Raw genomic sequence first — 53208 nt, 5'->3', positions numbered from 1 at the left:
CTGCCGGCGGCCCGAGGGGGCCGGGCTCCACGCGGTCTGCCAGGTATAACGCCCCGCCCCGGGCACCGATTCCGTCGCGCCGGTGACCCCCACCACGCCCCGCCGCGCCCGAAGCCGACAAACCCGACATGCCGCGCATTCGCCCGGCCGGCGCCTCGGTGGTGGACGTCGGCGTAGCCAGCCCACCCCGGCCGCGGCCACCCCGGATCGCGCGTCGTCCCGGCAGGCGGGCAACAACTCCCGACTGGCGAGAACGCCGGGGGCCACCGCTTCGGCGCACCGGGTTTACGGGTCAGCGAGCGGTGAGCAGGTCGAGCAGCGCGTCGCGGGCGGCGCGTACGGCGGCGCGCGACTCCTCGGTGTGGTCCAGGGCGTCGAATCCGTGCTGCCCGCTCGGCACGTCGAAGACCTGCACGGGCGTGGCGCGTCGGGCGGCGGCCACCAGGAACGCGTCGATGCCGGATGCCACCTCGGGTCGATCCCGCCCGACCCGGGTCAGCACCAGCGGCACCGCCCGGACCGCGCCCGCCGGGATGTCGGCGGGGCCGGTGCCGGTGGGGGCGGTCGGTGCGGCCGTCGCGGCAGCCCGATCCCCGACGGGGTCGGGTGAGCCCGGGACGGTGCCCCGGTGACCGGTGGCGTCGAGGGCGGCGAGGGGATGGAAGCGCGGATCGATCGGTGGCCAGTCGGCCAGGGGCGCCAGCAGTGGGTACGTCGCCGCGAGGCCCCGCAGCCAGCCGGGCGGGTCGCGGAGCCAGTCACCGAGCAGCAGGCCGGCGCCGGAGAAGAACCAGAGCGCCAACCGGTCGGGGTCGACGCGGGGGTCGGCGCGGAGCAGGTCGGCCGTGCCGGCGACGCGGGCGGCGACCGTGGTCAGGTCGTCGGGGCTCGCCACGGACAGTCGGGGGATCGCGGCCACCACGCCGCGTTCGGCGAGCAGGGCGCCGTAGCCCCGGTAGAGCGGCCAGTCCCGCGCGTCGGGCGCGTTCGGGGGGCCGGGGACGCCGTGCACCACCACGACCGCGGCGTGGCGGCCGTCGCCGCCGGGCAGGTGCAGGTCGACGTCGCCGTGCCGCCGCACCGGCGCGGGCGGCGGATCGAGAACAAACTGTGTCTCCCAGAAACTATTTCCCATCGGGCCGATGCTAGAGCAGCGCGCCGCCGCGCGCCGCCCCGGTGACACCGACCGATCAGGAGGACGACGCCCTGGCGTGCCGCTCGCGCAGCCGGTCCCGGATCTCCTCCGGGGTGTAGGCCCGACGTTGCCGTTCCGCCCGGGCCACGACCACGCCCGTCGCCGCCACGCCGGCCAGACCGGCCAGGCCGAGCAGCTTCCACCACCGCATCCGTTGCCGCATCGGCTTAGGGTAGTCCTCCATGAGCATCAGCCTGGACGAGGCAGTGGAGCTGACCCGCACCGGCGACCTGTGGGTGTTCCGGGGGCGCAGCGTGCCCGACCGCGCCATCCAGTTCACCACCAACAGCCCGGTCAACCACGTGGGCATGGCCGTGGTCCTGGACGACATGCCCCCGCTGATGTGGCACGCCGCGCTGGGGCGCTCGCTGCCGGACATGTGGACCGGCACCCGCCAGCGCGGCGTGCAGTTGCACGACCTGCGCGACGCGGTCTGCGTGTGGGCCAACCGGTACGGCCAGCGCGGCTGGCTACGTCAGCTCGAACCGCCCGCCGACGGGGCCATGGAGGAGGCGGTGCTGCGTACCGTGGCGCGTCTCGACGGCACGCCGTTCCCGTCCACCGCGCAGCTCGCCTGGCGTTGGGCCCGAGGTCGGGTGCCGCATCCGCGCTGGCGCCGGTCCACCTCGGACACCGGTGACCGCCCGGACGCGGGTCGCGGCTCGGACGACGGTCGCGCGCCGGGCCCCGCCAGCAGGCCCGACGGTGGAAGCCAGGTGCGTGACCGGGCGTTGGAGACGGCGTACTGCGCCGAGGTGGTGGCGGTGACCTACGAGGCGATGGGGCTGCTGCCGGCGGGGCGGCGGCCCAACTGGTACGACCCCGGGCGGTTCTGGAGCGGCGACGACCTGGCGCTGACCGGCGGCGCCCAGCTCGGTGCGGAGATCGAGGTCCGCATCCCGCCCCGCTGACCAGGTTTGCCGGGACGACGGGCCGGTAATGGAAGCCCTCGTGACGGCTTCCACCGACCTCGACACGCTCTCCGACTTCTTCGACCGCTACGGCGTGGCGCTGACCAGCGCCGACGTGCCGGCCATCGCGGGCTGCTACGCCCTGCCCGGGCTCGTGGTCGCCGACACCTACAGCTTCTCGTTCACCTCGCCGGCGGCGGTGGCGCTCAGCTTCGTCGGGGCCGCGCCCGACTACCAGGAGCGGGAGCTGATCGCCGCGAACGCGCAGATCGAGGACGTGCAGCAGGTCTCCGCGCTGCTCACCGAGGTGGCGGTGCGGTGGGAGTTCCTGGACAGCCGGGGCCGCGCGGTGCCCGGCGAGCGCTACCGCTACCTGCTGCGGACCACCGACGAGGGCCCGGTGATCTGCACCGTCATCCGCACCGCCTGACCCGCCGAGCGGGGTGTCGAGCGGGGGCCCCTCCTCTACCGGATGCGTTAAGAAGGGGCCCCGCCTTACTTCTCAGCGGTGGCTGGCGGCCCAGCGGTCGGTCTCGGGGGCTGAATGCAGGCCCGGCTCGTGCAGGCCCTCCTCGTCGAGCTGGCCGATCCGGCGGTAGGTGTCCGGCCGGCTGGTCCGCAGCACTCCACCCCAGATCAGGCCGAGCACACCGGCCACCACCGGGATCGCCGGGAGCAGCCACTTCAGGTAGCCCGCGGTGTCCGGCGCGAGCAGCGCGTCAAAGTTGAACAGCAGCACCAGCAGCACGGCGGTGAGCAGGACGGTGCCGAGCGCCGGGGCGATCGCCCGCTGCCAGGCCGACTCCGGGCCACCGCGGCCCCGGAAGAAGCCGACGACGGCGGCCGAGGTGAGCGTCATGAGCAGCACCACGCCGACCGCGGCCGAGCCGGACAGCCAGGTGAACAGGTCGATGACCGGGTCGCGGCCGGTCATCGCGAACGCCACGAAGACCACCACGGCCAGGATGCTCTGCATCACGGACCCGGCGACCGGGGCGCCGCTGCGGCTGGACGTCGCGCCGAGGAAGCGGGGCAGGACGTTCTCCCGGCCGAGCGCGAACAGGTAGCGGGCGACGCCGTTGTGGAACGACAGCAGGGCGGCCAGCACGCTGGTGATGAACAGGACGTTCGCGATGTCCGCGACGACCACGCCGGAGTATTGTTCGAGGGCGCCGAAGATGACGCCCGGGCCGGCCTCGATGCTGGCCTGCTGCGCGTTCTCCGGCCCGGTCAGCACGGTGAGGGCCCAGGCGGAGAAGGCGTAGAACAGACCGGTGAACGCGACCGCGATGTAGGTGGCCCGGGCCACGGTGCGCCGCGGGTCCTTGACCTCCTCGCTGTAGATCGCGCCGCTCTCGAAGCCGGTGAACGAGGCGATGGTGAACGCGAGCACCGCGCCGAACCCGGCGCCGAACAGGTGGCCGGGGTCGATGCCGGCGGTGGTGACGCTGCCGCCGGCCGGGTGGGCGAACGCGACCAGGTCGAAGATCAGCACTGCCACGCACTCGAGGACCAGCAGCACCGCGAGCACGCTGGCGTTCAGGTCGATGCGCAGCACGCCGAGCACGCCGATGAACACCCAGGCCAGCAGCGCCCAGACCCACCAGTCGAGGGTGAGCCCGGCCTTCGCGGCCATGAAGTCCTTCATGACCGCGCCGAACAGCCCGTAGAGGCCGATCTGGATCGCGTTGTAGGCGGCCAGCGCGACCGCCGAGCCGGCCACCCCGCCGGCCCGGCCGAGGCCGTTGGCGATGTACGCGTAGAACGCGCCGGCGTTCGCGACGTACCGGCTCATCGCGGCGTAGCCGGTGGCGAAGACGGCGAGGACGGCCGCGAGCAGCACGTAGCCCAGCGCTGCGCCGACGTTGCCGCTGACGGCGTACATGGTGGTGACGCCGCCGCCGAGAACGGTCAGCGGGGCCGACGCGGCGACGGTGAAGAAGACGAGATGGGCGGTGCCGAGACGGCCACGGCGCAGCCCACCGTCGGAGAAGAACGGATCGGAGGACAAGGCTTCTCCAGGGGAGGGGGAAGGGGTGTGAGATGTCTACTTCGGAACAGCCTGATGCAGGGTATTGGTGATCACTGATCGTCACAACCCCACTTCGATATCGATTGGGGTGCGCACGCTCGACCGGAATTGAGCTGTGCGTGGTCATGCCGTACCGTCCCGTGTCGACGATCACGGCCACCGTTCGAGGATGGACCATGACCTACCCCGGGGCACAAGCCACGTACCGGCTCGCCGATGCGCTGTTCCTCATCGGACACGACGAGTTCAGCGGCAAGCCGCACGTCGCCGTCGACCGGCTGGAGTGCGGGCTGGCCGGCGCCGCGCTCGCCGAGTTGATGTTCGAGGGCCGGATCGCCCTCGACGGCGGCGGCATCGCCGCGGTCGACCCGCGGTTGTGGCAGGAGCCGCTGACCGACCTGCTGATCACCGAGATCCTGCGCCGCGAGGGCGCGCATCCGGCCCGGCTGTGGATCCGCTACCTGCGGACCCAGTTGAACATCAACGAGCGGGTCGGCACCCGGCTGGTCACCGCCGGCGTGCTGCGCCGGGAGCAGGGCAAGCTGATCGGCCGGCAGGTGCGCTGGCCGGCCACCGACCCGAACCAGGCGGCGTCACCGCGGGTGCGGTTGACCGCCATGCTGATGCACTCGTCCCCGGCCGAGCTGGACCCGGGGACGCTGCTGCTGGCGAGTCTCGCCGAGGCGGTCGGGCTCGCCGCGCACATCTTCGACCCGCAGGTCGGCGGCCGGATGCGGGACTGCCGCCGGTTCCTGCCGGCACAGCTCGACGGGCTGCTCGCGGCGGTGGTGGGCGCGCTCGACGTCAGCACCACGACGGTACGCCGGTGACGTCCCGCCCCGGCGGGGCCGGGGCGGGACGGACGCCGTTCAGGCGGGTTCGCGCCACATCGGGTAGAGGCTGGGCCCGTCCGGCAGATCCAGCGTGACCGGCCGGCGCCGGAAGCCGAGCCGCTCGTACAGCGCGGCGTTGCGCGGCGTGCTGGCCTCCAGGTAGCCGGCCGCGCCAGACTGATCCAATTCGGTCAGCTTGTCGCGCAGCAGCGCCGAGCCGACGCCCGTGCCGTGGTGGTCCGGATGCACACCGATGAACGGCAGGTACCAGTGCGGCTCGCCCGGGTGGTTCGCGGTCATCAGCTCGTCGAGCATGGCGAAGCGCTTCGCCGCCTCCGGCCCGATCACGGCCTCCAGTTCGGCGAACTCGCCGTCGTCCGCGTCGTCGTGGTCGCCGCCGACCGGGAGCCAGAGCGTGGCACCCAGGCCGTCACCGGCCACGTGGACCTCGCCGGTCCGCAGCGCCAGCGCGACGAACGGGGCGAAGAAGGCGTGGTGGACCCGCGCCCGGTGGTCGTCCGCCGGGAAGATCCAGCCACTCACCGGGTCCCGCATGAACGCCTCGGCGAGGATCCCGGTCACGAGGGCGTGGTCCGCTGTGGACGCACGCCGGATGTTGCCCTGCCACTCCGTCATTGGCCACCCGTCCTGCCGCTTGCCGAGCCACTGTGGTCATCGATCGGCGTGCAACTTATCAGTTCGTTGAGTCTCCGGTCAGCTCCGCGCGGATCGCTCGCCGCACGCGGCGTTGCTGGCTAGGCTGGCGCAGTCCGCCGAGGCCGGGAGGGCAGCCGGGCGTCCCTGCCCGCCGACAGGAGGAACATGTCCCGCTCGCGTCGTGCCGTCCCGTCGCCCGGGTCCGCCGTCACCTCGTCGCCGTGGATCCTCGTCGCCGCCGGCGTGGTGGTGATGGTGGTGCTGCTGGTGGTGGCGCTCGGCGCGGTGCGGGAGCGGCGGACGTTCCCGGCGCAAGGGCTGACGGATCCGGCGATGTCGTTGCCGGGTCTGCCGGTCGTGCCGGCCACCACGCCCGCGCCGACCGGTGAGGTGCCGGGCTCGGCGGCGCGTCCGGTGACGCCCGGGCTGTCCCCCCGGTCGCCCGTGCTGCCCGCCCGGCCGACGCCGGCCACGTCGACCGGCGGCCCGCGCGGCGACGTCCGGCCGGCCCCGCCACCGCCGACCCCGGCGTCGGCGGTGACCGGGCGGTACGCGGTGGTCAGCACGTTCGACGGTGGCTTCATCGGCGAGGTGCTGCTGGTCAACGCCGGAAGCTCGGCGCGGGGCTGGACGGTGCGGCTGACCTTTCCGCGCGGGCGGCTGGTCACCGCCTGGGTGGAGGGCGCCGAACAGGGTCCGTTCGGCTTCGACGGCCGGGTCTTCACCTACCGCAGCGGCGTCGACCTGGCCGCGGGCGCGTCGGTGCCGATGCGTTTCCACTTCGAGCAGACCGGCACCACCCGACCGGACGCCTGCACGGTCGACGGCGCGACCTGCACCGGCGGCTGAGCCGCGCTCGCCCCGGCGGCCGGAATGCCGGCACCAGGCTTTGCAAGATGACTGCCGTGTTGCGACGCGGTTTGCAAGGTATTGCAGAATGTTTCGGCAAGAGCTAGCGTGCGGGCGAATCAGCGACCAGAGAAAGGCCGTCGATGAAACCGACGCCGATATCCCCCAAGGCGTTGCTCGCCCTGGTCTCCTCCCTCGTCCTCACCCTCGTCGGCGTGCCGACGGCCCTGCACCACCTGGGCGCCGCCAGCGCCGGGCGCGCCGCCACCCCCGACGTCCTGGCCGCCGGCAACGCCCCCCAGTGGGGCCGGGAACCGTCCGCCGAGGCGCTGCTCAGGGCCGGCACCAACACCGCGAAGGCGGAGCAGTTCTACTTCGTGCTGCCGGACCGCTTCGCCAACGGCGACAAGCGCAACGACACCGGCGGCCTGCGCGGCGACCGGCTCGCCACCGGCCTCGACCCGACGGACAAGGGCTTTTACCACGGCGGTGACCTCAAGGGCGTCATCGACAAGATGGACTACATCCAGGGCATGGGCACCACCGCCATCTGGCTCGCCCCGATCTTCAAGAACCGTCCGGTGCAGGGCACCGGCGCTGACGTCTCGGCCGGCTACCACGGCTACTGGATCACCGACTTCACCCAGGTCGACCCGCACTTCGGCAGCAACGCCGAGCTGAAGAAGCTGGTGGACCTGGCCCATCGGCGCGGCATCAAGGTCTATCTCGACATCATCGTCAACCACACGGCCGACATCATCCGCTACGCGGAGGACAAGTACGGCTACATCGACAAGAAGACCGCGCCCTACACCGACGCGCAGGGGCGGGCGTTCGAGGACCGCAACTACGCCGACGGCACGCGCAGATTCCCGGCGGTGAACTCGACGTCGTTCCCGTACACCCCGACGTTCGCCAGCCCGGCCGACGCGAAGGCCAAGGTCCCGGCGTGGCTCAACGACCCGACCATGTACCACAACCGCGGTGACTCCACGTTCGCCGGGGAGAACAGCGAGTACGGCGACTTCTACGGCCTCGACGACCTGTGGACCGAACGGCCCGAGGTGGTCCGGGGCATGACCGACATCTACGGGCAGTGGATCGGCAAGGCCGGCGTCGACGGCTTCCGGCTCGACACGGTCAAGCACGCCAACCTGGACTTCTGGCCGCAGTTCACCCGGGGCATCGACGCCTACGCGGCGAAGGCCGGCAAGAAGGATTTCTTCATGTTCGGCGAGGTCTACAGCGCCGACCAGGCGATCGAGTCGACCTACGTGCGGCAGGGCGGCCTGCCCGCCACGCTCGATTTCTCGTTCCAGGAGGCGGCGCGCGGCTACACCGCCGCCGACGGCTCGGCCAAGGCGCTCGCCGACGTGTACGCCAAGGACGACCTCTACTCCGCCCGGGACACCGACGCGAACCGGCTGACCACGTTCCTCGGCAACCACGACATGGGCCGGATCGGCTCGTTCATCGCCGCGGCCGGCGGCGACGACGCCAGCCAGCTTCGCCGCGACCAACTCGCCCACCAGCTGATGTTCCTCACCCGCGGCCAGCCGGTGGTCTACTCCGGCGACGAGCAGGGCTTCACCGGCCCCGGCGGGGACAAGGACGCCCGCCAGGACATGTTCGCCTCGCGCACCGCGGACTACCTCGACGACGACCTGATCGGCACCACCCGCACCCACGCCGCCGACCAGTACGACACCCGCCACCCGCTCTACCGGACCATCGCCGAGTTGGGCAGGCTGCGCGCGGCGCACCCGGCGCTGCGCGACGGCGTCCAGGTCACCCGGTACGCGGCCGACGGTCCGGGTGTGTTCGCGTTCTCCCGCATCCTGAAGACCGAGCGGGTGGAACACCTCGCGGCGGTGAACAACGCCTCGACCCCGCAGACTGTCACAGTGGACACCTGGTCGGCCGGCACCCGCTTCACCGGCATCTACGGCGACGCCGCGACCGCGACGGCCGGCGCCGACGGCAAGCTGACCGTCACCGTGCCGGCCATGTCGGCAGTGGTGCTCAAGGCCGACCGGGCGATCCCGCGGCCCGACGCGGCCCCCCGCATCACGCTCACCGAGCCGGGTGACGCGCCGGTGCCCACCCGGACCGCGATCACCGCGCAGGTCGAGGGCGACCCGCTGGCCACCGTCACGTTCGCCGCGAGGGTCCCCGGCGGGAAGTGGACGCTGCTGGGCACGGCCGACCGCGCCCCGTACACGGTGCACCACGACCTGACCGGCCTGGCCGGCGGCACCACTGTCGAGTACAAGGCGGTGGTCCGCGACGGCCGGGGCCGCACCGCCACCGCCCGCACCACCGGCACGGTCGGCACCCCGGCGCAGGGCGCGTCGCGGGACTGGGCGGTCGTGCACTACCAGCGCCCGGCCGGCGGGTACGACGACTGGGGGCTCTACGCCTGGGGCGACATCGACCCGGCGTACGCCACCGAGTGGCCGAAGGGGCAGCCGTTCGCCGGCGAGGACTCGTACGGCCGGTTCGCCTGGGTGAAGCTCAAGCCCGGCGCGAAGTCCGTCGGCTTCCTCGTGGTCGACTCCGACGGCAACAAGGACGTGGCGAACGACCGCACCATCGACGTGACGCAGACCGGTGAGGTCTGGGTGAAGCAGGGCGACGCGACGCTCTACCCGACCCGGCAGGCCGCCACCGGCGAGCCGGACCCGGCCGTCGACCAGGGCACCGCGGTCATCCACTGGCGCAAGGCCGACGGCAACTACGACGGGTGGGGCCTGCACCTGTGGGACGGCGCGGCCAACCCGACCGACTGGGCCGCCCCGCTGAAGCCGGAGAAGATCGACTCCTACGGCGCGGTGTTCCGGGTGCCCCTCGCGGCCGGCGCGACCGGGCTGAGCTACATCATCCACCGCGGCGACGAGAAGGATCAGCCGGACGACCAGCGGCTCGACCTGACCGGCGTCGGGCACGAGATCTGGCTGCTGGCCGGGGTCGCGGGCCGGCTGCTGCCGGCGACCAGCTCCGGCGCCGCCACCGACGTCGACCTCACCAAGCAGAAGGCGCAGTGGATCGACAGGTCCACGGTCGCCTGGGCCACCGGACCGACCGACGGCAAGCGGTACGCGCTCGTCGCCGCCCCGGCCGGCGGGATCGGCGTCGCCGACGGCGAGCTGACCGGCACGTACACCACGCTGCCGCTGCGGGCCCAGCGCAACGGGCTGACCGAGGCGCAACGGCAGGCGTACCCGCAGCTCTGGGCCCAGCACGCCTTCTCGCTGGACCGCGCCGATCTGGCCAAGGTGCCGGCGGCGCTGCGCGGGCAACTCGTGGTGACCGAGCGGGACGCCGACGGCGCGCTGCTGTCCGCGACCGGCGTGCAGATCCCCGGCGTGCTCGACGACGTCTACGCGGCGGCCACCCGGGCGAAGCTCGGCCCGACGTTCGCCGGCCGGGTGCCCACCCTGGCCGTCTGGGCGCCGACCGCGCGCAAGGTGTCGCTGCAACTGTTCGACTCGCCCACCGCGCAGCCGCGCACGGTGGCGATGAGCCGCAACGACCGCACCGGCGTCTGGTCGGTGCGCGGCACCAGGGCGTGGACCGGCCGCTACTACCGCTACCAGGTCGAGGCCTGGCAGCCGGCGGCGCAGCAGGTGGTCACCGCGTCGGTGACCGACCCCTACTCGGTGGCGCTCGCGCCGAACTCGACGCACAGCCAGATCGTCGACCTGAGCGACCCGGCGCTCGCGCCGGCCGGCTGGGCGAAGCTGCGCAAGCCGGCCGCGGCGCCGGCGTCGAAGGCGCAGATCTCCGAACTGTCGGTGCGCGACTTCTCCATCGCCGACAGCACGGTCCCGGCGGAGAAGCGGGGCACCTACCTCGCCTTCACCGACCCGAACACCGCCGGGATGAAGCACCTGCGGGCGCTCGGCGACGCCGGGGTCAACTACCTGCACCTGCTGCCGGCGTTCGACTTCGCCACCATTCCGGAGCGGCGCGCCGACCAGGCCCAGCCCGACTGTGACCTGGCGAAGCTGCCGCCGGACTCGGACCAGCAGCAGAAGTGCGTCGCGGCGGTCGCCGACACCGACGGCTACAACTGGGGGTACGACCCGCTGCACTACACCGTGCCGGAGGGCGGCTACGCGGTCGACCCGAACGGCGCGAAGCGCACCACCGAGTTCCGGCAGATGGTCGCCGGGGTGAACCAGGCCGGTCTGCGGGTGGTCATGGACGTGGTCTACAACCACACCTCGGCGGCGGGGACCGACGGAAAGTCGGTGCTCGACCAGGTGGTGCCCGGCTACTACCACCGGCTGCTCGACGACGGGACGGTCGCCAACTCGACCTGCTGCGCCAACACCGCCCCGGAGCACGCCATGATGGGCAAGCTCGTGGTGGACTCGCTGGTCACCTGGGCCAAGGCGTACAAGGTGGACGGGTTCCGGTTCGACCTGATGGGCCACCACCCGAAGGCGAACATCCTGGCCGTGCGGGCCGCGCTGGACAAGCTCACGCTCGCCCGCGACGGCGTCGACGGCAAGAAGATCATGCTGTACGGCGAGGGCTGGAACTTCGGCGAGGTCGCCAACGACGCCCGGTTCGTGCAGGCCACCCAGGCCAACATGGCCGGCACCGGGATCGGCACGTTCAACGACCGGCTCCGCGACGCGGTGCGTGGCGGCGGCCCCTTCGACGCCAACCCGCGGGTGCAGGGCTTCGCCTCCGGCCTTTTCACCGACCCCAACGGCGACGAGGTCAACGGCTCGGCGGCCGAGCAGAAGGCCCGGCTGCTGCACGCCCACGACCTGATCAAGGTGGGGCTCACCGGCAACCTGCGCGACTACCGGTTCACCGACACCTCCGGCAAGCGGGTCACCGGCGCCCAGGTCGACTACAACGGCTCACCGGCCGGCTACACGGCAGCGCCGGGCGAGGCGGTCACCTACGTCGACGCGCACGACAACGAGATCCTGTACGACGCGCTGGCGTACAAGCTGCCGCCGGGCACCTCGGCGCAGGACCGGGCCCGGATGCAGGTCCTCGCGCTGTCGACCACCGCGTTCGGGCAGGGCACCGGATTCGTCGCGGCCGGCTCGGAGCGGCTGCGGTCGAAGTCGCTGGACCGCAACTCGTACAACTCCGGTGACTGGTTCAACCAGATCCGCTGGGACTGCACGCAGGGCAACGGGTTCGGCGCCGGCCTGCCGCCGGAGCAGGACAACAAGGACAAGTGGCCGTACGCGAAGCCGCTGTTGGCCGATCCGAAGCTGGTGCCGGGCTGCGCGGCGATCGACCTGGCCGACGCCCGCTACGCGGAACTGCTGCGCATCCGCCGGTCGTCGCCGGTGTTCGGGCTGCCGACCGCCGAGCAGGTGCAGAAGCGGGTCGCGTTCCCGCTGTCCGGCGAGAAGGAGACCCCGGGCGTGCTCGTCATGACCCTGGACGCCCGCGGGCTGGGCGGCACGTGGAAGTCGGTGACCGTCGTCTTCAACGCCACCCCGGAGACGGCGAAGCAGACGGTCGCCGGCCTGCGCGGGGCGGACGTGGCGCTGCACCCGGTGCTGCGGAACTCGGCCGATGAGGTGCTGCGGACGGCCTCGTTCGACCGGGCGGGCGGAACCTTCACCGTCCCGGCGCGCAGCGTGGCGGTCTTCGTCCAGAGCTGATCCCGCACGCGGACCGGCCCCCCTGCCACTCGTGGCAGGGGGGCCGGTCCGTACCCCGGGTCCGTCAGGTCAGTTGAAGCAGTCCTCGACGGTGTTGGCGCAGTTGGTGGGGTCGTTGTTGCTGATGAGGGATTCGTCGTCGAGGGTGACGTGTCCTTCGTGGTTGAGGACGCCGCCGGCGACGCGGTGCAGTTTGCTGGTGTCGGTGGCGGTGTTCTCGGTGACGTGGGTCTTGGTCAGGGTGATGGTGGCCTTGTTGTTGAAGATGCCGCCGCCGTTGAGGGCGGTGTTGTCCTTGGCCAGGGTGTTGCGCAGGGTGAGGGCGGCGTTGTCGTCCTCGGTCTCCGACGGGGTGAGGAACCCGTCTTCGATCTTGACGAGCCATTCGCCGTTGTAGATGCCGCCGCCGAAGCGGTTGGCGGTGTTGTCGGCGATGACGGTGTCGGCGATGGTGGCGCTGGCTGATTGCTTGGTGTTGGGGTAGCCCCAGTGCTTGCCGCCGGTGACGACCAGGCCGCCGCCGTCGCCGTCGGCGTGGTTGCCGGCGACGACGAGCTTGTCGAGGTCGAGGTCGGTGGTCTCGGCGTAGCTGCCGCCGCCGTTCTCGCAGGCGGTGTTGCCGGTGATGTGGGTGAAGGAGACGGTGACGTAGCCGCCGCTGCTGAACAGCCCGCCGCCGTTGCGCCCGGCGTGGTTGTTCGACAGTGAGGACTTGCCGCCGTCCTTGCCGCCGTCCTTGCCGTGGTCGGAACCGATGATCTCGACGGTGCCGGCGTCGTCGTGCTTGCCCGACGGGACGTAGCTCTTCAGTTCGGTGGCGTCGGTGCCGTGCTTGCCGGAGAGGCCGTTGCCGTTGGCGATGCCGCCGCCGTTGCCGCCGGCGGTGTTGTCGTCGACGGCGGTGTCCTCGACCTTGAGGATGCCGCGGTTGAAGATGCCGCCGCCGTCGCCCTGGGCGTGGTTGTGCAGGACCTTGCTCTCCTGCAGCCACACCCGGCCGTAGTTGGCCACCGCGCCGCCGTTGTGCTCGGCGTTGTTGTCGGTGAGCGTGACGTTGGACAGGTGGGCGCTGCCGCCGCGCTCGACCAGCAGCGCGCCGCCGTCGCCCTCGCCGGCCTTCTCGTCCCCGTTCTCCGAAACCGTGACCGTGACCGTGGTCGCGGCCTGCGCCGCCGTGGCAGCCTGTGCCGCGACCGGAGCCGCCTGGGCGGCGACCGCCGGCCGGGCCGGGGCGGCCTGCGCCGCGACCGGGGCGGCCTGGGCGGCGACCGCCGGCTGGGCCGGAGCGGCCGGGGCCCGCAGCGTCGCGGCGCCGTTCGCCGCGGGGGCCGCCGCCGGCGCGACCGGGTACTTGAACGCGGCCGCGTTGCCGCCGGAGACGGTCAGGTCCTTGAGGGTGAGGTGGCCCCCGTCGGCGACCCGGAAGATGCGGAACGTGTCCTCCGCGTCGCGCGTGATGGTGGAGCCGTTGCCCTTGATGGTGACGTCCTGCGTGATCTCGGGCAGGGCGCCGCCGACCTTGCGGTCCTTGACGTCGAGTTCGTAGGTGCACTTCTCGGCGAGCTTCAGGGTGCCGCCGTGGTCGCGGTTGGCCAGTTCGAGCGCGTCGACGAGGGCGTTGTCGTCGCAGGGGATATCGCGGGCCGTGCCGTGGTCCTCCTCGCCACCCCACTCGCCCCACTCGCCCCGGTCGCGGCCCTCATGGCCCCGGTCCTTGCCGTCCTTGCCGTACTCGTCGGCGCGGTAGTCGTCCTTGCCGTGCTCGTCCTCGGTGGCCTCGTCGCCGTGGTCGCCGTCGCTGAGCTGCTGCGTGGTCGACCACTTCACGTCGGCGAGCCGGTGCGGACCGGTGACCCCGGTGGTCGCGTAGGCGACGCCGGCGAGGCTGACCGCTCCGGTCAGGCCCACGACGCCGGTCGCGAGCCAGAGCCGGCGGCGCCGGAGCGGGGAAACGGTCTCGCGGGTGGTGGCGTCATCGTTATTGCGAAGGTAGTTGGACATCGGAGCTCTCTGCCCTCTCCTTGTACCTGACAAGGTCGCTTCGCCACGGCGAGGCGGCCTTCGCTACAAATCGGTTGTAGCTGCTGAACAACAACGTATGAGAACCTTCTTCGCCATGTGCCAATATACGAAAGAAACCCGCATAAGGGTGCGGGTGGGGCCGGTGGTCGCAGCGGGGGCGGGATGCCCCGGCCGGGGACACCGCGCCCGGAGCGGGTCCCTTCCCGCCGCCGGACGGCGGGAAGGGACCCCGGGCTCTATGTGGTGGTGCAATCAGTTGAAGCAGTCCTCGACGGTGTTGGCGCAGTTGGTGGGGTCGTTGTTGCTGATGAGGGATTCGTCGTCGAGGGTGACGTGTCCTTCGTGGTTGAGGACGCCGCCGGCGACGCGGTGCAGTTTGCTGGTGTCGGTGGCGGTGTTCTCGGTGACGTGGGTCTTGGTCAGGGTGATGGTGGCCTTGTTGTTGAAGATGCCGCCGCCGTTGAGGGCGGTGTTGTCCTTGGCCAGGGTGTTGCGCAGGGTGAGGGCGGCGTTGTCGTCCTCGGTCTCCGACGGGGTGAGGAACCCGTCTTCGATCTTGACGAGCCATTCGCCGTTGTAGATGCCGCCGCCGAAGCGGTTGGCGGTGTTGTCGGCGATGACGGTGTCGGCGATGGTGGCGCTGGCTGATTGCTTGGTGTTGGGGTAGCCCCAGTGCTTGCCGCCGGTGACGACCAGGCCGCCGCCGTCGCCGTCGGCGTGGTTGCCGGCGACGACGAGCTTGTCGAGGTCGAGGTCGGTGGTCTCGGCGTAGCTGCCGCCGCCGTTCTCGCAGGCGGTGTTGCCGGTGATGTGGGTGAAGGAGACGGTGACGTAGCCGCCGCTGCTGAACAGCCCGCCGCCGTTGCGCCCGGCGTGGTTGTTCGACAGTGAGGACTTGCCGCCGTCCTTGCCGCCGTCCTTGCCGTGGTCGGAACCGATGATCTCGACGGTGCCGGCGTCGTCGTGCTTGCCCGACGGGACGTAGCTCTTCAGTTCGGTGGCGTCGGTGCCGTGCTTGCCGGAGAGGCCGTTGCCGTTGGCGATGCCGCCGCCGTTGCCGCCGGCGGTGTTGTCGTCGACGGCGGTGTCCTCGACCTTGAGGATGCCGCGGTTGAAGATGCCGCCGCCGTCGCCCTGGGCGTGGTTGTGCAGGACCTTGCTCTCCTGCAGCCACACCCGGCCGTAGTTGGCCACCGCGCCGCCGTTGTGCTCGGCGTTGTTGTCGGTGAGCGTGACGTTGGACAGGTGGGCGCTGCCGCCGCGCTCGACCAGCAGCGCGCCGCCGTCGCCCGCACCCGGCCTGCCGTGCGCGACCGACGCCGCCGGGACGGGGTGCCGGACCTCGGACGCGCTGCCGCCGGAGACGGTCAGGTCGTCGAGGGTGAGACGGCCGCCACCGGCGACGCGGAAGATCCGGAAGGCATCCTCGGCGTCGCGCCTGATGGTGGCGCCGTTGCCCTCGACGGTGACGTCCTGCGTGATGGCGGGCAGGGCGCCACCGACCGTGCGGTCCTTGACGCCGACTTCGTAGGTGCAGTCCTCGGCGAGCTTCAGGGTGCCGCCGTGGCCGCGGTTGGCCAGTTCGAGCGCGTCGACCAGGGCGTCGTCGTCGCAGGGGATCTCCCGGGCCCCGTCGTGCTCCTCCCCGCCACCCCACTCACCCCGGCCGGGGCCCGCCCGGCCCTCGCCGTGGTCGCCCCGCCCGCCGTCCTCGTGGGCGTCGCCGCCGGCGTCGTGCGGCGCGGCGGCCCGGTTGTCCGCCACCCGCTCCGGTCCGCCGGCCCGGTCGTCCCGGGCGGCCAGGCCGCCCAGCGCCGCCAGGCCGACGACGCCGGTCAGCCCGGCCACGCCGGTGACGATCCACAGCGCCCGTCTCCTGCTCGCCGGCGGGGTCGCCGTCGCGGCCCCGCCGTCGGCAGTCGTTATCTCGTTGGACATGAGAGCCTTCCCGCCCTTTCGGTTCTCCCCAAACGGATCGCGTCGCCCCAGGGGGAGCGAGCGGCTACAAACGGGTTGTAGCCCCTGATCGACACCGTAAGAGAAGGATCCTCGCGAGAAGGTCTTATCAGAAAAAAATACGCATAAACGGGCTAAAAGCGGCGGGCCGGCGCCGGTGCCGGACGCGGGGCGTCACGGAGTCGGCGCGGGCCCGCAGTGGACGATCGTGCGGCCCGAGGGGCTCAGCCGGGCAGGCGCGGCCCCGCCTCGCGCTGCTCGGCCAGCCAGGTCTCCACCTCGCCCGAACCCCGAGGCAGGCCGGCCGACAGGTTCACCGGGCCGTCGACGGTGACCAGGATGTCGTCCTCGATCCGGACGCCGATGCCGCGCAGCTCCTCGGGAACCAGCTCGTCCTCCGGCTGGAAGTAGAGGCCCGGCTCCACCGTCAGCACGTAACCCTCGCCGAGCGGCCCGTCGCGGTAGGTCTCCTTGCGGGCGTTCGCGCAGTCGTGCACGTCGATGCCGAGCATGTGGCTGGTGCCGTGCAGCGTCCACCGGCGGTAGACCGTGGAGGCCGGATCCATCGCCTCGTCCACGCTCACCGGCAGCAGCCCGAGGTCCTTGAGCGCCTCGGCCAGCACCCGCATCGAGGCCAGGTGCACGTCGCGGAACCCGACGCCGGGCCGGCACATGTCGATGCCGGCCTGCTGGGCGGCGTGGACCGCGTCGTAGACCTGGCGCTGCAACGACGTGAAGCGGCCGTCCACCGGCAGCACCCGGGTGACGTCGGCGGTGTAGAGGTTGCGGTTCTCCACGCCCATGTCCATCAGCAGCAGGTCACCCGGACGGGTCGCGCCGTGGTTGTGCACCCAGTGCAGGATCGTGGCGTGCTCGCCGGCCCCCACGATCGAGCCGTAGCCGACGTCGTTGCCGTCGTGCCGGGCGCGCAACGCGAAGACGCCCTCCAGCAGGCGCTCGGAGACCCCCCGGTCGGCCGGCAGCGCCCGGGCCACGTCCTCGAAGCCGCGCACCGTGGCCTCGCACGCCTCCCGGAGCTGCGCGATCTCCCACTCGTCCTTGACCAGCTTCAGCTCGGAGATCGCGATGGCCAGCTCCCGGTCGCGGCCGGGCTGCCCCTCGGCGCGCGCGCCGTCGTAGGGGCGCACGGCCGCGTCCACCCGGGCGTCGAAGCCGCGCAGCACGCGGGTGCGCCCCGGAGCCAGCTCGGCCAGCGCCGCGTCCAGCTCGCTCAGGTCGGCCGTCGGCAGGCCCAGCTCGGTCGACTTCTCGCGCAACGTCGGCCGGCGGCCCACCCACAGCTCACCGTGGCGGCTGCGGAAGAACTCGTCGGTCGCCCGCGACGACCGGGGCCGCATGAAGAGTGTCGCCTCACCGCCCGGGCGCAGCACCAGGACGCTGTCCGGCTCCAGGTCGCCGGTCAGGTACGCGAAGTCGCTGCCCGGCCGGAACCGGTGGTCGGTGTCGTTGGCGCGTACCTTCTCGGTGCCGGTGGGGACGACAAGCGTCTCGCCCGGGAAGGCGTCGGCCAGCGCGGCCCGTCGCTTGGCGTGGTCGGGCGCCTCCGGGCGCGGCGCCACCGGCAGCTCGGTGTCCCGCCAGCCCTGCCGCATGAACGACAGGAACGCCTCCGGGAAGTCCGGGTCGTGTGACTCCGTGCCGTCCGCCGGCTTGCCCTGCCGCGTCCGCTCCTCGGCCATGATCCGCCCCTCCCTGAGCCTCGTCGCTGGCCCCGACGGTACCGCGCGCACGGCGGCGGGGAGTGCCTGCGGTGCCGCGACGGCGGCTTCCGGCGCGTGGAAAGATGGCCGTCATGTGCGGACTCCTGGCCTTCTTCAGCGCGCGCGGCGACGCCGCCGCCCACCGCGACCACATCGCCGGCGCACTGGAGTGCCTGCACCACCGCGGCCCGGACGAGACCGGGGTCGAGGTGGTCGGCGACGCCTCCGGCCGGTACGCGGACGGCGTGTTCGCGCACAAGCGGCTGGCGATCATCGACGTGGCGCTCAGCCACGAGCCGCTGCCCTACGCGGACGGGCGCTACCTGCTCACCTTCAACGGTGAGATCTACAACTACATCGAGCTGCGCGACGAGCTGATCCGCGACCACGGCGCCCAGTTCGCCACGAACGGCGACGGCGAGGTGATCGTCGCCGGCTACCACTACTGGGGTGAGCAGGTGCTCACCAGGCTGCGCGGCATGTTCGCGTTCGTGATCTGGGACCGGCAGGAGCGGCGGGCGTTCGGCGCCCGCGACTACTTCGGCATCAAGCCGCTGCACTATCTCCAGACCCAGGACGGTCTCTACCTCGCCTCGGAGAAGAAGGCGCTGCTGCCGTTCGCGCACTCCGCCTACCAGGGCGACGCGGGCATCGACACCGCCAACCTGAGCCACTACCTGACCCTGCAGTACGTCCCGGAGCCGGGCACGCTGCACAAGGGGATCAGCCGGATCGGCTCGGGGGAGTACCTCACCTGGAGCCCGGACGGCCGGATCGACGTGCGCCGCTGGTACCGGCCGGTGTTCCGGCCCGCCCCGGTCCCGGACGAGCAGCGGCTCTACCACGACATCCGGGAGACGCTGCGGGAGAGCGTCCGGATGCACATGCGCTCGGACGTGCCGGTCGGCTCGTTCCTGTCCAGCGGCATCGACTCGACCGCCGTGGTGGCCCTCGCGCGCGAGTTCAACCCGAACATCCTCACCTTCACCGTCGGCTACGACGTGCCCGGCTACTCCGAGATCGACGTGGCCCAGGAGTCGGCCCGGCACCTCGACGTGACCACCATCCCGACCAAGATCGGGCCGCAGGACATGATCGACGCGCTTCCGAAGATCGTCTGGCACCTGGACGACCCGGTCGCCGACCCGGCCCTGGTCCCGCTCTACTTCGTGGCGAAGAAGGCCGCCGAGCACGTCACCGTGGTGCTCTCCGGCGAGGGCGCGGACGAGTTCTTCGGCGGCTACACGATCTACCGCGAGCCGCTGTCGCTCAGCTCGGTCAACGGCCTGCCGGACGGCGTGCAGAAGGGCCTGCGGGCGGTGTCCAAGGCCATTCCCCAGGGGGTCAAGGGCAAGAGCTTCCTGGAACGCGGCACCACCCCGATCGAACAGCGCTACTACGGCAACGCCCGGATGTTCACCGAGGAGGAGAAGCAGCACCTGCTGCGCCGCTACGACCCCTCGGTGCGCTACACCGACGTCACCGCGCCGATCTACGCCGAGTGCACCGAGCTGGACGACGTCACCAAGATGCAGTATGTCGACCTCTACACCTGGCTGCGCGGCGACATCCTGGTCAAGGCGGACCGGATCTCGATGGCGCACTCGCTGGAGGTCCGGGTGCCGTTCCTGGACCGGGAGGTGTTCAACGTCGCCGCCGGCATCCCGGTCGACCTGAAGCTGCCGCCGCGCTCCGAGGCCACCAAGTACGCGATGCGCCAGGCGTTGCAGGGCGTCGTGCCGCCGGCCATCGTCAACCGCAAGAAGCTGGGCTTCCCGACCCCGACCCGGGTCTGGCTGCGCGGCGAGATGTACGAGTGGGCCCGGCACGTGCTGGCCACCTCCGGCGCGGGCGACCTGATCGACCTGTCGTACGCGATGCGGCTGCTGGAGGAGCACAAGCGGGAGGAGGCCGACCACTCCCGCAAGGTGTGGACCGTGCTGATCTTCTGCATCTGGCACGCCATCTTCGTGGCCAAGACGCTCGACCCGGGCATCCAGCGCAACCAGTCCGCGCTGCTGACCAAGCCGGTCGTGGGCAGCATGGTCCGCTGAGGCGGGCCGGACGAAGGGCCCCCGGCGCGCTGCCGGGGGCCCTTCTCAGTGCCGGGTCACCGGCCGGTGCAGGTGACCGTGGGCAGGGTGTTCTGGCCGGAGTAGTTCGCGGTGAAGCCGAACGTGGTGGTGCCCTCCGGTGGGACGCTGCCGTTGTAGGGGGCGTTGGTGACCGTCACCGACGCCCCGCTGCCGCTCAGCGTGCCGTTCCACACCTGGTTGATGGTCTGGCCGCTGGGCCAGGTCCAGCTCGCGGTCCACCCGGAGTACGTCCGGGTGCTGTGGTTCATGATCATTACCTCACCCTGGAAGCCGTTGCCCCAGGCGCTGACCACCTTGTAGACCGCCATGCAGGCGCCGGCCGGCATCGTCGGCGTGGGCGTCGGGCCGGTGGGCGTCGGCGTCGGGGTGGTCGGCGTGGGCGTGGGGTTGGTGGGCGTCGGCGTCGGGGTGGTCGGCGTCGGCGTGGGGTTGCCGCCCGAGCCGATGCCGGTCACCTCGCCGTTGCCCCCGTCGAACGTCACGTCGGAGCAGCCGAAGAAGTTCTCCTGGCTGTCCGAGCGGACCCAGCGCGAGTAGATGATGTGCCGGCCGCTCTTGTTCGTCGGCAGGTTGCCGGTGAAGTAGTAGTGGCCGTCGTTGGTGCCGACCGCGCCGCGCTGCGGCGGGTTGGTCACCTGCAGGAACGGCTGCTCCTCCAGGTCGCTCCAGGCCAGCGGCCGGGTCGGGCTCCAACTGTCCTTGGTCACGTAGAAGTAGAACGTGCCCGGGTGGTGGGCCCAGTTGCTGTAGCGGAACTCCATCGACCGCCCGGCCGTCAGGTGCGTGACCGGCCAGTCGTTGCGGGCCGCGTCGTAGCCGCTGAAGCCGGGGTTGCCGCCGCTGCACAGCTTGCCGTCGGGGATGAAGCCGACGGTTCGCCCGCCCGCGTCGGAGCGCAGCACGCTGAACCAGTTGTAGAGCGAGTTCGGCCCGTTCTCCGCGACGGCCGACGCGCAGGCGGGGTTGTTGGGCCGGATCTCACCGCTGCCGGTGAGGCCGTCCTTCCAACACAGGTAGGTGCGGGCGCCCGGCGTCATGGCCGCGCCGTGCGCGGCGGCCGGGTCGGGCCCGGAGGCCAGGGCGAACGCGCCCACGGCCAGGGTGAGGGCCGCGGTGACGAGCGCGGCCGTTCGGGATCGGTGCACGGAAATCTCCTGACTCGCGGGGCGTGGCCCGCTGTCGGCCCGCCCCGCTGCGACGAGCGGATGCGATCATCGCGGTGCCCGCGCCCGGCGGTCGGCGTGCGGCCGGGGCCGTCGGGGGGCGCGCACCGCCTGCGGTCCGTGTCACGGACCGTGGATGCCCTCGCGTCGGCTCGACCCGGCGACGCGGCAGCCCCCGCGCCCTCCCGGTAGCGCCATCCCATCACGTCCGGCCCCCGCGCGCAATAGTCGCCGGTCGATGCATTGGGTCCCGTCGCGTCCCCCCGGCGCCATGGGCCAGGATCGGGGGAGGACAACGAGAGGAGCCAGGATGGGGTACGCGGTGGTGCTCGGCGAGGCGTTGGTCGACCTGCTCGACGCCGAGCACGACGGGGAACCCGTCTACCGGCAGGCTATCGGCGGCGGACCGCTCAACGTGTCGGTGGCGATCGCCCGCCTCGGCGGTGACGTGCAGTTCGTCGGGTCGCTCGGCGACGACGCGCTCGCCGGCCGGATCCGGGACTTCCTCACCGCCGCCGGCGTGGGCGTGGCCGGCGCGGTGACGGCGCCGGCCCCGACCGCGCTGGCCGTGGCCACCTTCGCCGGCCCGGAGCCGGAGTTCCGCTTCTACGGCGAGCCGCGCTCGTACGCCCTGCTCGGGCCGGACGACCTCGACGTGGCGCTGGTCGAGGGCGCGGACGTGCTCTACTGCGGCTCGATAGTGCTGCTCCACCCGCCGGTGCTGGCCGCCGCCCGCCGGGCCTGGTCGATCGCCGGCGGGCTGCGGGTGTTCGACCCGAACGTGCGCTCCAGCCTGCTCACCGCGCCCGGCGCGCTCGACGCGCTGCGGGCCGTGGTCGCCGAGTTCGCCGCCGCCGCGCACCTGGTGAAGCTGAGCGGCGCGGACGCCCGGGCGCTCTACCCCGACGAGCCGGTGGAGGGCGTCGCCGCGTACCTGCGGGAGTTGGGCGCGGCCACCGTGGTGGTCACGCTCGGCGCGGACGGCGCGCTGGTCGCGGCCGGCGACGACGTGGTGCGCGTGCCGGCGCCGACTGTCGACGCGGTGGACGCCACCGGCGCGGGCGACTCGGTGATGGGCGCGCTGGTGGCCGAGCTGCTCGCCGCCGGCGAGCCGGCCGACGCGGTCGGCTGGCGGGAGCGGGTCGGCTTCGCGCTGCGGGTGGCGGGCCTGGTCTGCGAGTCACCCGGCGGCGCCACCGCGATGCCCACCCGCGCCGCCGTCGCCACCCGCTTCGCATGAAAGGAGGGGCCCCTTCTTAACGCATCCGGTAGCGGAGGGGCCCCCTGTTAACACCCTGGGCGCGGCGCGCGGCGGCGGGGGTCAGCGGCGGGCGAGGGTGAGGACGGCCGTGAGCGAGAGGGTGGCGGCGCCGGCCAGCACGGCGGCCATCGGCAGCGCGCTGCCCTCGCCGCCGAGGCCGACCAGCGGCGCGGCCAGCGCGCCGACCACCGACTGGATGCCGCCCATCAGCGCGGCGGCGGTGCCGGCGTGCCGGGCGTGCGCGTCCAGCGCCAGCGCGGTGCTGTTCGGCATCACCATGCCCAGCGAGCCGACGAACGCGAACAACGCCACCGCCGTGACCGCGAGGCTGCCGGCGAGCGCGCCGGTCAGCACACCGGCGGCGGTGACCAGGCCGACCACGAGCGTGGTGACCAGCAGCCGGCGCGGGCTGAACCGGTCGAGCAGCCGGGCGTTGAGCTGCCCGGTGGCCACCAGCGCGAGCGCGTTGACCCCGAAGAACACGCTGAACACGGCCGCCGAGACGCCGAAGACGTCCTGGAACACGAAGGACGACCCGGAGATGTACGCGAACAGCCCGGCGAACGCGAAGCCCTGGGTCAGCGCGTACCCGAGGTAGACCCGGTCGGTGGCCAGCGACCGCATGGTCCGGGCGGTGGTGGCCAGCCCGCCGGTGCTGCGACGCTGCGGTGGCAGCGTCTCGGGCAGGCGCAGCGCGACCGCGACGGCGAGCACCGCCCCGATGACGGCCAGGGTGAGGAAGACCGTCCGCCACGAACCGAGCCGCAGCACCAGGCTGCCGACGCTCGGCGCGGCCACCGGCGCCACCCCGAAGACGAGGGTGAGCCGGGAGAAGTACCTCGCCGCGTCCCGGCCGGCGTAGAGGTCGCGGACCACCGCGCGGGCGACCACCACGCCCATGCCGCCGGCCAGCCCCTGGGCGAACCGCGCGCCGGCCAGCAGCGGGGCGCTGGGTGCCGCGGCGCAGGCCAGCGCCAGCAGGGCGTACGCGACGACGCCGACCAGCACCGGGCGGCGCCGCCCCCAGCGGTCGCTGAGCGGGCCGGTGACCAGTTGGCCCAGCGCCAGGCCGATCAGGCAGGTGGTCAGCGAGAGCTGGATGCCGGCCTGGTCGGCGCCGAGTTCCCGGGTCATCGCCGGGAACGCCGGCAGGTACATGTCGAGTGACAGCGGGCCGATCGCGGTGAGCGTGCCGAGCAGCACCAGCAGGCTCGCGCCGCCGCCCGGCGTGGCGGGTCGGTCGACGGGCGGGCCCGCTGCGGTCCGCACGGTGTGGCTCACGAGAGGTCCCCCCAGGATCGGCGTGCCGGGTTACCTTATCTCTGTAGTCAGAACTATTGCGATGTGAAGCAGGTGACCCGGGTGGCGACCGACGAGGAGATCGCGCGGTTCGGGGCGGTGCTGGGGGAACTGCACCGGCTGCTTCGCCGCCGCACCGTCGCCCGCGCCGCCCGGGAGCCGCTGCCCGAGGCGCAGGTGGAGGTGCTCCTGCTGGTCCGGGGCACGCCGGGGATCAGCGGCAAGGAGGTGGCGGGCCGCCTGGGCACCGCACCGAACACGGTCAGCACACTGGTGCGCGACCTCACCGACGCCGGGCTACTGGTCCGCGACCGCGATCCCGCCGACCGCCGGGTGGTCCGGCTGCGCCTCACCGAGGCCGCCCACCGCTGGATGGCCGACCACGAGATCCACCGCACCGCGCTGCTCACCGAGGCGCTGGCCCGGCTCGACGCGCCGGCCCGGGCCGCCGTGCTCGCCGCCGCCCCCCACCTGGACGCGCTGCTCACCGCGTTGCGCGCCCGCTCGGACCCACGCCCGGGCACGGAAATCGGTGGCCGCCGGCCGGCCCCGGCACGATGATCTCCCCGTGACGTTGCACCAGGGCGAGATGCCGGTGGACGAGTCGGTGGTCCAGTCGCTGCTGACCGAGCAGTGCCCCGGATGGGCCGCCCTGCCGTTGCGGCCCGCCGGCGCCGGCACCGACAACACCATGTACCGGCTCGGCGACGACCTGCTCGTCCGCATGCCCCGCACCGCCGAGAAGGCCGACGCCCTGCGCAAGGAGCAGCGGTGGCTGCCGAGCCTGGCGGCCCGGCTGTCGTACCCGGTGCCGGAGCCGCTGCACGCCGGCGCGCCGTCCGCCGCCTTCGCGCTGCCCTGGTCGGTCTACCGCTGGATCGACGGCGACGAGGTCCGCCCCGACACCGTCTCCGACTGGGCCGCGTTCGGTGTCGACCTGGCCTCGGTGGTCCGGGAACTGCACGCCCTCGACCTCGCCGGCGCCACCCGCGCGGGAGCCCTGAGCGGATATCGCGGCGGCAGCCTGCGCCCCTGCGACGGGTGGATCAGCGGGGCGCTCGACGACTGCCGACGCACGATCGGCGCCGAGGTCGACGTCGACCTGCTGCAACGGCTGTGGCGGGACGGCGTGGCCCGGCCCGACCCCACCGGTCCGCACGTCTGGCTGCACAGCGACCTCAAGCCCACCAACCTCCTCGTCCGCGACGGCCGGCTGCACGCCGTCATCGACTTCGGCGGCCTGACCGTCGGGCACCCCGACGCGGAACACGCCCCCCACCTGGGACCTGCCGGCCGAGGCCCGGCACGCCTACTGGGAGACGCTCGGCGTGGACGACGTGACCTGGACGCGGGCCCGAGCCTGGGCGATCGCCGCCGCGGCCGGCGGCGTGGCGTACTACTGGCACACCTTCCCGGCGTTCGTCGCCGAATGCCGCGCCCGGCTGCGGTCGATCGCGGCCGACGCCGGCTGAACCGGCCGGCCGCTCACGCCGTGCCGTCGAGGTCCGCGTAGCCGCGGCGCGCCGCGATCAGGCCGGGCCGGGCGCCGAACGGCGACTCGGCGGCCACCCGCTCCGGCGGGGCGCTGCCGGTGTGGCCGGCGCGGATCAGCCAGGCCAGCCGCGCGAGCTGGTCGTGCTGCTCGCGGACGAACGCCACGTCGACCGGCTCGCCGTGGCCCGGCACCACCACCGTCGCCGGCGTGGTCAACCGCAGCAGGTCGGCCACCGCGTCCGGCCATCGCAACGGGTACGACTCCTCGAACGCCGGCGGCCCGCTCTGCTCCACCAGGTCGCCCGCCACCAGCACGTCCGCGTCCGGGACGTGCACCACCAGGTCGGCGTCGGTGTGCCCGGGTCCCGGGTGGCGCAGCAGCACCCGCCGGCCGCCGACGTCCAGCACCGTCTCGGAGTGCACCTCGTGCGTCGGCGCCCGCAGCTCGGTCCGGGCCAACTCGTCGGCCAGCGCCGGCTGCTCGGCGTGCATCTCCTCGTACGCCGCCCGGCGCAGCTCGTCCGGCCGGTCGCGCAGCGCCGCCGCGGCCCGGGCGTGCGCGTACACCGGGGTGTCCGGCCCGGCCAGCGTGGCGTTGCCGAAGCAGTGGTCGAAGTGGTGATGGGTGTTGACGACCGTCCACGGGTGCGGCGTGACCGCCCGGGCCGCCGCCGCCAGCTCCCGCGCCTGCCCGGCGGTGGAGAGCGTGTCCACCAGCACCGCGGCGCCGTCGCCCACCACCAGCACCACGTTGACGCGCAGCAGCGGCTCGCGCAGCAGGTGGACCCCGGCGGCGATCTCGGAGAAGCCGGCGGTCGTCACGCGCGTGCGGCCCGCTCGACGAAACGCTGCCGGTCGACGAGCGCCCGCTCGACGCGCCCCTGCGCGGCCACCGCGTTGCCGTCCCTGACGGTCACCTCGAAGACCAGCCGACGGTCGTCCACCTCGACGAGCTCGGCGTGCGCGGACACGGTCCGCCCGACCGGGGTGGCCGCACGGTGCTCCAGCTCGACCCGGACGCCGACGGTGGTGGACCCGGCCGGCATCCCGGTCGCGACGGCCGCCACGGTCGCCGCCTCGGCCAGCGCCACCACCCGGGGGGTGCCGAGCACCGGCACGTCGCCCGAGCCCAGCGCCAGGGCGGTGTCCGCGTCGGTCACGGTCAGGTCGACCCGGGCGGTCCGGCCCGGCGCGAGAGGCGACTCCGGCTGCTCCTGCATGCGGCCGAGCCTAGTGCAGCGACCGCGACGCCGTCCGCCGTCCGGGCCGGCCCCGACGGCGCGGCACGCCGTGCTCCCGACGGTGCGGCACGCCGTGCTCCCGACGGTCGGCGTCGGCCCTCCGGTCGACCGCCGTTAACCTTGACCGCGATGGCCGTGTCGACAGATTCCCCGCCCCCCGCCCCCGCCGGACCGACCGCGTCCCCCGACGGCGGGCGCCGTCGCGTGATCGCGATGGCCGTCTGGGGCCTCGCCTTCGTGGCCGCCTGGTTCGCCATCGGCCTGCCCACCGACCCGGCGTACGCGTTCCTGTGGATCTGGGCCGGCACGGTCGCCTGGAACTCGGCCCGCCCGTGGCGCAGCCACCTGCGTTTCGCCCGGGACTGGATCCCGGTCGTGCTGCTGCTCGCCGCGTACAACCTCTCCCGCGGGTTCGCCGACAACGGCGCCACGCCGCACGCCATGGAGCTGATCGTCGCCGACCGGTTCCTGACCGGGTGGGCCACCGGCGGCGAGGTGCCGACCGTCTGGCTCCAGCAGCACCTCTACGACCCGGCCCAGGTGCGCTGGTGGGACGTGCTGGTGAGCTGGATCTACTTCTCGCACTTCGTGGCGACGCTGGCCGCCGCCGCGGTGCTCTGGATGCGCAACCGGCAGCGCTGGGTCGGCTACATGGCCCGGTGGGGTTTCCTGTGCGCGGCCGGACTTGTCACCTACTTCGCCTACCCGGCCGCCCCGCCGTGGTGGGCGGCGCAGAACGGGCTGCTCACCGAGGTGGCCCGGATCTCCACCCGGGGCTGGAAGGAGATCGGCATGCACGGCGCGGGCAACCTGCTCAACGCCGGCCAGATCGCCTCCAACCCGGTGGCCGCCATGCCGTCGCTGCACACCGCGTTCGCGCTGTTCGTGGTGCTGTTCTTCCTACCTTCGGTGCGCAGGCGGTGGTGGCCGCTGCTGCTGGCCTACCCGCTGGCCATGACGTTCACGCTGATCTACAGCGGCGAGCACTACCTGATCGACGTGCTCGTCGGTTGGGCGTACGTGGGGATGACGTTCCTGGTGGTCGGCCTCGCCGAGCGCTGGTGGCGGGCGCGGCGTGCCCGCCGGGCCGGGACGCCGGCCGCCGTGACCGGCGTCACCGCGCCCGCCGCCGGTCCGGACGCCACGCCCACCGCCGACCGGGACGCGGTGCCGGCCGAACGTCGCTGACCCGCCCGGCCCCGGCAGGAGTGGTGAGAAGGGGCCCCGTCTCTACCGAATGCGTTAAGAAGGGGCCCCTCCTTACCCCTCAGCGGTGCGGGTCGGCCCGCCGCGCGGCCCGCGCCCGGGCGGTCAGCTCCGCGGCCAGTTCCCACGCGTCGTGCAGGTCGCGGTCGACCGCCGCCGCGCCGGCGCCACCGGCGGTGTCCGCGTGCACGGTGGCCAGCCGCAGCCGCCGCTGCGCCGGCCCCTGGGTGACCCGCACGCTCTGGATCCGGGCGTACGGCACCAGCGTCAACCGGCGGGTGAGCAACCCGGAGCGGGCCACGAAGACCCGCTCGTCGAGGCCGGCGCCGACCACCCTCCGGCTCAGCGGGCGCAGCCAGCGGGCCCGTGCCGGCGGCGGGGTGCCGGGCAGCGCGTCCAGCCGTACGCCCGGCAGCACCTCCGTCACCACCCGCCCACCGGTGCCGGCGTCGCCGACCGGCAGCAGCCGGTCCGGGCGGTTCCGGTCGTCCGGCTCGCCCGCCGAGTAGCCGGCCACCTCCAGCCGCAGCCGCAGCCAGCCCTTCACCCGCCACAGCAGCGGCCAGGTCACCCCGACCGTCTGCACCCGGTGCAGCGGCACCGTCTGCACCCGCGTCTCCAGCAGCCCGTTGTGCACCCGCAGCGTGTCACCGTCGGCGTCGAGCCGGAAGCTCCAGTCGTCGAGCACCCGGCGGATCGGTTGCAGCACCACCCCGAACATCGCGGTGAGCGTGCTGGCCACCGCGACGAACGACCACGAGCCCTCGGACAGGAACTGCGCCACCACGAAGGCCACGCCGAACGGCAGCAGGAACGCCTGCGGCGTGAGCAGTTGGCTGACCAGCAGATCCTGGTTGCGGACGGCGTGCAGCCGACGCCCGGTCGGGGCGGGCTGGGCCGGCACACCGGCGGCGGCTACGGGCGCGGGCCCCGGCGCGCGCCCGGCCACGGCGAGCAGCCGCTGCCGCAGCGCGGCGGCCTCGGCCACCCCGAGGTACGCCAGCGGCGCCTCGGTCTTGCCCCCGCCGACCACCTCCAGCCGCAGCTCGGCCAGGCCGGTGAGCTGAGCCAACAGCGGCCGGACCACCTCCACCGCCTGCAACCGCTCCAGCGGAATGGCCCGGGTCCGCCGCCACAGCAGCCCCTCGTGCACCCGCAACTCGCGCCCCACCACGTGGTAGCCGGTGTTCCACCAACTGACCACCGACAGCACCGTGGCGCCGAGCACGAAGACCGCGACCAGCACGGCGAACCAGCCGAAGCCGACCCGGTTCAGCGTCGACCAGGAGAGACCGGCGATCACCACGACAAGCGACTTCGCGCCGTGCAGCGCGGGGCTCAGCGGGTGCAGCCGCTGCCGCGGCTCCTCCCCGTCCGGCGGCCCCCACGGCACGGGCCCCCACGCCCCCGGGTGCGGCGGCTGCGGCCCGGGTGCGGGTGGGACCCGGCCGGCCGGCGGGCCGGAGTCCGGCGCCGGTGCCTGGCCGGGCGGTGGGCCCGGTGGACCGTGGCCCGGCGCCGGGGGCCACGGCTGCCCGTTCGTCACCGGCCCCGGACCGCCCGGCGGTCCCGGCTGCTCCTCCGGCGGCGGCGTGCCGAAGGGGTTCACAGGCCCTCCGCCCGGTCCTCGCCCAGCGCGGTGAGCCGGTCGCGCAGCCGGGACGCCTCGGCCGGGCGCAGGCCGGGCACCCGGGCGTCGCTGGCCGCCGCGGCCGTGTGCAGTTGCACGGTGGCCAGGTCGAAGGCGCGCTCCAGCGGACCGGCGCTCACGTCCACGAACTGCATCCGCGAGTACGGGACGATGGAGAGCCGCCGCACCAGCAGGCCGTGGCGCACCAGCAGGTCGTCGTCGCGCTCGGCGTACCCCCAGGCGCGGACCGCGCGCACGATGGTGATCGTCCGCCAGGCGGCCAGCAGCAGCGCCACGCCGACGGCGGCGCCGAGCAGCCAGTGCCCGGACAACGCCCAGGCCGCGCCCAGCACCACCAGCGCCACGGCGAGACCGATGCCGAGCCGGATCAACTCCACCCAGATCAGGTCGCGGGAGATCGGCTGCCAGCGGACCGTCTCCGGCCAGGGTTCCAGCGGGCCGGGTGGGGCGGTCGGCCGGCCGGCCGGGTCGTCACCGTTCACCGGGTGGAACCGCCGCGTCCGCCGGCGGCGCGGGGCCTGATCGTCTGCTCGCTCACGATTCGAGCGTAGGCGATCCGGGCAGCGGCACCACCTCGCGCAGGAAGCCGCGCGCGTCGAGGAAGTCACCCAGGGACGTGCGGTGCGCCGGGCAGGCGAGCCACGTCTTGCGCCGGTCCGGCGCGTGCAGTCGGGGGTTGTGCCAGCGCAACTGGAACGTCGCGGGGGCGCGACATCCCCGCGCCGAGCAGGTCAGGGTTTCGTCCGGGCCGGGAGTCGTCACCGGGGCCAGTCTAGGGCCGCGCACCGGGGAGTTTTAGCGCCGGGCGGCCACGGGGGGAGCCGCCCGGCGACGGGGTGAATCGTACACGCGCCGGACCCCCAGTTGTCCACCCGTGTTCAGCGTTTTCCGTGGACCGGCCACGGCACGGCGAAAATCGCGCCTCTCCCGCCTCCGGCTCTCAGCAAGGCATGACAGTCTTGACACGCACCACACCGCGACGACGACCCAGCTGTGGAGGACCGGTGGCCCAGCCGACCACGCCCGACGTGCCGAACCCGACCGAGGCGCCGCCGGACGCGCCGCCGGCGGCCACCACCCCGGCGCAGGACGCTACGCTGCTGGAACGGGCGCTGTTCGAGATCAAACGGGTGATCGTCGGGCAGGACCGGATGGTCGAGCGGATGTTCGTCGCGCTGCTGGCCCGGGGTCACTGCCTGCTGGAGGGTGTGCCCGGCGTCGCCAAGACGCTCGCCGTGGAGACGCTCGCCCAGGTCGTCGGCGGTTCCTTCGCCCGGGTCCAGTTCACCCCGGATCTGGTGCCCGCCGACATCATGGGCACCCGGATCTACCGGCAGTCCAGCGAGAAGTTCGACGTCGAGCTGGGCCCGGTGTTCGTCAACTTCCTGCTCGCCGACGAGATCAACCGGGCGCCGGCCAAGGTGCAGTCGGCGCTGCTGGAGGTGATGAGCGAGCGGCAGGTCTCCATCGGCGGCGAGTCGCACCGGGTGCCGGACCCGTTCCTGGTGATGGCCACCCAGAACCCGATCGAGCAGGAGGGGGTCTACCCGCTGCCCGAGGCGCAGCGTGACCGGTTCCTGATGAAGATCGTGGTGGGCTATCCGACCGACGCCGAGGAACGCGAGATCGTCTACCGGATGGGCGTCGCGCCGCCCGCACCGGCCCAGGTGTTCGACACCCCCGACCTGACCGCCCTCCAGCGCAGGGCCGACCAGGTCTTCGTGCACAACGCGCTGGTCGACTACGCGGTCCGGCTGGTGCTCGCCACCCGCGCCCCCGCCGAGCACGGCATGCCCGACGTGGCTCAGCTCATCCAGTACGGCGCGAGCCCGCGCGCCTCGCTCGGCCTGGTCCGCGCCACCCGCGCGCTGGCGCTGCTGCGCGGCCGGGACTACGCGCTGCCGCAGGACGTGCAGGACATCGCGCCGGACATCCTGCGCCACCGGCTGGTGCTCAGCTACGACGCGCTCGCCGACGACGTGCCGGCCGACCACATCGTGCACCGGGTGATGTCGACCATCCCGCTGCCCGCCGTCGCACCCCGCCAGCAGGCCGCGCCACCGCCGGCCGTCGGACCCAACGGGTGGCCCGGGCAGCGGCCGTGACCCCGCGCACCCGGGTGCCGGCGACCGGGGACCGTTCGGGCGCCGTGCTGGCGCGGCTCCAGCTGATGGTCACCCGCAAGCTCGACGGGCTGCTCCAGGGCGACTACGCCGGCCTGCTGCCCGGCCCGGGCAGCGAGGCGGGGGAGTCCCGGGAATACCGCCCCGGCGACGACGTGCGCCGGATGGACTGGCCGGTGACCGCCCGCACCACCATGCCGCACGTGCGGCGGACGGTGGCCGACCGCGAGCTGGAGACGTGGCTGGCGGTCGACCTGTCGGCCAGCCTGGACTTCGGCACCGGGCGGTGGCTCAAGCGGGAGGTGGTGGTGGCCGCGGTGGCCGCGCTGGCCCACCTCACCGTGCGCGGCGGCAACCGGATCGGCGCGGTGGTCGGCACCGGCGCGACCGCCGGCGGGCCGGGGACGCTGCTGCGGCTGCCCGCCCGGTCCGGCCGCAAGGAGGCGCAGGGGCTGCTGCGGGCCGTCGCCGACACCGAGATCCGGCCCGGCCGCAGCGACCTGGGCGCGCTTGTCGACATGCTGAACCGCCCGCCGCGCCGGCGTGGCGTGGCGGTGGTGATCTCCGACTTCCTCGCGCCGCCGCAGCAGTGGGGCCGGCCGCTGCGTAAGCTGCGGGTCCGGCACGACGTGCTGGCCGTCGAGGTGGTCGACCCGCGTGAACTGGAACTGCCCGACGTGGGGGTGCTGCCGGTGGTCGACCCGGAGAGCGGCGAACTGCACGAGGTGCAGACCGCCGACCCGGGGCTGCGCCGCCGGTACGCCGAGGCCGCGGCGGCCCAGCGCGCGGCGATCGCCGCCGAGTTGCGCGCCGCCGGCGCGGCCCACCTGCGCCTGCGTACCGACCGAGACTGGCTGCTGGACATGGTGCGTTTCGTCGCCGCGCAGCGGCACGCCCGTACCCGAGGGACGACCCGATGATCCGTTTTCTGCAACCGTGGTGGCTGCTGGCCGTGCTGCCGGTGCTCGCCCTCGCCGCCGCGTACGTCTGGCGGCAGCTGCACCGCCGGCAGTACGCGCTGCGGTTCACCAACGTCGACCTGCTGCGCACGGTCGCGCCCACGGGGCTCGGCTGGCGCCGGCACGCGGCGGCGACCGCGTTCCTGCTCTGCCTGCTGGTGCTGGCGACCGGGCTGGCTCGGCCGGCGATCGACACCCGGGAGCCGCTGGAGCGGGCCACCGTGATGCTCGCCATCGACGTGTCACTGTCCATGCAGGCCGACGACGTGTCGCCGAACCGGCTGGAAGCGGCGCAGGAGGCGGCCAAGCAGTTCGTCGGCGAGCTGCCGGAGAGCTACAACCTGGGGCTGGTCTCGTTCGCCAAGTCGGCGAACGTGCTGGTGTCGCCGACCAAGGACCGGGGGGCGGTGACCACCGCCATCGACGGGCTGGTGCTGGCCGAGGCGACCGCCACCGGTGAGGCGGTGTTCACCTGCCTGGAGGCGATCCGCTCGGTGCCGGCCGATGGCGCCGCCGGCATCCCGCCGGCCCGGATCGTGCTGCTGTCCGACGGCTACCGCACGTCGGGCCGGTCGGTGGAGGAGGCGGCCGCCGCGGCGCAGGCGGCGAACGTGCCGGTGTCCACCATCGCGTTCGGCACCGACTCGGGCCAGGTGGACATCGGCGGCCAGCTCCAGCGGGTGCCGGTCGACCGCACCGCGTTGTCCCAGCTCGCGGAGGCCACCCAGGGCTTCTTCTACGAGGCCGCCTCGGTGACCGAGCTGAAGCAGGTCTATCAGGACATGGGCAGCTCGATCGGCTACCGCACGGAACCGCGCGAGATCACCCACTGGTACGCGGGCATCGCGCTGCTCCTGGCGCTCTGCGCCGGGGGGCTGAGTCTGCTGTGGACGTCCCGCCTGATCTGAGCCGGGCCGGCCGGCGGTGGGTCAGTGGCCCCCGCCGGCCAGGACGAACAGGACCGCCACCCAGACGGCGGCGAGGGTGAAGCCCAGTGGTGCGGCGTAACGGCTCATGGTTGTGCTCCGTGGCGACGGTCGGCCCGCTGACGCGGGCCGCGAGGGGGACCGGGAAGGACGCACACGAAGTCGTGACCGGGTGCTCCGCCGCGCGGCAGGGCCGCCCCCGGCGATGCCGGCCGGGGAGTGGATGCGGTGCGGAGGGCGGGAAGCGGGTCAGCCGCGTCGACCGAGCCGTGGCTCAGCGGGGCTGACGGAGGGCCCGGCCACGACTGGGAGGATCGCTATCTCGCACAGCGATCACCTCCTGGGGTCGGCGGGGCCCGGACCGCGGGCGCACGACGGCCCGCGGACAGCGATTAGCGTACACCGGGAGCGTTCGTGTCGCGCGTCCGGGCGGGCAGCCGGCGCGGGCCCGCCGGTGAGCTGGGCGGGTTAGCGCTTACCTGCCGGTAACCCCTAGGCTCCGACCGACCGAGAGATCAGACCGAGCGTCAGGGGGAACCGTGGCCCGTACCGTGCTGGTGACCGGCGGCAACCGGGGGATCGGTCTGGCCATCGCGCAGGCCTTCGCCAAGCAGGGTGACCGGGTGGCGGTGACCCACCGCGGCGGCGAAGCCCCCGAGGGCTTGTTCGGGGTGCGGTGCGACGTGACCGACGCCGAGTCGGTGGACGCGGCGTTCGCCGCCGTGGAGGCCGAGCTGGGGCCGGTCGAGGTGCTGGTCGCCAACGCCGGCATCACCGACGACACGCTGATCATGCGGATGTCCGACGAGCAGTTCACCCGGGTCGTCGACACCAACCTGGCCGGCTCGTTCCGGGTCGCCAAGCGCGCCTCGACGAAGATGCTCCGGGCGAAGTGGGGCCGGATGATCTTCATCTCCTCGGTGGTCGGCCTCTACGGCGGCCCGGGGCAGGTCAACTACGCCGCGAGCAAGGCCGGCCTGGTCGGCGTGGCCCGCTCGATCACGCGCGAGCTGGGTGGCCGCAACATCACCGCGAACGTGGTGGCGCCCGGCTTCATCGCCACCGACATGACCGCGGCGCTGCCCGAGGAGCGCCGCACTGAATACCGCAAGGCCATCCCGGCCGGCCGGTTCGCCGAGCCGGAGGAGGTGGCCGGCGTGGTCACCTGGCTCGCCTCGGACGCGGCGGGCTACATCTCCGGCGCCGTCATCCCGGTCGACGGCGGCCTCGGCATGGGCCACTGAGAGAGCACGGAGGAACTGCGCAATGTCCGGACTCCTGGCCGGTAAGCGGCTGCTTGTCACCGGTGTCATCACCGAGGCCTCGATCGCGTTCTCCGTGGCGAAGCTCGCCCAGGAGAACGGCGCCCGGGTCGTGCTCACCGGCTACGGCCGCCTCTCCCTGGTGGAGCGGATCGCCAAGCGGCTGCCCGAGCCGGCGCCGGTGATCGAGCTGGACGTCATGAACGACGAGCAGCTCGCCGGCCTGGCCGACCGGGTGCGTGAGCACGTCGACGGCCTGGACGGGGTGGTGCACTCGATCGGCTTCGCCCCGCAGAGCTGCCTCGGCGGCGGCTTCCTCGACGCGCCCTGGGCGGACGTGGCGACCGCGCTGCAGGTCTCCACGTTCTCCTACAAGTCGCTGGCCATGGCGGCGCTGCCGCTGATGTCCCCGGGCGGCGCCGTGGTGGGCCTCACGTTCGACGCCACCAAGGCCTGGCCGGTCTACGACTGGATGGGCGTGGCGAAGGCCGGGCTGGAGTCCGCCTCCCGCTATCTGGCGCTGCACCTGGGCAAGCAGGGCGTGCGCAGCAACCTGGTCGCCGCGGGCCCGCTGCGCACCATCGCGGCCAAGTCCATCCCCGGCTTCGACCAGTTCGAGGACGCCTGGACCGAGCGGGCGCCGCTGGGCTGGAACCTCACCGACTCCGAGCCGGCCGCGCGGGCCTGCCTGGCGCTGCTGTCCGACTGGTTCCCGGCCACCACCGGCGAGATCGTCCACGTCGACGGCGGCTACCACGCCATCGGCGCCTGAGGTGCAAGGAGGGGCCCCTTGTTAACGCATTCCGCATAACAAGGGGCCCCTCCTAACATTTCCCGCTCGGGCGTTACCGCCATGAGCCGGGGGCGTCGCGCGAACGTCACGGCGGGCGGGGAAGAATAGGGCCATGGCGTACGACGCGTTGGTGCTGGTCTCCTTCGGTGGCCCGGAACGGCCCGAGGACGTTCTTCCCTTCCTGCAGAACGTGACCCGGGGGCGCGGTGTGCCGCCGGAGCGGCTTGCCGAGGTCGCCGAGCACTACCTGCACTTCGGCGGCGTGTCGCCGATCAACCAGCAGTGCCGGGACCTGCTCGCGGCGATCCGGGCGGACTTCGCCGCCCACGGCGTCGACCTGCCGGTCTACTGGGGCAACCGCAACTGGGACCCGATGCTCGCCGACACCGTGGCACGGATGCGCGACGACGGGGTGACCCGGGCGTTGGCGTTCGTCACCAGCGCGTACGGCGGCTACTCGTCCTGCCGGCAATATCAGGAGGACATCGCCGCGGCCCGGGCCGCGGTCGGCCCGGACGCCCCGCTGATCGAGAAGCTGCGCCAGTTCTGGGACCACCCCGGTTTCGTCGAGCCGCACGCCGACGCGGTGCGTGCCGCGCTGGCCCAGCTCGACCCGGCGAAGCGGGACAGCACCCGGCTGGTGTTCACCGCCCACTCGATCCCGGTCTCGGCCGCCGCCACCGCCGGCCCGCACGGCGGGCGCTACACCGCCCAGCTCGCCGAGACCGCCCGCCTGGTGCACGCCGCAGCCGCGCCCGACCTGCCCTACGAGTTGGTGTGGCAGAGCCGGTCCGGCCCGCCGCAGGTGCCGTGGCTGGAGCCGGACATCAACGACCACCTGACCGGCCTGGCCGAGCAGGGGGTGACCGGGGTGGTGGTCAGCCCGATCGGCTTCGTCTCCGATCACCTGGAGGTGGTCTGGGACCTGGACACCGAGGCGCTCGAGACGGCGAAGCAGCTCGGCCTGGACTTCGTCCGCGCCGGCACCCCGGGCACCGATCCGCGTTTCGTGGCGATGGTCCGCGAGCTGGTGCGCGAGCGCACCGCGCCGGGCGGGCAGCAGGCGCGCCGCCGTCTCGGCGAGCTGCCGGCCTGGGACACCTGCCCGGCGGTGTGCTGCGTGCCCCCGGCCCGCCGGCCCTGAGCCCGACCGACCATCGACACCCTGGGGACGACACGATGCATGACCGCAAGCCGGTGCAGAGCTGGCTCACCGACATGGACGGCGTGCTGGTGCACGAGGGTCAGCCGGTCCCCGGCGCCCCGGAGTTCGTCAAGCGGCTGCGCGCCTCCGGCAAGCCGTTCCTGGTGCTGACGAACAACTCCATCTACACCCCGCGTGATCTCCAGGCCCGGCTGGCCCGGATGGGGCTGGACGTGCCGGAGGAGGCGATCTGGTCGTCCGCGCTGGCCACCGCCCAGTTCCTGGCCGACCAGCGGCCCGGCGGGACCGCGTACGTGATCGGCGAGGCCGGCCTCACCACGGCCCTGCACGCGGTGGGGTACGTGCTCAGCGACTTCGCCCCGGACTACGTGGTGCTGGGGGAGACCCGCACCTACAGCTTCGAGGCGATCACCAAGGCGATCCGGTTGATCGACGACGGTGCGAGGTTCATCTGCACCAATCCGGACGCGACCGGCCCGTCGGTCGAGGGCGCCCTGCCGGCGGCCGGCTCGGTGGCGGCGATGATCTCCAAGGCGACCGGGGTGGATCCCTACTTCGTCGGCAAGCCCAACCCGATGATGATGCGCTCCGCGTTGAACACCATCGACGCCCACTCGGAGTCCACCGCGATGATCGGCGACCGGATGGACACCGACATCCTGTGCGGGCTGGAGGCCGGGCTGGAGACGATCCTGGTGCTCACCGGCATCAGCAGCCGGGCCGAGGCGGAACGGTACCCGTACCGGCCGTCCCGGATCGTCGACTCGGTGGCCGACCTGATCGACGAGGTCTGAGCCGGCGGTCTAGAGCCGCAGCGGGGCGTTGCAGGCGGCCACCACCGCCTGCCGGCAGGCGGTGGTGAGCGGTCGCAGCGCCGCGTCCCGCTGCTGCGCCTCGTGGGTGTTCACGGCGCCGCCCGGGGCGCTCTCCCCGGCCAGGGCGAGCACCCGGTCGAGCACTGCCGCGCGGGCGAACAGCCGGCGGGACCGCGGGTCGAAGCCGGGTGGCAGGTCGGTGCCCCCGTCGGGGCGGCGCAGCGCGGCGAGCGCGCCGGCCAGCTCGGGTCGCCACTGGGCGACGTCCAGCCGGGTCAGCGCCGCGGTCGTCTCGGCCAGCGCGGCGGCCAGTTCGGCCTCGGCCTCCGCCGCGCCCGGCGTGATCAGGGACGCCCTCGGCGCGTCCGCGGGCAGCGGGTGGACCCGCCAGAGCACGGTCTCCCAGGTCATGCCCGAGCCGGAGGTGTGCGTGCGGACCTCGGGCACCAGCCCGAGGCCGCTGGCGACCACCGCCTCGCCGGCCAGCAGCGCGGCGCCGGCGAACGCGCCGGGGCCGGGCAGCCCGCGGGGGTCGCCGGGTGCGGGCAGCACCAGGCGGATCTCGTCCGGCGAGTGTTTGGCGAGGCTGGGCAACGCCTCCCGGAGGGACACGTCGGTCCAGGTGCCGGGGGCGTCCGCGACGAGGTGCTCCTCGTCGCCGGCGATGGCGTCGGCGACCTCGTCGAACGGCACGAGCCCGGCACGCCAGGCGCGCACCCAGGCGACGAACCGGCTCGACCGGCGCGGTGCCAGCGTGGCCGCGCCCGTTGCGGGGGAGGACATGCGGAAAGGGTACGTGGTGGCCGCCGTCGCTGTCTCGGCTGCCGCTCCGGTGGTGTGGCCTGCCCCCAACTACCCCCTTCGCACCGTTTCGTGCCGCCGGGCGGCGACCCGCCCGGCGCGTCGGCGGGCGACACGCCGGCTGAGGTGGTTAGCGTGATCGACATGGCAGGGCGATACGACGGCGACGTGCTGGCGGGTGACTGGCGGCGGCGGAAGGTGACCCCCGAGGTCGACGCCGAGCCCGACCTGGTGGTCGAGGACGCGGATTCCGGGTTCTGCGGCGCGGTGGTCGGGTTCGACTCCGGCGCGGTGGTGCTGGAGGACCGGCACGGGCGTCGGCGCAACTTCCCGCTGCTGCCCGCCGCGTTCCTGCTCGACGGCCGCCCGGTCACCCTGCGCCGGCCGGCCCGTGCCCCGGTGCCGGCGACCCGGCGGCGGACCGCCTCCGGCTCGATCGCGCTGGACGAGGTGCGGGCGCAGGTCGCCAGGGCCAGCCGGATCTGGGTGGAGGGCGTGCACGACGCCGCGCTGGTGGAGCGGATCTGGGGCGACGACCTGCGGATCGAGGGCGTGGTGGTGGAGCCGCTCGACGGCATCGACGAACTCGCCGACGAGGTGCGCGCGTTCGCCCCCGGGCCGGGCCGGCGGCTCGGCGTGCTCGTCGACCACCTCGTCCCCGGGTCGAAGGAGAGCCGGGTCGTGGCAGGGGTGACGTCGCCGCACGTGCTGGTCACCGGGCATCCCTACGTCGACGTGTGGCAGGCCGTAAGGCCGTCGGCGCTGGGCATCGCGGCGTGGCCGGTGGTGCCGCCCGGACGCCCCTGGAAGGAGGGCGTCTGCGCGGCGCTCGGGGTGGCCGAGCCGGCCGACATGTGGCGGCACATCCTGTCCCGGGTGGACAGTTTCGCCGACGTGGAGACGCCGTTGATCAACGCGATGGAGCGGTTGATCGATTTCGTCACCTCGCCCTAGTGGGTGCGGCGGTCAGGGGGCCTGGTCGGGCGTGCGGGTGAGGACGAAGGTGGCGATGTCGAGCGCGACGGCCGCGCCGGAGGCGTCGCGGACGACGGTCAGGATCTCGCCGTCCTGCGGGCCGGACCGGCCGCGCCAGCGGTCCGGTCCCTCCGGGGTGAAGCGGAGCAGCGGCCGGCCCACCTGCCCGCCGACCAGGTCGCCCGCGGCGTCGACGCGGAACTCGTACTCGCCACCCATCCACCACCAGCGGCCGGTCAGTTCGACCAGCTCGTCGGCGGGCGGGTCGGCCGGGCGCCATGGTGCGGGGGCGGCCGGCTCGGCGTCCAGCACCCGGGTGAGCACGTCGCGGGCCAGCCCGGAGACGTGGTGCCCGCCGCGCAGCCCGTACGAGTTGGCGAAGTCCACCACCGCGGTCCGGGTGGGGCGGTGCACGACCAGACCGGCGACGTAGCCGGGCATCGAGCCGCCGTGGCCCACGTACACCCGGTCGCCGACCCGGTAGAGCTCCACGCCGAGGCCGTGCCCGCCGGTCCACGAGTCCAGGTCGCTGATCGCCACCGGCACGCACATCTCGGTCAGCGTCGCCGGGTCGAGCAGTGCCGGGTCCGGGTCCGCGAGGAACGCCGCCCAGCGGGCCAGGTCCTCGACTGTCGACCAGAGCTGCCCGGCCGGCGCCATCGCCCCGGTCTCGGTCAGCGGCTCCGCCCGCAGCGTCTCGTGCCAGGGATGCACGACGAAGCCCCGGGCGTACGGCTCGCTCGGGCGGAAGGTGGTGCGGCGCATGCCGAGCGGCGTCAGCAGCCGGTCGGTCAGCAGCTCGATCCAGGGCGTGCCGGTGATCCGCTCCAGCGCGCCGCCGAGCAGTCCGTACGCGAGGTTGGAGTAGTGGTAGACGCGGTGCGGCGGGTGAGCGATCTTGTCCGGGGTGAGCCCGGCGAGCAGGGTGTCCAGGTCCATGCCCTCGGCGCGCTCCCACCACCCGCCGTCCGGCTCGCGTTGCAGCCCGCCGGCGTGCCCGAGCAGGTGGCGCAGGGTGAGCGCGCCGACCGGGGTGCCGGGCAGGTGCTTGTCCAGCGGGTCGTCGAGGGCGAGTCGTCCGGCGTCGCGCTGCTGCATCACCAGCACCGCGGTCATGGTCTTGGTGATCGAGCCGATCCGGTACTGCGTGTCGCCGTCCGGGCGGGGCTGCTCGCCGGCGAGCGCCAGGTGCGCCAGGTCGCCGTCGCGGACCACGCCGAGTGCGAGTGAGGGGCCGCGTCCCTCGGCCTGGGCACGGGCGACCAGCAGGTCCACCTGGCGTGCGGTCTGGGGCAGCAGAGCCATCTCGTCCTCCTCGTCGCCGTGCGGTGGACCGAGCCTAGCGATCATGACAGTTAGATGACACGTGACTCGACGTGTCACGATTGGTCACGTGGACGCCGTGTTCTGGATCGTTCTGGGTGTGGTTCTGGCGGTCGCCGAGATCTTCACGACGACGCTGTTCCTGATCATGTTCGGGGTCGGGGCGTTCGCCGCCGCCGGTGCGGCGGCGCTCGGCGCGCCGGTGGCGCTCCAGGCGGTGATCTTCGCGGTGGTCTCGGCGCTGTCCCTGGCGCTGGCCCGGCCGGTGATCCGCCGTAACGCCCGGTCGGCGCTGGAGACCGGTGACCAGCCGTTCGGCGTCGAGGCGATCGAGGGTGCCACCGCGGTGGTCCTGGAGCCGGTGGACGCCGAGGGCGGCCTGGTCAAGATCGATGGTGAGCTGTGGACGGCCCGGTCGTTCGACGCGACGCAGCGCTATCCGGCGGGCGAGCGGGTGCAGGTGATCAAGGTCCGGGGCGCGACCGCCCTGGTCTGGCAGGACGACATTTCCGCCCCGGGCGGGTTGCCCGAAGCGAGAGGGTGAACATATGGAGTTTGCAGCGATCCTGTTGATCGCCGTGGCGGTGATCGTCGTGGTGACCCTGGCCAAGGCGGTGCGGATCGTGCCGCAGCAGCGCCAGGACGTGGTGGAGCGGCTCGGTAAGTACAAGCGCACGCTGAACCCGGGTCTCAACCTGCTGGTGCCGTTCGTCGACGCGGTGCGCACCAAGGTCGACCTGCGCGAGCAGGTGGTCAGTTTCCCGCCCCAGCCGGTGATCACCTCCGACAACCTGGTCGTGTCGATCGACACGGTCCTCTACTTCAAGGTGGTCGACTCGGTCCGCGCCACCTACGAGATCTCCAACTTCCTCCAGGCGATCGAGCAGCTCACCGTCACGACCCTGCGGAACGTGATCGGCTCGCTGGACCTGGAGCGCGCCCTGACCAGCCGCGAGGAGATCAACAGGCACCTGTCCGGCGTGCTGGACGAGACCACCGGCCGCTGGGGCATCAAGGTGACCCGGGTGGAGATCAAGGCGATCGAGCCGCCGCCGAGCATCCGCGACTCGATGGAGAAGCAGATGCGCGCCGAGCGGGACCGCCGCGCCGCGATCCTCAACGCCGAGGGGCACAAGCAGTCGCAGATCCTCACCGCCGAGGGGGAGAAGCAGGCCGCGGTGCTGCGCGCCGACGGTGACCGGCAGGCCCGGATCCTCCAGGCCGAGGGCCAGGCCAAGGCCATCCGCACCGTCTTCGACGCGATCCACACCGCCAACCCGAGCCAGAAGGTGCTGGCCTACCAATACCTCCAGGCGCTGCCGCAGATCGCCAACGGCTCGGCCAACAAGGTGTGGATCGTCCCGACCGAGCTGACCAAGGCCCTGGAGGGCATGGGCGGCGCGCTGGGCGGCCTGGCCAACATGGCCGGCGACGCCCCGGCGCCGGGGGCCAGCCAGACCGCCGGCGAGGTCGAGCGGGAGGCCGCCGAGGCGGCCCAGGCCGCGGCTGTCGCGGCCCAGGAGATCCATGACGAGGTACGCGTGGCGGAGGCGCAGGCCACCGGCGGCAACACCGCGAAGGGGCTGCCGGCCCCGGAGCCGGTGGCCCCGGACACGCTGCTCACCGACCCGGCGGACCAGCGCGAGCGGAGCTGAGCGGCAAATCCGAGAATCGCTCATCCGGCGCCCCGGCGGCTGCCACCATCGGTCTGAGGGACGGGTGGTGACCAGGGCCGGGGCGCCGTTGCGCGTCCCGGGCCACCCGTGACGCGAGCGAGGTGGCGCATGACGGAACCGGCGAACCGGCTCTTCTCCCGTACCCCGGTCCCCGGCGCGCACGACCCCGGCGGACCGCTCGGCTCCCGGCGGACCGGGGGTGGGTTCGGGGTGCTGCCGTTCGTCTCCGAGCCGGGGCCCGGCGCGCCGGCCACGGACGCGAGCTGGGCCTGGTCGGTCCGCCGGTTCGCCCGGGCGGCGGTCTGGCTGCTGCCGGCCTACGCGGTCCTCTACGGCGTGGTGGCGATGGCCAGCGACGGCGGCGTCGGCAACGACCCCTACCCGGCCGACGGGCAGCCGCTCTACCTGGTCGGCTGGGTGGCGTCGGTCTGGCTCGGCCTGCTCGCCCTGCTCGCGCTCACCGGCCTGCTCGCGGCCACCCGCTGCCGCCGGATCGCGCTGGCCGGGTTGCTGGCCAGCATCGGCGGGATGGTGCTGATGCTGCCGTTCGCCGGGCTGGCCGAGCAGACGCCGGTGTTCGGCCTGACCGCGCGCGGCATCGTGCTGTTCGGGGCCACCTGCTACAGCGTGGGCTGGTTCCTCACCGGTTGGTCGGTCGCCCGGTCCGGGATGTTCTCCTACGGCGACGGGACGATGCTGATGATCGCCGCCCCGCTGCTCGGCCTGGGCGGCGCGCTGATCGGCTCGTTGCAGACCTTCGGCGCGATGTTCGTGCTGGTCGCCGGCATCGGCATCGGCTACCGCAGCGGTCGCCTGGTGCCCGAGACGATCGCCCGCGACGCGGCGGCGGCAAGCGTCGCCGCCGCACCCGCACCACCCGCGTCACCGGACGGCCCGCTTGCCGCCGGCTGACCGGTTCGCCCCGACCGGGGCTGGCCGCTTGCCGTGAGGTAACTGACAGTTGCCTGGCGGGGTGGCCGGTAGGTGGCTTTCGCGGCAATCCTGGAGTCCATGCCGTCTTCCCGGTCGCCGCTGTCGCGCCTGCTCACCGTGCTGCTCGCCGGCCTGCTCGCCGGGCTGGTCCTCGCGCTCGCCGCGCTGCCGACCGGCCTGCTCGGCGGGCTCGTCGCCAAGGCGAGCCTCGGGGCGTACGAGGAACTGCCCGACGCGCTGCGCACCCCCGTGCAGCCGCAGCGCTCCTACCTCTACGCCGACGACGGCAAGACGCTGATCACCACGTTCTACGACGTGAACCGCACCGACGTGCCGCTGGCCGAGATCGCGCCGGTGATGCGCCAGGCGATCGTCTCGGCCGAGGACCGGCGGTTCTACTCGCACGGCGGCGCGGACCTGCGGGGCATCGTCCGCGCCCTGGTGGCCAACGTGAAGGGCGGCGGCACCGAGCAGGGCGGCTCCACGCTGACCATGCAGTACGTCCGCAACGTGCTCAAGACCGACCCGACCCGCACCGCCGAGGAACGGCAGGCCGCCACCGAGCAGACCGTCGGGCGCAAGCTCCAGGAGATCCGGTACGCGAACGCGCTGGAGAAGTCCCTGTCCAAGGACGAGATCCTCAACCGCTACCTGAACATCGCCTACTTCGGCTCCGGCGCGTACGGAGTCGCCGCCGCCAGCCAGCGCTACTTCGGCAAGACGCCGGCCGACCTGACCCTCGGTGAGGCGGCGCTGCTCGCCGGCCTGGTCCAGTCGCCCGACGAGTACAGCCCGATCGACGGCGACAAGGACCAGGCGCTCGCCCGTCGCGGGTACGTGCTCGACTCGATGGCCGAGACCGGCGCGATCACCGCGCAGCAGGCCGCGGCGGCCAAGGCCGAGCCGCTGAAGCTGCACCCGACCGCCCAGCCCAACGGCTGCACCGCGACCGCGTCGGCCCGCGACGGCTGGGGCTTCTTCTGCGACTACCTGCGCCAGTGGTGGCTCACCCAGCCTGCCTTCGGTGACACCGCCGAGGAGCGCGAGCAGGCGCTGCGCCGCGGCGGCTACCGGGTGGTCACCACGCTGGATGCGAAGATCCAGCAGACCGCGCAGGCGCAGGCCACCAAGGTCTACGGGTACGACGACAAGCGCGCGCTGCCGATCGCGGCGGTCGAGCCCGGCACCGGCCGGGTGCTCGCCATGGCGGTCAACCGGCACTACAGCCTGGCCGACAACCCGGACGGGCAGGCCAACCACCCCAACACGGTGAACCCGCTGATCTCCGGCGGCGCCAGCGTCGACGGCTACCAGGCCGGCTCCACGTTCAAACTGTTCACCATGCTGGCCGCGCTGGAGGCGGGCAAGCCGCTCGCGACCGGCTTCGACGCGCCGGCCAAGCTGCCCACCCGCTACGCCTCCGACGCCGAGGGCAACTGCGACGGCAGGTGGTGCCCGGGCAACGCCAACCCGGAGTGGATGGACGGCTACCGGATGATGTGGGACGGCTTCGGTCGCTCCGTGAACACCTACTTCGTCTGGCTGGCCGAGCAGGTCGGCGAGGACAAGGTGGTCGAGATGGCGCAGCGGCTGGGCATCACGTTCCGGGCCGGCTCGGACGCCGCGTTCGCCCGCGACAACGCCGCGAACTGGGGCGCGTTCACGCTCGGCGTGGCCGCCACCACCCCGCTCGACCTGGCCAACGCCTACGCGACGGTGGCCGCCGACGGCACCTACTGCTCGCCGCTGCCGGTGGTGTCGGTGACCGCCCCGGACGGCGGCAAGATCGACGTGGGGCAGCCGAACTGCAAGAAGGTGCTGGCGCCCGACGTGGCCCGGGCGGCCACCGACGCGGCCCGCTGCCCGGTGGGTCAGCAGTCCGCGTACGGGCAGTGCAACGGTGGCACCGCCACCGGCGTCGACGCGATCGTCGACCGGCCGGTGGCCGGCAAGACGGGCAGCTCGGAGCGGAACGCCACCGAGACGTTCGTCGGGTTCACCCCGCAGGTGGCCGTCGCCGGCATCGCCGCCAACCCGGACGACTCGACCGACCTGGTCGGCTCCGCGGTGCAGTCCGAGGTGATCGACGCGGTGGCCCGGACCATCCGGACGGCGGTCGCCGGCAAGCCGGTGCGGGACTTCACCGCGCCCAGCCGCGAGCTGGCCGGCGACCCGCAGCGCCCGCGCCCCGAGCCGCGCCCGCAACCCCAGCAGCCCACCCCGCCCCGCGACGCCCCTCGCAACCTCCCCTCCGACCTCCTCCGCTGGCTCCAAGACCGAGGCTGACCCCCCACCCCCACCCCCACCCCCACCCCCTGTTTCACGGAAAGGGGGCCATCGGAGCGCGGATGGCCCCCCTTTCCGTGAAACAGGGGCCTACGGGTGGTCGTCTCCCCGCACGCTCGTTAGGGCCGACGACTGCGCTCGGTGCTGCTGCGCCACCAGCCGGCGTGACAGCACCGCGCCCAGCGTGGTGCGGCAGAATCCGTCAGGTGCCCGTCCACGAGATCACCGACCCTGACGACGACCGGATCGCCGACTACCGCGCGTTGACCGACGTGGAGCTGCGGACCCGGTGGGAGCCCCCGCACGGACTGTTCATCGCCGAGGGGGAGCTGGTGCTGCGGCGGGCGCTGCGGGCCGGCTACCCGGCCCGGTCCTATCTGGTCGAGGCCAAGCGGGCGGACCAGCTCGCCGACCTGGACACCGGTGACGCCCCGGTGTACGCCGCCAGCGCGGAGGTGCTCCGGCGGGCCACCGGCTTCCACGTGCACCGGGGTGTACTGGCCTCGTTCCACCGCCGGGCGCTGCCGTCGGCCGCCGAGGTGCTGGCCGCCGCCCGGCGGGTGGTGATCCTGGAGGATGTCAACAACCACACCAACCTGGGCGCGATCTTCCGGGCCGTGGCGGCGCTCGGGGTGGACGCCGTGCTGCTGTCGCCGACCTGCGCCGACCCGCTCTACCGGCGCAGTGTGCGGGTCAGCATGGGCGAGGTGTTCGCGGTGCCGTACGCGAAGCTGGAGCGCTGGCCGGTCGGCCTGGACGAGGTGCGGGCGGCGGGCTTCACGGTGCTCGCCCTGACGCCGGCGCCGGACGCGGTGCCGATCCAGCGGCTCACCGGCGACCAGCGGGCCCGGGCGGCGCTGCTGCTCGGCGCGGAGGGCGCCGGTCTCACCCGCGCGGCGATGGCGGCCAGCGACGTCCGGGTGGTGATCCCGATGCGCCGGGGCGTGGATTCGTTGAATGTCGCCGCCGCGACGGCGGTGGCCTGCTGGGAACTGGGCCGCGACGACGCGCTTGCATGATCATGCGCCTTGGTGCATAATCTTCCTGTGTCCAAGGTTCTCACCTCCCTGCCCATCGGCGAACGCGTCGGCATCGCCTTCTCCGGCGGCCTCGACACCTCGGTCGCGGTCGCCTGGATGCGCGACAAGGGCGCCGTGCCCTGCGCCTACACCGCCGACATCGGCCAGTACGACGAGCCCGACATCGCCTCCGTGCCGGGCCGCGCGCTCAGCTACGGCGCCGAGGTGGCCCGGCTGGTCGACTGCCGCGCCGCCCTGGTCGAGGAGGGCCTGGCGGCGCTGACCTGCGGCGCCTTCCACATCCGCTCGGGCGGGCGGGCCTACTTCAACACCACCCCGCTCGGCCGAGCCGTCACCGGCACCCTGCTGGTCCGCGCGATGATCGCCGACGACGTGCAGATCTGGGGCGACGGCTCGACGTTCAAGGGCAACGACATCGAGCGGTTCTACCGCTACGGCCTGCTGGCCAACCCGCAGCTCCGCATCTACAAGCCGTGGCTCGACACCGCCTTCGTCACCGAGTTGGGCGGGCGCAAGGAGATGTCCGAGTGGCTGCTCGACCGGGACCTGCCCTACCGGGACAGCACCGAGAAGGCATACTCCACCGACGCCAACATCTGGGGCGCCACCCACGAGGCCAAGACCCTCGAACACCTCGACACCGGCATCGAGACGGTCGAGCCGATCATGGGGGTCCGGTTCTGGGACCCGGCGGTGGAGATCCCCGCCGAGGACGTCACGATCGGCTTCGACCAGGGCCGGCCGGTCACGATCAACGGCAAGGAGTTCGGCAGCCCGGTCGACCTGGTGCTGGAGGCCAACGCCATCGGCGGCCGGCACGGCCTCGGCATGTCCGACCAGATCGAGAACCGGATCATCGAGGCCAAGAGCCGGGGCATCTACGAGGCCCCCGGCATGGCCCTGCTGCACGCCGCGTACGAGCGGCTGGTCAACGCCATCCACAACGAGGACACCCTGGCGAACTACCACACCGAGGGCCGCCGCCTCGGCCGGCTGATGTACGAGGGGCGCTGGCTCGACCCGCAGGCGCTGATGCTGCGCGAGTCGTTGCAGCGCTGGGTCGGCACCGCGGTCACCGGTGAGGTCACGCTGCGGCTGCGCCGGGGCGAGGACTACTCGATCCTGGACACCTGCGGCCCGGCGTTCAGCTACCACCCGGACAAGCTGTCCATGGAGCGCACCGAGGACTCGGCGTTCGGCCCGTCCGACCGGATCGGGCAGCTCACCATGCGCAACCTGGACATCGCCGACTCGCGGGCCAAGCTGGAACAGTACGCCTCGCTCGGCATGGTCGGCGGCACCGCCCCGCAGCGGATGGTGGGCGCCGCGCAGGCGGCCTCGACCGGCCTGATCGGCGCGATGCCCGAGGGCGGCGCCGAGGCCATCGCCTCCCGGGGCGTCCCGTCGGCGGAGGACGAGTGGCTCGACCGGGCCGCGATGGAGTTCGGCGTCGACTGAACCGGCCGTCCGCCGGGGCGGGCCCTCGGCATCGGTGGTGACTCAGGGTAGCGTGTCGCCCGTGTTCCCTACCGTGCGTGAGGTGCTCGCCCTGGTGCCGGTGCGTCACGGCGCGCCCCGCCTGGCCGCCGGCGAGACCGGGCTGGACCGCCCGGTGCGGTGGGTGCACGTGGCCGAGGTGCCCGACATCGCCACCCTGCTCCGCGGTGGTGAGCTGGTGCTCACCACCGGGATCGGATTGCCCGCGGACGACGCCGGGCTACGCGCGTTCATCGGCGACCTGGCCGACGTGGGCGTCTCCGGGCTGGTGGTCGAGCTGGGCCGCCGCTACGTCGGCGGCGTGCCACGGGTGATGGTCGCCGCCGCCGAACGCCGCGGCCTGCCGCTGGTCGAGCTGCGCCGGGCCACCCCGTTCGTCCGCGTCACCGAGGCGGTGCACGCGCTGATCGTGGACGCCCAGCTCACCGAGCTGCGGGCCACCGAGGAGATCCACCAGCGGTTCACCGAGTTGTCCGTGGAGGGCGCCGAGCCGGCCGAGGTGCTGCGGCAGGCCGCCGAGCTGGCCGGCTGCCCGGTGGTGTTGGAGAACCTGTCCCGGCAGGTGCTCGCGTACGACCCGGCGGGGGAGAGCGCGGAGCTGCTGCTGGACGGCTGGGAGCAGCATTCCCGGCGGATCCGGCCGGCCGGGCGTACCGCCTACGACCCGGACAGCGGCTGGCTGGTCACCACCGTCGGCGCGCGTGGGCAGGACTGGGGGCGGCTGCTGCTGCGCTGGCCGGTGACGGAGGCCACCCCGCCCACCCGGCTCACCATCCTGATCGAGCGGGCCGCCTCCACGCTGGCCCTGGGACGGCTGATCCGCCGCGACGCGGAGGGTCTGGAGCGCCAGATCCACCGCACCCTGCTGACCGCGCTGATCGACCACTCCCGCCCGGTCGACGAGGTGGCGCTGCGGGCCAGGGCGCTCGGCGTCACCCTGGACCGCCGGTACCTGGTCGGCGTGGTGGTCCGGCACCGCAACGACGACCCGGCCGGCGACGTCGGGCCGGACGCCGCCGACGAGCCTGCCGCGACCCGGCGCCGCGACCGGGACGCCGTCGACCCCGAGGCCGGTCCGGCCCGGCTGCGCGACCTCGCCGAGGCGGTCGGCCAGGCGGTGCGCGAGGCCAAGCTCACGGCGTTGACCAGCGCCGTCGACGACCACGCGGTGGGCGCGCTGCTGGCACTGCCCGACCCCGGCGCCGAGGAGAAGGCGCTCGCCGCGTTCGCCGCGGCGTTGCGCCGGGTACGCCTCGACGCCGCCCCGATCCGCCCGACCGCCCCACGCCCGCCTCGCCCCGCCGACGGGTCCGGCCGGGCCGGTTCGGTCGGCGGCGCGCGCCCGGTCGACGGGGCGGCCCGTCCGGCGGTCGTGGTCGCGGCCGGTTCCGGGGTGAGCAGCCTGCGGGAGGCGCGCCGGTCACTGGTCGAGGCACGGCAGATCGCCGAGGCGGCCCGGCGGGACCCGCGCGACCTGCCCTGCTTCCGGCTGCCGCACGTCGGGCTGGCCGGCCTGCTGCACCTGCTGCGCGACGAGCCCCGGCTGCAGACGTTCGTCGAGCGGGAACTGGGCGCGCTGCTGGCGTACGACGCGCAGCACCCGCGGGAGCAACTGCTCGGTACCCTGCGGGCCTATTTGGAGCAGGGGCGGAACAAGTCGGCGGCGGCGGTGGCCGCGCACCTGTCCCGGCCGGCCTTCTACGAGCGGCTGGCCCGCATCGGCCGCATCCTCGACGCCGACCTCGACTCCGTCGACCAGTGTCTCTCCCTGCACGTGGCGCTGCTGGCCCTGGACGCCGTCCGCACGCCCTGACGGGAGCCGGGTCCCGGCCGCCGCGACGGCTTGGCGCACGGGCCCTCGGTGGCTCGACCACTCTCCGTGACCGCACTGTTCCGCGTCGGAGACACGCCGACGCCGGAGCCCCGGGAGACCGCGGTCAGGTGAGCGCGGTGAGGGCCTTGGCGTACGGGGCGGGGACGAAGTTCGGGCCGGCGGGGGCGAAGACGTCGGAGGTGGACGCGGCCTGCCACGCGGCGTCCGGCAGCGCCCGCACCAGCGCGCGGACCACCGCGGCGTCGCGCCACTGCTCCTGCTGCGCGAGCAGGCTCAGCGCGACCACCGACTCCTCCACCTCGCCGACGCACTCGAACGGCTTGTGCCCGTCGATGCCGAGCAGCTCCCGGTAGCCGGGAAGCTGGGACCCGTCGGCCAGCAGGTCGCCACCGAAGATGCCGGTGAGCCGCTCGCGGGGCATGAACGGGGCCATGGCCAGGAAGACGAAGCGGCACTTCGGGCAGTCCCGGCACCACCGCTCGCTCGCGTCGTGCAGCTTGAACGCGGCGTTGCAGCTGGTCACCACCGCGTCGTAATGGTCGATCCCGGCGAACAGGCGGGCGATGTGCAGCTCGGACAGGGAGCGCAGGAGCGAGAAGTACGGCTCGGTGAGCCCGGCGTGCTCGGCCAGCGCCGCGCGCAGCAGCCCCTCCGCCTCGACGCCCTTGGACCACTGGTGGTTGATCTCGTGGCCCTGCCAGACGAGGTTCGGGTCGGACGCGGAGCGCTCGTTGGACATGACCACCGGACCGAGCCCGTGCAGCACGGCGGTGGCGACCGCGATCAGCGAGTTGATCGCGGTGACCGGGATGTGCCCGTTGCGCGCCCCGGCCGCGTTCAGCGCGAACAGCGCCGGGTCGAGCCGCCGCCGGGCGGCCAGCGGGACCAGGTCGGACGCCTCGTTGACCGAGACGATCACGTGGTTCGGGTTGACCGAGAAGGGCACCGGGTCGAACCCGGCGCGGCGCAGCGCCTCCAGCGTGACGATGGAGTCCTTGCCGCCGCCGACGGCCGACAGCGGTCGGCGGTCGGAGTTGTCCAGCGGGGCGGCCCGATCGACCGAGCCGACCGGCACCTCCGGCCGCAACGCCAGCACGTGCGGCAGCTCGTTGCGGTACGCGTACTCGGCGAGGCCCTTGGTGTAGACGGCGGTGACCAGCCCGACGGCGGCGGCGCCCAGCGGCGCGGGCAGCACCAGCCGGGGCGGCGCGGCGGCCTTGTAGTAGCTGACGCCGGCTACCACGTGCAGCAGCTCCAGCACTCGGGCCAGGGTGGCCGCGGTGGCGTCGGGGACCGGCTCCGCCGGCAGCGGCAGCGTGATCATTTCGGTGAACCGCTGCTCACCGTCGGGACCGGTCAGGGCGTAGTCGAACAGGACCTCGCCGGTGGCGAAGTCGATCGAGTAGGACGGGAAGGTGAAGGCGTCCATCCGCCGCAGATGCTCGTTGGGCACACGCCATACTAGGCCCTGGTTCGTCCACCCGTGTCCGGCTGGGCCGGACCCCTGCCCGCCGAGCACGACCGAGCCCGAGGAGAGCCCGTGCGCCTGTCTGATCTGCGCGGACGTCATGTCGCCGTCTGGGGCGCCGGCCGTGAGGGCCGGGCCGCGGTGATCGCGATCGCCGCGCACGGCCCGGCCGCACTGGTCGCCGTCGACGACAGCGCGAACTTCCTCAGCCTGCCCTGGGAGGGTCCGCTCGCCGCGGCGGCGCCGCTGGTCACCGGCGAGGAGGGCTTCGCGCGGTTGGCCGCCGCCGACGTGGTGGTCCGTTCACCGGGGGTGCCGAACACGCACCCGTGGATGGTGGAGCTGCGCCACCGCGGCGTCCCGGTCACTCAAGGCAGCGCGCTCTGGATGGCCGATCACGCGGAGCGCACCGTCGGGGTGACCGGCAGCAAGGGCAAGAGCACCACCGCCAGCCTGATCAGCCACCTGCTCACCGCCATGGACCGGCCGAACGTGTTCGGCGGCAACATCGGCGTGCCGCTGCTGGACCTGCCCGAGGCGGAGCTGTACGTGCTGGAGCTGTCCAGCTACCAGTGCGCCGACCTGTCCGACTCGCCCCGGGTGGCGGTGGTGACCGCGCTGTTCCCCGAGCACCTGGACGCGCACGGCGGCGAGCGGGAGTACTACCGGGACAAGCTCAATCTCGTCGCACACGGCCCGCACACGGTGGTGGTGAACGGGGCCGACCCGCGACTGGCCGTGGAGTTGGGCGACCGGGCCGTGGTGCGGGCCGGCTCGCCCGACGCCGTCCACGTGGCCGCCGGCCCGGACGGCGCGCCCTGGTTCCACAGCCGCGACACGCCGCTGTTCCCGCGTGCCGTGCTGCCGCTGGTCGGCCGGCACAACGAGGGCAACCTGTGCGTCGCGCTGGCCGTGCTGGACGCGCTGGGCGTGGACGTGGCGGCGCGGCGGGACACCCTGGCCGTGGCGGTCGCCGAGTTCCAGGGACTGGCCCACCGGCTCACCGAGATCCCCGACCCGTCCGGGCTCACCTTCGTCGACGACACGCTGGCCACCAGCCCGTACGCGGCCATGCACGCGATCGACGCGTACGAGGGGCGGCCGTTGACGGTGATCGTCGGCGGCACCGACCGGGGGCTCGACTACGCGCCGCTGCGCGCACACCTCGCCGAGCGGGAGATCACCGTGATCGGCATCCCGGACAGCGGCCCGCGCATCGTCGACGCGCTCGCCGGGCTGCCGGCGGTGCGCACCGAGCTGGCCGACGACCTGGTCGCCGCCGTCGGTTTGGCCCGCAAGCTCACGCCCGCCGGCGGCGTGGTTCTGCTGTCCCCGGCCGCGCCGAGCTACGGCCGGTTCCGCAACTTCGAGCACCGCTCCGAGGTGTTCGCGCAGGCGGTGGCCGACACGTCCCGCTGAGCGGTCGCCGCCGGGCGTCGAGCTGCCGTACGGGCTCCCAGCGTGACCGCCTCTTTCCGGTAATGCAGCCGATGGCCCGACCGATATTGATCAGGGTGAGGGTCTTGAACCTTCCCTCCGCCACGGGAACCAGTTCCTGCTGTCCTGGGTGCTCACCCCGGTGAGGGTCCGAACCGGATGCCCGCCCAGAGCCGAGTTCGCCCGCGACCATCGCCGTGTTGTCGGTGCTCGTGGTCCGCGTAGCAGTCCAGCGGCAGAACCAGGCCGGGTTGACCGCCGGGTGGCTGAAGTAGCCGTCCGCCCGGCTGCTCGTTCCGCAGGAATGACCGAATATGATTTTTGCGAACCCTGTTCGTCGCGGCGTGTCCGGCGCGCTCGCCCCTGACGATGGGCACAGCGCCTCGGTGTCATCACCTTCGCCGGCGCGCGAAGATGTCCGCTCAACGGCGTCCGGCGGGGTGGACGGGACAGCCCACGGGTGCCTTTGAAGCTGACATCGGAAACGACTCAACGGCACCGGCCGGCCGCGAGGCACGCTGAGTCGTTCCTGATATCAGCTCCAAAGGGAGCCCGACGGCTACCATCCGTCGGCGCGGGGCGCGGGGCGCGGGGCGCGGGGCGCGGGGCGCGGGGCGCGGGGCGCGGGGCGCGGGGCGCGGGGCGCGGGGCGCGGGGCGCGGGGCG

At 73.4% G+C, this 53208-nt stretch carries 43 protein-coding genes; 26 read left to right on the top strand and 17 right to left on the bottom strand.

Annotated elements, in window-relative coordinates; genetic code table 11:
- Positions 1–292: 292 nt before the first annotated feature.
- Positions 293–1135 carry a hypothetical protein gene (locus AB0H28_RS27195; protein WP_358045967.1) on the bottom strand — a complete coding sequence of 281 codons (843 nt, stop codon included), beginning with the start codon at positions 1133–1135 and terminating at the stop codon, positions 293–295.
- Between the two features lie 55 nt (positions 1136–1190).
- Positions 1191–1379 (bottom strand): hypothetical protein, encoded by a 189-nt coding sequence (locus AB0H28_RS27190; protein WP_358045980.1) that lies wholly within the window; start codon positions 1377–1379, stop codon positions 1191–1193.
- Between AB0H28_RS27190 and AB0H28_RS27185 the strand changes: the two genes are divergently transcribed.
- Positions 1378–2106: a hypothetical protein gene (locus tag AB0H28_RS27185; RefSeq protein ID WP_358045964.1), complete on the top strand. Its 729-nt coding sequence runs from the start codon at positions 1378–1380 to the stop codon at positions 2104–2106. The two genes, AB0H28_RS27190 and AB0H28_RS27185, sit on opposite strands and share 2 nt — an antisense overlap.
- Before the next feature lie 40 nt (positions 2107–2146).
- On the top strand, positions 2147–2536 hold the full coding sequence (locus tag AB0H28_RS27180) for a hypothetical protein (protein WP_358045961.1): 390 nt from the start codon (positions 2147–2149) through the stop codon (positions 2534–2536).
- Positions 2537–2608: 72 nt separating this feature from the next.
- Here AB0H28_RS27180 and AB0H28_RS27175 read toward each other — a convergent pair whose 3' ends face one another.
- Positions 2609–4117, bottom strand: a complete 1509-nt coding sequence (locus tag AB0H28_RS27175; protein WP_358045958.1) for an APC family permease — start codon at positions 4115–4117, stop codon at positions 2609–2611.
- Positions 4118–4314: 197 nt separating this feature from the next.
- Between AB0H28_RS27175 and AB0H28_RS27170 the strand changes: the two genes are divergently transcribed.
- The gene (locus AB0H28_RS27170) at positions 4315–4968 is read left to right on the top strand and encodes a GPP34 family phosphoprotein (RefSeq protein ID WP_358045955.1); all 654 of its coding nucleotides are present in this window, start codon (positions 4315–4317) and stop codon (positions 4966–4968) included.
- Between the two features lie 39 nt (positions 4969–5007).
- On the opposite strand, the gene AB0H28_RS27165 is transcribed toward AB0H28_RS27170, so the two are convergent.
- Complete coding sequence (locus tag AB0H28_RS27165) at positions 5008–5607, bottom strand: GNAT family N-acetyltransferase (RefSeq protein ID WP_358045952.1); 600 nt, start codon at positions 5605–5607, stop codon at positions 5008–5010.
- A 186-nt stretch (positions 5608–5793) separates the two neighbouring features.
- Here AB0H28_RS27165 and AB0H28_RS27160 point away from each other — a divergent pair, with 186 nt between their 5' ends.
- Positions 5794–6477, top strand: coding sequence for a cellulose binding domain-containing protein (locus tag AB0H28_RS27160; protein ID WP_358045949.1), 684 nt, complete (start codon positions 5794–5796; stop codon positions 6475–6477).
- 143 nt (positions 6478–6620) lie between these two features.
- A complete protein-coding gene (pulA, locus tag AB0H28_RS27155; protein ID WP_358045946.1) occupies positions 6621–12119 on the top strand; it encodes a pullulanase-type alpha-1,6-glucosidase in 5499 nt (1832 codons plus the stop codon).
- Positions 12120–12188: 69 nt separating this feature from the next.
- Here the strand turns inward: pulA and AB0H28_RS27150 are convergent, their stop codons facing one another.
- From AB0H28_RS27150 to AB0H28_RS27140, 3 genes are all read right to left on the bottom strand, one after another.
- A complete protein-coding gene (locus AB0H28_RS27150; RefSeq protein ID WP_358045943.1) occupies positions 12189–14120 on the bottom strand; it encodes a hypothetical protein in 1932 nt (643 codons plus the stop codon).
- A 273-nt stretch (positions 14121–14393) separates the two neighbouring features.
- On the bottom strand, positions 14394–16079 hold the full coding sequence (locus AB0H28_RS27145; RefSeq protein WP_358045940.1) for a hypothetical protein: 1686 nt from the start codon (positions 16077–16079) through the stop codon (positions 14394–14396).
- 242 nt (positions 16080–16321) lie between these two features.
- Positions 16322–17797, bottom strand: a complete 1476-nt coding sequence (locus AB0H28_RS27140) for an aminopeptidase P family protein (RefSeq protein WP_358045937.1) — start codon at positions 17795–17797, stop codon at positions 16322–16324.
- Between the two features lie 113 nt (positions 17798–17910).
- On the opposite strand from AB0H28_RS27140, the gene asnB reads away from it, so the two are divergent.
- A complete protein-coding gene (asnB, locus tag AB0H28_RS27135) occupies positions 17911–19872 on the top strand; it encodes an asparagine synthase (glutamine-hydrolyzing) (RefSeq protein ID WP_358045934.1) in 1962 nt (653 codons plus the stop codon).
- 56 nt (positions 19873–19928) lie between these two features.
- On the opposite strand, the gene AB0H28_RS27130 is transcribed toward asnB, so the two are convergent.
- A complete protein-coding gene (locus tag AB0H28_RS27130) occupies positions 19929–21065 on the bottom strand; it encodes a lytic polysaccharide monooxygenase (RefSeq protein WP_358045977.1) in 1137 nt (378 codons plus the stop codon).
- Between the two features lie 322 nt (positions 21066–21387).
- On the opposite strand from AB0H28_RS27130, the gene AB0H28_RS27125 reads away from it, so the two are divergent.
- A complete protein-coding gene (locus AB0H28_RS27125) occupies positions 21388–22317 on the top strand; it encodes a PfkB family carbohydrate kinase (RefSeq protein ID WP_358045931.1) in 930 nt (309 codons plus the stop codon).
- An 81-nt stretch (positions 22318–22398) separates the two neighbouring features.
- Here AB0H28_RS27125 and AB0H28_RS27120 read toward each other — a convergent pair whose 3' ends face one another.
- Complete coding sequence (locus AB0H28_RS27120) at positions 22399–23619, bottom strand: multidrug effflux MFS transporter (RefSeq protein ID WP_358045928.1); 1221 nt, start codon at positions 23617–23619, stop codon at positions 22399–22401.
- 63 nt (positions 23620–23682) lie between these two features.
- Here AB0H28_RS27120 and AB0H28_RS27115 point away from each other — a divergent pair, with 63 nt between their 5' ends.
- Both AB0H28_RS27115 and AB0H28_RS27110 read left to right on the top strand, forming a co-directional pair.
- Positions 23683–24198, top strand: a complete 516-nt coding sequence (locus AB0H28_RS27115) for a MarR family winged helix-turn-helix transcriptional regulator (RefSeq protein ID WP_358045925.1) — start codon at positions 23683–23685, stop codon at positions 24196–24198.
- Between the two features lie 7 nt (positions 24199–24205).
- Positions 24206–25150, top strand: coding sequence for an aminoglycoside phosphotransferase family protein (locus AB0H28_RS27110; protein WP_358045922.1), 945 nt, complete (start codon positions 24206–24208; stop codon positions 25148–25150).
- On the opposite strand, the gene AB0H28_RS27105 is transcribed toward AB0H28_RS27110, so the two are convergent.
- Positions 25123–25953 carry an MBL fold metallo-hydrolase gene (locus AB0H28_RS27105; protein ID WP_358045919.1) on the bottom strand — a complete coding sequence of 277 codons (831 nt, stop codon included), beginning with the start codon at positions 25951–25953 and terminating at the stop codon, positions 25123–25125. The genes AB0H28_RS27110 and AB0H28_RS27105 overlap by 28 nt on opposite strands.
- The gene (locus AB0H28_RS27100; RefSeq protein WP_358045916.1) at positions 25950–26351 is read right to left on the bottom strand and encodes a hotdog domain-containing protein; all 402 of its coding nucleotides are present in this window, start codon (positions 26349–26351) and stop codon (positions 25950–25952) included. The genes AB0H28_RS27105 and AB0H28_RS27100 overlap by 4 nt, the downstream gene beginning before the upstream one ends.
- 150 nt (positions 26352–26501) lie before the next feature.
- Here AB0H28_RS27100 and AB0H28_RS27095 point away from each other — a divergent pair, with 150 nt between their 5' ends.
- Entirely contained in the window at positions 26502–27560 is a 1059-nt protein-coding gene (locus AB0H28_RS27095) for a phosphatase PAP2 family protein (protein WP_358045913.1), read from the top strand.
- Between the two features lie 79 nt (positions 27561–27639).
- Here the strand turns inward: AB0H28_RS27095 and AB0H28_RS27090 are convergent, their stop codons facing one another.
- Genes AB0H28_RS27090 through AB0H28_RS27080 form a run of 3 tightly spaced genes read right to left on the bottom strand, consistent with a single transcriptional unit; the run spans position 27640 to position 29991 of the window.
- Positions 27640–29124 carry a PH domain-containing protein gene (locus AB0H28_RS27090; RefSeq protein WP_358045974.1) on the bottom strand — a complete coding sequence of 495 codons (1485 nt, stop codon included), beginning with the start codon at positions 29122–29124 and terminating at the stop codon, positions 27640–27642.
- 59 nt (positions 29125–29183) lie between these two features.
- Complete coding sequence (locus AB0H28_RS27085) at positions 29184–29711, bottom strand: PH domain-containing protein (protein ID WP_358045909.1); 528 nt, start codon at positions 29709–29711, stop codon at positions 29184–29186.
- Between the two features lie 52 nt (positions 29712–29763).
- The gene (locus tag AB0H28_RS27080; protein ID WP_358045906.1) at positions 29764–29991 is read right to left on the bottom strand and encodes a hypothetical protein; all 228 of its coding nucleotides are present in this window, start codon (positions 29989–29991) and stop codon (positions 29764–29766) included.
- A gap of 242 nt (positions 29992–30233) precedes the next feature.
- Between AB0H28_RS27080 and AB0H28_RS27075 the strand changes: the two genes are divergently transcribed.
- From AB0H28_RS27075 to AB0H28_RS27045, 7 genes are all read left to right on the top strand, one after another.
- Positions 30234–31334 carry a MoxR family ATPase gene (locus AB0H28_RS27075; protein ID WP_358045903.1) on the top strand — a complete coding sequence of 367 codons (1101 nt, stop codon included), beginning with the start codon at positions 30234–30236 and terminating at the stop codon, positions 31332–31334.
- Positions 31313–32272: a DUF58 domain-containing protein gene (locus AB0H28_RS27070; protein ID WP_358045900.1), complete on the top strand. Its 960-nt coding sequence runs from the start codon at positions 31313–31315 to the stop codon at positions 32270–32272. Before AB0H28_RS27075 ends, AB0H28_RS27070 begins: the two co-directional genes overlap by 22 nt.
- Positions 32269–33219 (top strand): VWA domain-containing protein, encoded by a 951-nt coding sequence (locus AB0H28_RS27065; RefSeq protein ID WP_358045897.1) that lies wholly within the window; start codon positions 32269–32271, stop codon positions 33217–33219. The genes AB0H28_RS27070 and AB0H28_RS27065 overlap by 4 nt, the downstream gene beginning before the upstream one ends.
- Positions 33220–33776: 557 nt before the next feature.
- A complete protein-coding gene (locus AB0H28_RS27060) occupies positions 33777–34481 on the top strand; it encodes a beta-ketoacyl-ACP reductase (protein WP_358045894.1) in 705 nt (234 codons plus the stop codon).
- A 22-nt stretch (positions 34482–34503) separates the two neighbouring features.
- Positions 34504–35271 (top strand): enoyl-ACP reductase FabI, encoded by a 768-nt coding sequence (gene fabI / locus AB0H28_RS27055; RefSeq protein WP_358045891.1) that lies wholly within the window; start codon positions 34504–34506, stop codon positions 35269–35271.
- A gap of 133 nt (positions 35272–35404) precedes the next feature.
- Positions 35405–36436, top strand: a complete 1032-nt coding sequence (locus AB0H28_RS27050; protein ID WP_358045888.1) for a ferrochelatase — start codon at positions 35405–35407, stop codon at positions 36434–36436.
- Positions 36385–37251 carry an HAD-IIA family hydrolase gene (locus AB0H28_RS27045; protein WP_358045970.1) on the top strand — a complete coding sequence of 289 codons (867 nt, stop codon included), beginning with the start codon at positions 36385–36387 and terminating at the stop codon, positions 37249–37251. Before AB0H28_RS27050 ends, AB0H28_RS27045 begins: the two co-directional genes overlap by 52 nt.
- A gap of 9 nt (positions 37252–37260) precedes the next feature.
- On the opposite strand, the gene AB0H28_RS27040 is transcribed toward AB0H28_RS27045, so the two are convergent.
- Positions 37261–38055, bottom strand: a complete 795-nt coding sequence (locus AB0H28_RS27040; protein WP_358045886.1) for a hypothetical protein — start codon at positions 38053–38055, stop codon at positions 37261–37263.
- A gap of 162 nt (positions 38056–38217) precedes the next feature.
- On the opposite strand from AB0H28_RS27040, the gene AB0H28_RS27035 reads away from it, so the two are divergent.
- Complete coding sequence (locus tag AB0H28_RS27035) at positions 38218–39027, top strand: DUF3097 domain-containing protein (protein ID WP_358045884.1); 810 nt, start codon at positions 38218–38220, stop codon at positions 39025–39027.
- 12 nt (positions 39028–39039) lie between these two features.
- Here AB0H28_RS27035 and AB0H28_RS27030 read toward each other — a convergent pair whose 3' ends face one another.
- Complete coding sequence (locus AB0H28_RS27030) at positions 39040–40353, bottom strand: serine hydrolase domain-containing protein (protein ID WP_358045881.1); 1314 nt, start codon at positions 40351–40353, stop codon at positions 39040–39042.
- An 88-nt stretch (positions 40354–40441) separates the two neighbouring features.
- Between AB0H28_RS27030 and AB0H28_RS27025 the strand changes: the two genes are divergently transcribed.
- The 7 genes from AB0H28_RS27025 (at position 40442) to AB0H28_RS26995 (ending at position 49616) form a co-directional block, all read left to right on the top strand.
- Positions 40442–40915 carry an NfeD family protein gene (locus AB0H28_RS27025; RefSeq protein WP_358045878.1) on the top strand — a complete coding sequence of 158 codons (474 nt, stop codon included), beginning with the start codon at positions 40442–40444 and terminating at the stop codon, positions 40913–40915.
- Between the two features lie 4 nt (positions 40916–40919).
- The gene (locus AB0H28_RS27020; RefSeq protein ID WP_358045875.1) at positions 40920–42026 is read left to right on the top strand and encodes an SPFH domain-containing protein; all 1107 of its coding nucleotides are present in this window, start codon (positions 40920–40922) and stop codon (positions 42024–42026) included.
- A 129-nt stretch (positions 42027–42155) separates the two neighbouring features.
- Positions 42156–42959, top strand: a complete 804-nt coding sequence (locus AB0H28_RS27015) for a hypothetical protein (protein WP_358045872.1) — start codon at positions 42156–42158, stop codon at positions 42957–42959.
- A 99-nt stretch (positions 42960–43058) separates the two neighbouring features.
- Positions 43059–45266: a transglycosylase domain-containing protein gene (locus tag AB0H28_RS27010; RefSeq protein ID WP_358045869.1), complete on the top strand. Its 2208-nt coding sequence runs from the start codon at positions 43059–43061 to the stop codon at positions 45264–45266.
- Between the two features lie 206 nt (positions 45267–45472).
- Positions 45473–46285 carry an RNA methyltransferase gene (locus tag AB0H28_RS27005; protein ID WP_358045866.1) on the top strand — a complete coding sequence of 271 codons (813 nt, stop codon included), beginning with the start codon at positions 45473–45475 and terminating at the stop codon, positions 46283–46285.
- Between the two features lie 27 nt (positions 46286–46312).
- A complete protein-coding gene (argG, locus tag AB0H28_RS27000; protein WP_358045863.1) occupies positions 46313–47764 on the top strand; it encodes an argininosuccinate synthase in 1452 nt (483 codons plus the stop codon).
- A gap of 52 nt (positions 47765–47816) precedes the next feature.
- Entirely contained in the window at positions 47817–49616 is a 1800-nt protein-coding gene (locus AB0H28_RS26995) for a PucR family transcriptional regulator (protein WP_358045861.1), read from the top strand.
- A 124-nt stretch (positions 49617–49740) separates the two neighbouring features.
- Here the strand turns inward: AB0H28_RS26995 and AB0H28_RS26990 are convergent, their stop codons facing one another.
- A complete protein-coding gene (locus AB0H28_RS26990) occupies positions 49741–51090 on the bottom strand; it encodes a hypothetical protein (RefSeq protein WP_358045858.1) in 1350 nt (449 codons plus the stop codon).
- Between the two features lie 87 nt (positions 51091–51177).
- Here AB0H28_RS26990 and murD point away from each other — a divergent pair, with 87 nt between their 5' ends.
- On the top strand, positions 51178–52524 hold the full coding sequence (gene murD / locus AB0H28_RS26985) for a UDP-N-acetylmuramoyl-L-alanine--D-glutamate ligase (RefSeq protein ID WP_358045855.1): 1347 nt from the start codon (positions 51178–51180) through the stop codon (positions 52522–52524).
- The last annotated feature ends 684 nt before the right edge of the window (positions 52525–53208 follow it).

This window comes from Micromonospora sp. NPDC050980, assembly GCF_040653835.1.
Lineage (GTDB): Bacteria > Actinomycetota > Actinomycetes > Mycobacteriales > Micromonosporaceae > Micromonospora.
The sequence above is the reverse complement of the archived record's forward strand: the minus strand, read 5'-3'. Positions and strand labels throughout refer to the sequence as shown.

Bases quoted from the DNA above. Each gene is read 5' to 3' on its own strand.
- AB0H28_RS27190 (WP_358045980.1), bottom strand. From the start codon at position 1,379: ATGGAGGACTACCCTAAGCCGATGCGGCAACGGATGCGGTGGTGGAAG.
- AB0H28_RS27100 (WP_358045916.1), bottom strand. From the start codon at position 26,351: ATGCAGGAGCAGCCGGAGTCGCCTCTCGCGCCGGGCCGGACCGCCCGG.
- asnB (WP_358045934.1), top strand. From the start codon at position 17,911: ATGTGCGGACTCCTGGCCTTCTTCAGCGCGCGCGGCGACGCCGCCGCC.
- fabI (WP_358045891.1), top strand. From the start codon at position 34,504: ATGTCCGGACTCCTGGCCGGTAAGCGGCTGCTTGTCACCGGTGTCATC.
- AB0H28_RS27095 (WP_358045913.1), top strand. From the start codon at position 26,502: ATGGCCGTGTCGACAGATTCCCCGCCCCCCGCCCCCGCCGGACCGACC.
- AB0H28_RS27185 (WP_358045964.1), top strand. From the start codon at position 1,378: ATGAGCATCAGCCTGGACGAGGCAGTGGAGCTGACCCGCACCGGCGAC.
- AB0H28_RS27040 (WP_358045886.1), bottom strand. From the start codon at position 38,055: ATGTCCTCCCCCGCAACGGGCGCGGCCACGCTGGCACCGCGCCGGTCG.
- AB0H28_RS27065 (WP_358045897.1), top strand. From the start codon at position 32,269: ATGATCCGTTTTCTGCAACCGTGGTGGCTGCTGGCCGTGCTGCCGGTG.
- AB0H28_RS27160 (WP_358045949.1), top strand. From the start codon at position 5,794: ATGTCCCGCTCGCGTCGTGCCGTCCCGTCGCCCGGGTCCGCCGTCACC.
- AB0H28_RS27050 (WP_358045888.1), top strand. From the start codon at position 35,405: ATGGCGTACGACGCGTTGGTGCTGGTCTCCTTCGGTGGCCCGGAACGG.
- pulA (WP_358045946.1), top strand. From the start codon at position 6,621: ATGAAACCGACGCCGATATCCCCCAAGGCGTTGCTCGCCCTGGTCTCC.
- AB0H28_RS27020 (WP_358045875.1), top strand. From the start codon at position 40,920: ATGGAGTTTGCAGCGATCCTGTTGATCGCCGTGGCGGTGATCGTCGTG.
- AB0H28_RS27140 (WP_358045937.1), bottom strand. From the start codon at position 17,797: ATGGCCGAGGAGCGGACGCGGCAGGGCAAGCCGGCGGACGGCACGGAG.
- AB0H28_RS27145 (WP_358045940.1), bottom strand. From the start codon at position 16,079: ATGTCCAACGAGATAACGACTGCCGACGGCGGGGCCGCGACGGCGACC.
- AB0H28_RS27125 (WP_358045931.1), top strand. From the start codon at position 21,388: ATGGGGTACGCGGTGGTGCTCGGCGAGGCGTTGGTCGACCTGCTCGAC.
- AB0H28_RS27195 (WP_358045967.1), bottom strand. From the start codon at position 1,135: ATGGGAAATAGTTTCTGGGAGACACAGTTTGTTCTCGATCCGCCGCCC.
- AB0H28_RS27010 (WP_358045869.1), top strand. From the start codon at position 43,059: ATGCCGTCTTCCCGGTCGCCGCTGTCGCGCCTGCTCACCGTGCTGCTC.
- AB0H28_RS27170 (WP_358045955.1), top strand. From the start codon at position 4,315: ATGACCTACCCCGGGGCACAAGCCACGTACCGGCTCGCCGATGCGCTG.
- AB0H28_RS27035 (WP_358045884.1), top strand. From the start codon at position 38,218: ATGGCAGGGCGATACGACGGCGACGTGCTGGCGGGTGACTGGCGGCGG.
- AB0H28_RS27150 (WP_358045943.1), bottom strand. From the start codon at position 14,120: ATGTCCAACTACCTTCGCAATAACGATGACGCCACCACCCGCGAGACC.
- AB0H28_RS27165 (WP_358045952.1), bottom strand. From the start codon at position 5,607: ATGACGGAGTGGCAGGGCAACATCCGGCGTGCGTCCACAGCGGACCAC.
- AB0H28_RS27030 (WP_358045881.1), bottom strand. From the start codon at position 40,353: ATGGCTCTGCTGCCCCAGACCGCACGCCAGGTGGACCTGCTGGTCGCC.
- AB0H28_RS27015 (WP_358045872.1), top strand. From the start codon at position 42,156: ATGACGGAACCGGCGAACCGGCTCTTCTCCCGTACCCCGGTCCCCGGC.